Here is a 56663-nt window from a genome sequence, read left to right on the forward strand (position 1 = left end):
CACGGGCCTTCTCCGATGGTGCAAACGAACTAACGAAGGGTACGACAGTGGCCACGCCTCCTATGCCACCTGCTACGGACGTCGCTATCAGCCACGTACGGCGGCTGCTGTCGACGCGGTCATCTTCGTGAACTGGCATCACACTCCTCATTTCCAGATTGAATTTTTGCTTGAATCGCTTCGAGGGCGACGAGTCCCGGCTAATGCAGGCGCCTTAGTGCAGCCCCGATATGTAGTCGGAAACCGCCTTTATTTCGTTATCCGACAGACGCGATGCGATGGCGTGCATCGTAGGGCTGTTGTCGCGCGCGCCCGGCCCCTGACTGAACGCGTTCAACTGACTGGCCGTGTAGGTCGCCCATTGCCCCGAGAGGCGTGGGAATTGAGAGGGAATGCCCTGGCCACTGGGCCCGTGGCAGGCAGCACATGCAGGCACGCTCTTTTCGACAATCCCGCCGCGATAGATCTTCTGCCCCAGTGCAATGGCGTCCCTGTCATGCGCGTAGCCGGGCTTCGGCGTCTGCGATGCGAAATACACCGTTACGTCCGCGATCTGCTGATCGGACAGCGCGCCCGCCATGCCTGCCATGATCGCGTTGTTGCGGGCCGGTTGCGCTGCATCGGCGCGTGCCTTGAAATCCCTGAGTTGTTTGGCGAGGTATTCGGCGTGCTGTCCCGCGAGCTTCGGATAAGTGTCCACGGCGCTGTTACCGTCTGCGCCGTGGCATGCCGCGCATACCTGGGTAACGATGACCTTGCCTCGATTGGCATCCGACTTCTCGAGTTCGGCCGCGTGTCCCAAAACAGTCCAACCCGACAATACAACCGCCAACTGAAACACTGCCCAAGTCCCGCACATTCGATTCATTCGCGCCCCGCTTCATGGGAGTTATAGATTGAGCAAGTCACGACGAGGCCCTTACTGCCTCGCCGCGCAAAATGGATCCACAAAGAAATCGTTAAGGATGGCAGATCAGATCGGCTTGATCGGAATGTAATGACCGTCTTTTCCGACCGGCGTCAACGGTAGCCCCTGCTTCTCGCGCCGTTTTCTTTCTTTCGATAGCGGCGGGCATGTGTGCTCGTCGTAGTACAGCACCATGCAGTCCAGACACAGCATGCACTCCATCTGGTCGATCCGCCCTGCATCGTCGATAGCCTGCGATCCGCAGCCTGCCGCGCACGCATGGCACGTCGTGCATTCTGACTTGCGACGCAACTTGAGGAAGCGAAAACGACCAGGCAGTGCGAGGCTCGCGCCGAGCGGACACAGATATTTGCAGAACGGCCGCTCGATGAAGATCGATGCACCCACGACGATGGCCCAGAACAGCACGAACGGCCACGACCGGTTCATCACGCCGACAAGGAAAGTCGTCTTGAACGGCTCGATCTCCGCGAGCTTTTCGGCCCACGGCATCGAGAAAAACGATACGGCGAGCAGCACGGCGAACACAACGTACTTGAGCTTGCGTAGCGAGTTGTGCAGTCGCATGGGCAGCTTGCGTTGCAGCCTCTTCAGGCCGGTCGCCCGGGCGATCTTGTAGAGCAACTCCGACATCGAGCCGAACGGGCACATCCAGCCGCAAAAGAGCCCGCGCCCCCAGACGAACACCGTGACCGCAATCACGATCCAGAACACGAAGATGAACGGGTCGGAAAGAAAGAGCCCCAGATTCCAGCCGCCGAACAGCGAGTGGACGAATGTGAGCACCTGGGTAATCGACGGTTGCGCCAGCTCGTACCATCCAGCGAAACCAATGGCAATGAGCCAGCTTGCTGTCTTGGGCCACGAAACCCAGCGTTTGTCCGCACGCTTCGCCTTGCGTACCCAGCGGTCCCGCGTGGCAAAGAAGAGCATGACGGCTGCGGCCCAACCGATGAACAGACCGATTTGCAGACGCTTGGCGCGCCAGGCGTTCTGCCAGGCGGGCGTTTCCTCGTCTACATGCGGGTGGCCGCCTTGAAGAAAGCGCGCCGGCAGCCAGTACGGCGAATTGAATGCCGAGAAATTCTTTGCGCCGGTTTCCTTGTCGATCTTATGACCGAGGAATACGAACTTCCACGGGTAGGCCGCGCTGAACCTCGTGCTACGCACAATGAAGATGCCCGTTTCATTGAACGACGGAGCACCCGAGGCCTGCAACGAGTACAGGTTCAGATAATCGGAGTCCTTGAAGGTGAACGCGTTGATTCCCTGGCGCACCTGGATACGGTCGTAAATGCCACCGCGTACGAACCCCGATCCCTTGAACGACTCCGTACCGTTTGCAACGACGAAGAGCGCCTGTTCGCCGGATTTGAGCCGGCTCATCAACTGCGCGTAGTCGTAGTCACCCAGAATACTCTTGCCGATGGCAGGTGCATTCAGGTAACCGTAGTACAGGTCGAGGTAGGGCGAACCGGTATCCGCGGCGCCGACGTCGCTCGCATGGACGGCCAGATGCTGCACAGCCCCCATGTCGACGAGCGCCTGCCACCCGTAACGCGCGACCGCCGGCAGCAACCTCGCCTGCGGGAGAATGGTTTCCTTCACGATGCCGACCTGGCTTGCGACGGCAACGGCGCAACGCGAAATCAACTGGTTCTCCGCGATGGCCGTCACGGTGGCCCCGGAAATGGCGTCAAGGCTCGTGCTACCCGCATCGCTACGCCCGATCTCGAATCGCGCGCCAGCAAACCGGCTCACATATTGATGCAGAAATGTGAGGAGCTTGCTCTCGGGAATACCGACCAGCAAGATGGGCTCGCTATGCTTGAGTACCCTGACGCCCGTAATCACGCCTTTCGTATCCATCCCGATCAGCGTGACGATGGGCTTACCCGAGTAGCCTTGAATATCGACGATGTCGGTGGACAGAAACACGTAGCCTTTCAGCACCCGCGTGTGGCCATCGTTAGCGTAGGCCTCGACGTACGGCGGATTTCCCTTGCGTGCAGAGAACTCGGTAGCGCCAGGCAGTACGCCCGCGCAGTCGGTCCACTTACACATCTCGGGTTGACTGAACAATTGATCCGGCAGCTCCTGTTCGTAGATAGAAGCGAAGGCCGGCGGCATGCCCGCGAAGAGCAGCACCAATGCCACGATCCAAAACGATACTTTCATTTTTGTCGCTTTGAAAAGGCCGCGCGGCACCGCTTTTCCGGAACTGAAAGTCCCGCAGGTCGCCCGGTCGGATTTCTGACGCCGCGCCTGCCGGCGAACCGCGGCCGGCACAGCATCGTCACTCATGTCACTGCGCCTTGGAGACCATGAAGTCCACTGCGGCCTTTACTTCGTCATCCTTCAGACTCGGGTTGCCGCCGCGTGAAGGCATTGTGCCGTTATTGCCCGTGAACCCTTCAAGCGCGTGCTTGTACAGCGTGGGTTTGCCTTTCGCAATGCGCGGCGCCCAGTCACCCTTGTTGCCGAAAACAGGCGCACCCGCTGCGCCCGTCTGGTGGCACATGAAACAGACGCTTTTGAACACCTTCTCCCCTGCGGGATTCGGTGCATCGGCGCTCGCCGTCGCCGTACCAGGATTCACCGCTGCCGTCGCAGGCGCTGCCGCGGCCACCACGGTGACGGAGGCCACCGGTGCAATCGATGTTTGTGCCGCGCCGGCGGCCTGTGAAGCAGCGCCGCTCTTGTCGCAAGCCGACAGGCCGAGCGTCAGTGCAAATCCAATTCCAGCAATCAACAGGTTGCGAGCTTTCATCTCTTATCTCCTCAATCAGGTTTCAAGCTGCGTCAGCTGACGCAGCCGGCAATACATCGGCAAGCGATGGTTCGTAACCGAGCAGCGGTTGCGCGAGTAGCCGCTCGATCAGCACACGGACGTTGAGCCACGGGTCCGCATCGATCTGGCTGACCGGATCGTCGACGGCGTCGCCGTCCGGCGTATGCAGATGATTCGGGAACGTGCGGAGCGTGCGGTGCAGTGGGGCGGTGTCAATGCGCATCGTCGCTTCGCCCCAGCGCCAGTTCATCGCGTACTCGCGCGGCGCAGCAAAGCGCAGCGTCAGATCGACGCCGTTGATCAGTTGCAACTCCAGCGCGTCTCGGCATAGCGTGATCGACGCGAGCTGTGTCGCATCGAACGTCGCCTCGATTTGTTCCTTCAATTCAAGGTGCAGCATCGTCAGACTCCCGTCGCGAGCAGTTCGCGCAACTGTTCGCGAATGATTTCGCGCGTATGTGCAAGCGTTTTTGCGCCAAGGTAATGTTCATAGGCCGGGTGCTCTCCCACATCGCCAGACTCGATGAGTGCGAGCAGATTTTCTTCGTCGTCTGCACCGTACTGCGCGAGGATCAGCTTGCGGTCTTCGCGCAGGTCGTACAGCACACGACTGAGCGCGTCGATCTGCATCGCCGCTTCCGAAGGCACGTTCTGAAAAAATTGCGTCATCTCTACTCCCTCACATGTTGTGGTCTTTGACCACGCCGCCATCGGTTGTCGCCATGTCGATCGTGACCTGATCGAAGCGATACAGCTTCCCGCCCTCGGATTTCATGAATTGCTCAGCGTCACGCCTGTTTGCGAACGACGCGAAGGTCTGGCCCATTGCACCAGGTTTTTTCGAACCGATTACGTAGGTAGCCTGCTTCGCGTCGATCCAATGACCGGTGGGGTGCTCCCAATCCGCTGTTCCCATGTCCTGCACGTACATCGCGCGAACCTTACGGTCGTGCTCGGGGCGCAGATAAACCGAGAACAGTCCCAACGTGTCGCAGAAGAAGTCCGCTTGTCCGTCTGCGTAGAGAATCTGTGCTTTCGGGCCGGGATAATCTTTCAGGCTCATGCCGTCGAGCACGCTCACGGTCGAGTCGGTAATCTCGTGCGGCGGAGGCAACGATGCCGATTCGTTCTGGCATCCGGATGTCACCACGATGGCGAGCACTGCAATAGCCGTCGCGATAGTGGTCTTGAAGAAGCGATAGTTCATCGATTGAATCTCCATGCGGCAAGGCCGAGCGGCGCCGCGATCCACGCGAGCATCACCGGACCGAGAAGAAGCGGCTCTGCGAGCGACGCGGGAAACACGCTGACGAGGCCGTACATCGTGTGCAGGTCAGCCGGCCCGAATATGTTCAGGATGCGGAAGATGTCCGCGGGATTGAGCATCAGCAGCAGCGGAAACAGCGGGCCGAGTACGGCACCGCCCGTTGCGACCAATGCGCCGAGCAGCAGCAAGTCGTAGACGAGCACGAAGAAGAACCACAAGCCAATGGCGACACCGCTCGCCGAAGTACGGCTTGCGCAAAATACCGACGCGGACACCGCGAGGCTCAGGAACACCCAGCCGAGCAGCACGGCGCTAATGACGAAGCCGGCGTACTGATACCAGTCGGCCGCAGGCGCGCGTACGGCGATCACGATGCCGGCCAGCCCGAAGCCTGCAAGCGTGGCGCAGGTCAGCGCCGCCGCGAGACCCGCATACTTGCCGAGCAGCAACTGAACACGATTGATGGGATACGAGAGCAACAGATTCAGCGTGCCGCGCTCACGCTCGCCTACGAGTGCATCGAAACCGAGAATCAGCGCGATCAACGGCAACAGGTAGATGGTGAGGCTGACCAGGCTCGCGATCAGCGGCTCGATGCCATGAAAGCCGATTGAGCCTTGTGCGGCTGCGCCGAAATACGAGGTGGCAAGCGTGAACGCCGCAAAAACAAGCGACACGGCAAGCACCCAGCGGCTACGAATGCGGTCGTGGAACTCCTTGCCGGCGATCACGCCAATTTGTGCCCAGTGGGAACGGCTGAATACGCTCATGCGCTTGCTCCCGTATAGCCGAGGAACACGTCTTCGAGAGACGGCTCCTGGATTTGCAGGTCGGCGATCCGATCGGACAACGGCGACAGCGCCGCAATCGCAGCCATCTTCGCGTCGCGTGGACATTGAAATGCGATGAGACGCTCGCGGATAGTCAGTTTTCCGAACGGCGCGCGGTTCAACGCGGCCTGTAGCGGGCCAACGTCCTCCGAATGCGTGTGCACCTCGATGGACAGCGGTAGATTTGTCTTGCCGCGCAGCGTCTGCACGCTGCCCACCGCCTGAATGCTGCCGCTGTGCAGAATCGCAAGACGGTCTACGCGCTGCTGGATTTCGGCGAGGATGTGCGACGTGATGACGATGGTGGTTCCAGCCTGCTGCCGGGTCTTCAGGATTCGATAGAACTCGCGAATGCCTTCGGGGTCCAGACCATTCGTCGGTTCATCGAGAAACAGAAGTGACGGGTTGCCGAGCAATGCCTGTGCAAAGCCTAGCCGCTGCCTCATTCCTTTCGAGTACTCGCGCACCTTTCGAGCGGCTGCAGCGTGGCTCAATCCCACCTGATCGAGAAGCGCCTTGCATGCCGCTGTTTTGACGCCCTTCAGTCGTGCGAAGAAGTGCAGCGTCTCGAGCCCGGTGAGGTTGTCGTAAAGCACGACGTTCTCCGGCAAGTAGCCGAGTTTTCGCCGTACGGCTTGAAACCGCGGACCGCCAACGAGTTCACCGTCAACCTGAACGCGGCCGGCATCGGGCGAGACAAGCCCCAGCATGAGCTGGAACAACGTGCTCTTGCCCGCGCCGTTGCGGCCGATGAGGCCAAACAACTCGCCCTTCTGAATCTTCAGATCGACACCGTCGACCGCGCGCAACGCGCCGAAAGATTTGGCGACGCCAGTGAGTTCAATCATGCTGCTTCCCCATCCACTTCACCCAGGCGGCGTGCAACGGCTGCATCCGCGGTGTGTCATCGACAACGCTCGGCACCGCCATCAGCGGGAACTGCTGGGCAATCAAGCGCAGCGATTGCACGGCCGGGCTGTTCATCAACACCTTCACCGCCGGGACACGCCAGGTCAGCCGGTCGACAAGATCGCTCGCCGTATAGGGGATATCGCCGATGCCGCGCCCGCGCCGGTCCCAGCCGAAGTAGTCGCTCCAGTAGTTGCCAGGCCACGACACGTCGTTCGCGGCCACGTAGCGAATCTGCTCGCGGTTCTGGATGAAGTCGTTGCCGGTCACGTTGTTGTGAACCGAGCCGCCCCACAGATGCACGCCGATCGCGTTGTCCACGACGAGATTGCGGCGGATCGTGTTGTATTCGGCGTCGTAGATGAAAAAGCCGCGCTGGTTGCCAGCCACAACGTTGTTCTCGACCACCGAATCCTGCACGGTGCGAAGCATGATTCCGTGATCGGTGTTGCCCCACACCTTGTTGTTCTTCACGACCTGGTTACGCGCTTCCATGATCGCGAGACCGCCGCGATTGTGGTACACGTCGTTACCGTCCCACACGTTGTAGTACGAATTCATGTAGTGCGTACCGTATCGAACGTCGTGAATCGTGTTGCCTTTGAAAAGCGCGTGATGCGAGACATCGACGTAGATGCCATCGCGCGAATAGCTGATGGTGTTGCCCACGATCTGCGCGCCGGTTGTGTTGTAAAGCTGGATGCCGTTGCCGCGGTCCGGCGAGCGCAAGTCGCGCTTGCCCACAATCAGGTTGTCCTGCACATGCACGTCTGCCGATTTCTCGATCCAGAGCCCGAACAGGTTGTAGACGAGTTCGCAGTGGTCGATTTCGGTTCTGTCCGAACTGGGTTGCACGTAAACGCCGGCGTTCTGCGCGGTGAGATTGGCTCCGCTGTTCACGATGGCAAGGCCGGTAATTCTCACGTCCGGCGCGGCAACGCGAATGACATCGCCCGCATTGTGTCCATCGATCATGGGCCGACCTACTCCTTGCAGCGTGATGCGCTTCGTAATCCTCAGGTTCTCCCCGTAGTGCCCCCCGTACACAACGATCGTGTCCCCCGCCTGTGCTGCTTCGATGGCTGCGCCGATTCGCTCGCCGGGATGAACGGCCAGCGTGGCGGCCGCGGCGGTCTGCGCGAGCAGCATCGCAAACACAAACATCGCAGCGAGTGAGAACTTCGGCATTCTGGCCAACCAACCACAGGGGTTATTCAATTTGCACGCGCGCCGGTCATCGCGAGGCAGGGGAGATTCCCCCTGCCTCGCTTTCCACTACCGGCACATGTATTGACGCTACGCCTGCACGAGCATTCGAGAGCGCATTTCGAGGTGCAACGCGTGACAGAAGTTGGTGCAGTAGCACCAGAACACCCCAGGCTTGTCGGCGACGAACGTGACGGACTGGGTCTGCTGCGGATGGACGACGAAGCTGATGTTGTAGAACGGGATAGCAAAGCCGTGCGTCAGGTCCTCGACCTTGTCCAGATTCGTCAGGATGATCGTGACCTCATCGCCCTTCTTCACCGTCCATTCACGCAGACCGAACGTCGGCGCCTGAGAAGTCAGATACACCGTGACCTTGCGGCCCTGACGTTCGACACGGTTTTCCTTCGGACTCTTGACCGCATGCGGGAACTCGTTCAGATCATAGATCTGCCGCGTCTTGATAATGTCGCGTCGAACCATGATGGAGTCATGCGGCTCCGGGTAGAGCGGGTGATCCCCCACCAGTTGCATTTTCTCGCCGCTGATGTCGATCAGCTGCGAGCTGTCCGGGTGAAGCGGGCCAACCGGAAGGTACCGATCCTTGGAAAACTTGTTGTCCGAAATGAAGTATTGACCATCGGGCTCCCGCGTCTCGCCCATCGAAGTGAACCCGTGCCCCGGCTGGTAGTGCACGTCGATGCGGTCGACCACGACCTTCGCATTCTTGTCGCCTTTGTACGACCTCATTGCTGCGTCCAGGTCCCACTTCACGATCTGGCTGTCGAGGAAGAGCGTCGTGTAGCAGAAGCCCTTGCCGTCGAAACCCGAATGCAACGGTCCAAGCCCAATCTCGGGCTCGGCAACAACCGTGTCCCGCGGTTCCTTCAAACCGCCGTCGAACCACTTGAGCACCAGCTCGTGCGAGATCAGCGTTGCGGTTGGCGACAGCTTGCCGGAGCACGCGTAATACTTGCCGTCCGGCGAGACATTCACGCCGTGCGGGTTCTTCGGTACAGGCACATAGCAGGTGAGCGCAGTCTTCGGATCTGCGTTGGCCACGTGCGTGCCGTCTACAACGGGAACCTGCGAATTGCCGATGTGGAAGAACTTGCCGTTCTTCACCGCTTCCTCGATACGCGCAATGTTGAAGAACACGCAGGCATCGCGCTCGGCCGCCATCATCTCTTCGTAGTGGACGCCGTTTTCCGTGTTGTACTGATTCGAGCAGGCCAGCTTGCCGTCGTACGAAGTGGCCACGAGATCGAGATTGCCGTCGATCTTGACCTGCCAGCGCGGCTGCATTGTCTTCGCATCGACGCAGGTGAACAGGCAGAAATACTTCTTCGGGTCGTTCAGGTCGCGACCGTCGTTGGGCTGCGGAATGTGGAACTCGCTGCCGCAGAACACCCGCGTCGTGTAGTTGATGTTCTCGTCGAGCGGGTCGCGCTTGTCCGGGAAAATGCCGTGAAAACCCTGCACGTTAGGCAACGACGTGATCGCGTCGCACTCCATCGTGTCGAGACGTACGCGTGCAACGCGCGCGTTGATCTTGTCGTTCACGAAGATGTACTTGCCGTCATACACGCCATCCGTGTACGACATATGGACGTGGTGCGTGTCGCCGTTGAAGTAGTTGAGTTGCCCGTTCGGCCTTGTGCCGATGATCTTGCGCGACTCATTCGTGATGCCCCAACCCGACATGCAGTCGATGTTGTACACCGGGATACGCCGGATCTCGCGCCCGGACGGCAGCCCGTGGACCCGAAGATCGCCCGAGTGGCCACCGCTCGAAAACGCGTAGTACGTGTCGAGCTTGCCAGGATGCACCTCGTACTTGTCCCAGTTGATGGCGGTGGCGGAACCCGTGCCTTCGGCGCCGCTTGCACCACCTGTGGCGGCGGCAGCGGTGCCGCCGCCGCTCTTGTTGCAACCGGCGAGACCGAGCGAGAGACTCGCGCCCGCGAGGCCCGCAACCGCCGAAGAAGCGAGGAACCTGCGACGCCCCGAATCTTGCGGAACTACAGCTTCTTCAGATTTTCCTTTTGAAAAAGTCATCACATTCTCACTCATTAATTCGTTCAACGCCGGTTGCCCGGCGGCTTTGTTTTCATACCCGAAAAGGCAGGCCTCCCGACTACGGCACGACAAGACACATCCACAAACAGAACAGGGTTATTCCCGTGCCTCGACTCTCCAAAAGACAACGCGGTTAAAAATCAAGAGAAATTAAATTGAAAGGAATTTGAGATTTCCTGTGATTTAGCGGAACTTTTATACGGGGCTAGTTTGGTGTTCTACCGAACGGCCGGGTTTGATCTATCTCAAAATACGTATTAGGGATGCATCTTTTTGTGGCACATGTGACAATCGGGCGCGGAGCCCACTGGGTGGACGACTGTCTGGCGTCCTTGATGTAGATCAAGTGTAGGGATATTCGAAAAAACAATAATCCACTCGATGTCAGGTCATCCCGGCAACCGCGCCGCAAGCCGTGAATCCCTTCAGAGTTTTTGTAAATTGTTCAATTCCCGAAGAGTCATCTGGATATTTCTGTCCGTCGCAATTGCTGTTGCCGGTGGGATTTGGCTTACGCTCAGAACGCCTGAACTGTATATCCAGGGAACTTACGTCTTCGGTACTCGCGTTCAATTAGTGCTCTATGGCGTGCCACTCGATGAGGCTCAGCGGGATGCCGATGCAGTTTTCGCACACTTTCAGGCAATGCATAGGGAAATGCACGCATGGCAGCCGTCGGAAGTCATGCAGCTCAATCACAGCATCGCAGCAGGTGAGCCGTTCCAGGCATCGGCGGAACTTGCGGAGATTCTGCGTTCGGCACAGCAACTATCGCTCGACACACAGGGTTTGTTCGACCCGGGCATCGGCCGGCTCATTCGGCTATGGGGCTTCCAGGCGGACCAGTTCGATGTTGTGCCACCGTCGCGCGACGCGGTGGAGCGAGAGGCCGCACGGCACGCCCATATAACGGACCTTGCGATCTCGCCTACGGGTGTGGTTACCAGCGCTAACCGCGCGGTGTCGATTGATCTTGGCGGCTATGCGAAAGGCTGGTCGCTGGACGAAGCCGCCGCGATCCTGAAGCAACGCGGCGTCGAAAACGCGTTGATCGACGTTGGCGGCAACCTGCTCGCGCTCGGCAGCAAGGGCGGCATGCCGTGGCAGGTTGGCATCCAGGACCCGCGCAAACCAGGAACGCTTGCGACGCTCGAACTGCGTGACGGTGAGGCAATAGGCACCAGCGGCGACTACGTGCGCTTCTACAAGGCGGACGGCGTGCGTTATTGCCACATCATCGACCCACGCAGCGGCTTTCCAGCCACACAGAGCGAGTCGGTGACCGTCCTCGTGAAGCCCGGCCCGCATGCGGGCGCGTTGTCCGATGGCGCAAGCAAGGCGCCGTTTGTAGCGGGAGCCACGACGGCGATGTCGCTTGCGCGCAAGACAGGAGTGGACGCCGTCCTGCTGGTCGACACACAGGGACACGTTTTCGCATCCCCGGCCATGGCGGAACGCGTGCATTTCACTGATCCGTCGCTGCGCCCGGCACGTCTGGATTGAAACACTGGAAGGCTGCCCGATATGCCGGAGAAACCCTCTATCGACGTGCGCAAGGTGAGCGTTCAGCGCGGCGGCCGCGCCATCCTGCACGACGTCAGCCTGGCGATCGGGCAAGGTGAGCTGGTAGCGCTCGCAGGGCTCAACGGTGCAGGCAAGACGACACTGCTCCTGCTTCTTGCAACGCTGACCATGCCAGGCAGCGGACATATCTTCATCGACGGCATCAACGCGCTCACCCAGCCCGATAAAGTGCGTTCGAGAATCGGCGTCGTGTTTCAGGAGTCCGCATTGGAACCGCGTCTGAGCGCGCGCGACAACCTCTGGTTCATTTCGAAATGCCAGGGATTGAGCGGACGCGCGGCGCGAGTGCGCGTTGACGACGTACTCGCAGCATCGGGGCTCGATGCATTCGCCGCAACACCCGTTCAATGCCTTTCGGGCGGGCAGCGCAGGCGGCTCGAACTCGCGCGGGCACTTATTGCGCGGCCTCGCATCCTCTTGCTTGATGAGGCCACGCTAGGTCTCGATATCGCGGCACGCCACGCGTTCTGGTCGGAAATCAGAACGCTCGTGGCAGACGGTCATACCGTACTGTGCTCCACCCACCATACCGACGAGGCGCGCGACGCCAGTCGCGTGGTCGTGCTGCACCAGGGGCGCATGCTCGCAGACGATACATGGCAGACCATGTGCACCTCTGTTCCCGCCACGATCCGATTGCGGGTACCAGCCGTCGAAGAAGCGGCAGGATGGCTTGCAGGACAGGGCCATACGGTATCGGTGGATGGCCACACCGTGGTCGTGCCGGGAACGGACCCCCACGCCATGCTGCCAGCGCTGCTGCAACGCATGCCCTTTCGTGTACTGGGCGCCGAGATCGCATTGCCAGATCTCAGGAATATCGTCGAGCACTGCATCGCCATGCGTGCCGGCCATCGTTCTCACGCGACAAAAGCGGTGCCCGCATGAGCAACGTCGCCGCCATCATCTGGTTCGATCTGAAGCGGTTCTGGGCATCGCCTCTGCGAATCCTGTTCGGCCTTACGCAGCCCTTGCTCTATCTTTTCGTTCTCGGCGCGGCGCTCAGGAGCGGCACCTATGCGGAGGTGAGCGGCTATCAGGCATACATCTTTCCGGGTGTCGTCGGGCTTTCGCTGATGTTCACGGCAACCTCAGCCGCCATCGGCATCGTGCATGACCGGCAGACAGGATTGCTGAACGCTTTGCTCGTCTCGCCGCTCGGCCGTATCGAGATCGCCGCCGGAAAAATCGGCGCGGGCGCAGTGGTCGCGTGGGCGCAGAGCCTGTTGCTGCTGCCCTTCTCGCCGGCCATTGGAATCGGGTTGACGGCGCCTCGCCTGATGCTTCTGCTCTGCGCGATGGCGTTCGCTGCGCTGACTTTTTCCGCGCTCGGGCTTGCGCTTGCGTTGCCGTTCCGCTCGGTGATCGTGTTCCCGGTCGTATCGAACACGCTGCTTCTGCCGATGTTTTTTCTCTCGGGAGGGTTGTATCCGCTCGATCTTGCACCGCAGTGGATCCGCTTTGCCGCCGCGTACGATCCCGCTGCATACGGTGTCGATTTGATGCGAGGTGTGCTGACGACACAATTTTCGATCGCGCCGGTGCAATCGGTTGCCGCGCTTGCAGTGTGCCTCATCGCGGCAGGATGGATTGTCGCCCGACGACTCAGTCGGCGCGACGTGTGATGTGTTCTGTTTCTGTGGCAGTGGAGCGCTGCTCGCGCTCAATCATTTTTGCTTCAGCAACGTAGAGGAGATGGGTTATGGGCGAGTTGAGTATCTGGCATTGGTTGATTGTCTTGCTGGTCGTTGCGCTGGTGTTCGGTACGAAGAAGCTGCGCACCCTGGGAAGCGATCTGGGGGGCGCAGTGAAAGGCTTCAAGGAAGGAATGCGCGAAGGCGAGGCGCGAGACGTCGTAGCGCTGGAACAACTGCCGAGCCACGACAACCCGGAGCCGCCGCAGGCAACCGGCGTTGAACGAAGCACGCTGACAGAGTGAAGCTCAGTAACAACTGCTATGACGCAGTCTGCGCGTCGCCCTCTTCTTCCAGCATGCGCATCGCGGCCTTTTCAGCATTCAGCACGTGCTGGCGTGCGAGCGCCTGCGCCTCTTCGCCGTCGCGCGCCTTCAGCGCCTTGTAGAGCCGGTCGATTTCCTTCAGGCTGCTCGGCAGCCGGTCAGGATGCATCAATGAGGTCGCGCGCAGCAGATTCACACGTGAATAAAGGCTCGTCAGAATTTCCTTGACGAGCCGATTGCCACAGTTGTCCAGCAGCACGTCGTACAGTGCGGTCTTGGCTTCCAGCACGCCGGACTGGTTTTGCGCGGTCGCCTGTGCGCGCAGCACCTTCGCGGCTTCGCCGAACTGCGCAATCGCCGTGTCGCTTGCAAGCCGGGCGAATTCGTGTGCCGCAAAGCCCTCCAGCAGCGCACGCAATGCGTAAAGTTCGGCCGCTTCCTCACGCGACATCACCGCCACCACCGGACCTTTGTGCGGCACGTTGCGCACGAGCTTTTCCGCCTCCAGTTTGCGCAGCGCCTCGCGCACCGAGGTGCGGCTCACGCCCAGCGTCTCGCACAATTCCCGTTCGATCAACCGCGCGCCCGGCGCGAAGCGGCCGCTCATAATCGCCTGGCGAAGCACATTCTCGACCTGGTGCCGCAACGTCTCAGGCCGGACCAACTCGATATCAGTCGACATTATTGTCTTCCCGTCCGACAAAAATCCAGTCGCTATGATACTTCACTCCAACCTGATCCTGTGGCGCGATGACGATCGGGCGGGGCAATCAGACGTATGCGGTCGACCGTCTAGTTGTAGCCGAGAATGGCCACCGTGCGGACCGGTGCATGTTCGTCTCCGTTGGATGCCAGCCGCGCAAGTGGCAACCCCTGAAGCGCACGGAACGCCGAATGCGTTCTGCGCTCGGGTTCAGCGGCAACGGTCCGTGCAAACTCCCGGTCTTCGCCGCGTGCTGGATGAAAGCGTTCGGGGCGCATCGAAACCTCAGGGCCCGGCCGCATGGCACTGTCTCTCGAGCGCCGCCGCAAGCAAAGGCGCACCCAGTTCGGCGCCGTGGATGCCGGTGGTACTCACAATCTCGAGCAACTCCATCAGCTCCCCGGCGGTCGCCCCGTAGCGCAGCGCATTGCGCATGTGGAGCTTCAGCCCGGGCACATAGAGGTGAGTCGCGGAGGCATCGAACGCGCAGTACATGAACTCCTTGATCTTCGGACTCAGCACACCGGTGCGCCACGGCACCGACGAAAACGCGACGTAAGCCTCGAAAAGATCGGGATCGAGTTCAAGCAGTCCTTCCCATGTCGCATGCCAATAGCCGCGATGGGTCTCGAAGGCTGTTTTCAATGCGCGCCGACGCTCGTCCAGCGGTGCCGGCGCTGCACGCAAACCTTCTTCCTCGAGCACCTCGAGGAGAATCGGCACGCCGACGTTACTCGTATGAATGCCGATCGTACTCACCAGTTCGAGCACTTCCATCAACTCCTCTCGCGTCGCACCGAACGCAAGCGCACGCTCGATGTGATGCGCGACACCCGGCGCATAAAGCTGCGTCGTACAGGCGTCCGCCGCGAGCGCGATGAACTCGCGAACCTTGTCGTCGAGATGACGGTGCCGCTGCGGAACCGCCGAAAACTGCACGTATGCCTCGACGAAGCCCGGATCGAGACGCAGCATGCTTTCCCACGCTGCATTCCAGATGCCGTGCACCCGCACGAAGTCGTCCTTGATCTGCTGGGAATCGGTGGGTCGCGTCATGGGTTCGTACCCAGCCCCTTCGGGTAATCGGACTCGGCGACCTCCTCCTGCCACGTCGCCTTACCGAGCGAGGTCGCGATATGAACCATGTAGCTCGCGTCGCTCGCGCCATGCCAGTGGCGTTCGTTCGGCCCGATGAACACGATGTCGCCTTGCCGGATTTCCTGCGGTCCCTCGCCCTCCACGCAGATCCAGCCTTTGCCTGCCGTCACCTGGAGCACCTGGCCCTGCTCGTGCGTGTGCCAGTAAGTGCGGCCCTTCGGTGCGAAGAACACCGTATTGATCGTCACGCCGTTCGTTGCGGGCATGACCGGGTCTGCGAACACCGTCCCGGTGAACGTTTCGCCGCGTTGCTCCGAACGACCGCCCTCGGCCCTGCCGTGAAATACCTTCATTGCTGCTTCTCCTCGTTACGTTTGCCATCGAACAGCCGGACGCCGCCCGATACATCGCCAATCGCATCCACCACCCGGTTGCTGATCACGTCGCCGTAGCCGAGCGCGGTGCCCAGCCCGAAGCTCGCCAGCGGCCCGGCCGCGTTCAGCGACACCACGCCCAACTCTCGCGCGCGATCCACGTAGAGCACGACATCCTTCGTCATCAGCTTGCCCGTGAGGCCGCCTTCCAGATAATCCCCTTCGACAATCTTCGGAAAGCGGTTCAGCGTTGCGAAATTCACACCGCTGCTGCTGTTCAGCACGTCCAGCAGCAACCGCAGATCGAGGCCCGCCTTCTTGCCCGCAACCATGACCTCGGCGCTCGCTGCAAGGCTCACCGCGTTCAGGAAGTTGTTCAGCAGCTTGGTCGTATGTCCCGCGCCGCTCGCGCCCATGTACGCGACCTTCGCGCTGATGGGCACAAAAGCCCATTCGATCGATGCCACCGCGTGCTCGTCGCCACCCACCATCAGCGTCAACGTGCCCTTCTCCGCCGCCGCCGCGCCGCCGGAGATGCCGGCGTCCACGTACTGAACGCCTTCCTGCGCGAAGCGCTGTGCGAGCCGTATCGTCGAACTGGCCGCCGCCGTGCTCAGGTCCACGACGATCTGCCCGGCACGGCAGTGCGCAAGCACGCCGCCCTCGCCTTCGACAACCGTCTCGACAACCTTGCTGTCGGGTAGCGACATCATCACGACGCCCGCAAACTTCACGACCTCTTCGATCGAGCTTGCGACTTTCGCGCCCGCTGCGGCAACCCGCTGCGGCGCTGCGTCGTAGCCCAGCACGGCAATGCCGGCATCGACGAGCCGCCGCGTCATCCGGCCGCCCATGTTGCCGAGGCCGATGAATCCGATCCGCTCCTTGTTCATCTCTGCGGTTTCCTGTGGTTGGTGAATCAAAAATCGACGTCCTTCGTTTCCGGTCCCATCAACGCTCCAATCGCGCCGATCAGGCCGCCCACCGTCAGCAGAACGACGGATGTCAGATGCAACGGCATGAAGGCGCTCAACCAGTTCATATAGAACGCGTAGAACGACGGAATGATCACGGAGAGGCTGAAGCCGACACCGAAACCCGTTGCGCGCACGTCGGTGACGAAGCGCTCGTTGATGTAGGTGACGATGACGCCCCACGGAGACGTGACGAGCACGGCGAGCAGGCACGTCAACACCATGATCGTCGCGAGCGACAACCCCTGGATGGTGGCAAGCGCGTACATCAGCGCTGCGCCCACGGTTGCGATGGCGGGACCGACGATCACGAAAAAGCGCCGCCGTCCGATGCGCTGTGCGATCAAGCCCGAGGCGATGTAGCTGAAAAACAGCACGCAATACGTGATCATCAGCGTGAGCGTCATCTGGAAGCCCGTCAGGTGCAGCGTCTTGACGAGCATCCCGGTGGGCAGAAAGATCGTGATGATGTTCTGCGTGAGCCAGAAGCCGGTCATCATCAAAAGCACCTGAAGCAGGTTACGTCCGCTGCGGCCGCGCATCAGGTCGGTCAACGGCAGTTTTTCCGCCTGTTTCGGCTTGTCGCCGGCCTCGCTCTTCCAGATTTCCGATTCCGCCACCTTGTGCACGTAGTACAGCGCGAGAATGCCCGCAAGCGCGGCACCCATCACGAACGGCACCCGCCAGCCCCACTGCGCGTACGGCGAGTTCACGCCATTCAGCGGAAACAACACGAACATCACCATCGCGACCAGATTGATCGTCACGTAAGCGGCCGGAAAGCCCGCAATGATGAAGCCGCCGACGAACCCCCGCTGCGACTTCTTCGAGTACTCGATTGCGAGCGGCATCGCGCCGGTATAGCCCCCGCCAAGGAAGATGCCGTCGACGAATCGCAGCAGCACCAGCAACCAGTACGACACGATCCCGATGCTCTGGTAGCCCGGCAGCAGCGCAATCAGCAACGTGACGATGCCGAAGCCCGACACCGACCAGATGGATGCGCTGCGGCGCCCCACCCGGTCCGCGATCATGCCGAACAGCAACGCACCCACCGGCCGGCCCAGCAACGTCGTGATGAAGACCAGCGACGCAAGAATCGTCTCCATGCCGCTCGACAGATGCGGCGGCTGAAAATAGGCCAGCACCGGCGAGAGCACGACCACCGGCAAATAGATATCGAACATGTCGATGAACTCGGAAAAAAACGCGCCTTTGATCGCATGGCGGCGCTTCGTTTCGATCGACTGATCGCTGTCCCGCTGTACCACTTCGTCTGCTGTCAGGGTCTTCATCGTTGTCTCCGTTCATTGTCGGCGCCTCGTGGCGCGTGTTTTCCCCGCATAGCCATCGGCGGCGCAAGTGCCGGGCGCCGCCGCGTGCCGCGGTGTCTCATGGTCGGTCAGACCGCCGAGGTCTCCGCCTCATAGGCCTTGATCGCGTCGCTCGCAACGCGAAACGCGGCGAGCGCAAGCGGCACGCCGCAATAAATCGCGGCCTGCATCAGCACTGCGCGAATCTCTTCCTTCGTTACGCCGTTGCGCAGCGCCCCTCTCACATGCACCGAGAGTTCGTGATGCTGGCTCATCGCGGTAAGCATCGCGAGGTTCAGCATGCTGCGCGTCTTGAACGGTAGAGTCTTGTCGCCCCAGATATCGCCCCAGCAACTCTCGGTGACGAACTTCTGCATTGGGCGGTTGAAGTCGTCTGCGTTGGCCCACGACTTCTCCACGTGCGCGGCCCCCAGCACTTCCTTGCGGTTTTCGAAGCCCCTTTCAAAGCGTTCGTCGAAGCGTTCATTGCCCATCTTGCGATCTCCCGGTTTCGTTCCATTCAGCATCGTCATTGCATGACGGAATGATTGAATGTTTGTCATACAATCAAAACGAACAAAATTTTTTGGCGCGCGTCCGGTGCACGGCTTACGTGCCGCCGTAGCCCACCAGCGCCTTCGTTTCCAGATACTCGCGCAGTCCCGCTTCGCCCCACTCGCGGCCATTGCCCGATCGCTTATAGCCGCCGAAAGGCGCATGGAAGTCCGCTGGCGGATAGTTCAGATGCACGCCGCCCGCGCGCAGCGCGCGCCCCACCTTGCGGGCCCGCTCGACACTGCCGGACTGCACGTATGCGGCAAGCCCGTAATCGGTGCCGTTGGCCATGGCGATGGCGTCCGCTTCAGTCTCGTAGGCCATCATCGAAAGTACCGGGCCGAAGATCTCTTCCCGCGCAATCGTCATATCGGGCGTGACATCGGCGAACACGGTCGGCTTCACGTAGTAACCCTTATCAATTCCCGCCGGTCGTCCTGTGCCGCCGGTTACGAGCCGCGCGCCTTCGTCGATACCTTTCTGGATCAGCATCTGCACACGTTCGAACTGGTTGCGGTTCACGAGCGGGCCGAGTTGCGTTGCCGGGTCTTCGGTCGCGCCCATACGGTACGCTTGCGCCGCGCGCTTCGCGATCTGTGCTGCGTCGGTCATCAGATGACGAGGCACGAGCATTCGCGTCGGGATCGAGCACGACTGGCCCGAGTTCGTGAAGCATGCGGCGACGCCGCGTGTCACCGCCGCCTCCAGATCGACGTCGTCCAACAGAACGTTCGCCGACTTGCCGCCCAATTCCTGCGCGACGCGCTTCACTGTGGGCGCGGCCGCCTGGGCGACCAGCACGCCCGCGCGCGTGGAACCGGTGAACGACACCATGTCGATGTCCGGGTGCGCCGCAATCGCCTCGCCTACGCCAGGGCCGTCGCCGTTCACGAGATTGAACACGCCGGCCGGAACCTGAGCCTCGTCGAGCACTTCGGCAAACAACAGCGCGCTGAGCGGCGAATACTCGCTCGGCTTCAGCACCATCGTGCAGCCGGCTGCCAGCGCGGGCGCGATCTTCACGACGATCTGGTTCACCGGCCAGTTCCACGGCGTGATGAGGCCGCACACGCCGATCGGCTCCAGCACGACGCGCGTGTTGCCGCGTTGCTCCTCGAATTCGAAGCGCTCCAGCACTTCGATCAGCGTGTTCAGATGCGCGGGGCCGCGCGCGGCCTGGCCGTTGCGCGCGAACGTGATGGGCGCGCCCATTTCGCGTCGCATCAGCTCGGCGAATTCGTCATAGCGCCGTTCGTAAATCTCGAGTACACGCTTCAACAATGCGACGCGTGCTGTGACGCTCGATGCCGACCACGTCGCGAACGCGCGGCGTGCGGCCGCAACCGCGCGGTCCACGTCCTGCGCGTTGCCGAGCGCGAGCCGCTCGAACGCCGTTTCGGTGGCTGGATCGATCACGTCCATCCAGCGCGGCGAGGCCGGTTCCGCCCAGCGCCCGTCAATGTAGAACTGTGCAGTGTGTGACATGAAAACTCCGAGTGGCCGCGCCGGTTCAGGAACTGCTCACGGGCAGCAGCCGATACATTTCCGTGTGGTCGGTTGCAGGCGTCGAGCGTTGCGCAGCTTCGTCCCACAGGGCGACGCAGGTATCGCCGAGCGTCATGGGATACCCCACGGATTGCGCGAGCGCCCGCGCAATCTTCAGGTCCTTCGTCATCAGTTGCAGCGCAAAGCCGGATGCGAAGGTGCCGCTCAACATGAACTGCTTCACCTTGTTTTCCGACGTATTGCTGCGGCCCGACGAGGCGTTCAGCACATCCGTCATGACAGCGGGCTCGATACCGAAACGCTGCGCGATATGCAGGGCCTCCACGGTTGCGGCAAGTCCGGCTGCCGACACGTAGTTGTTCAGCGCCTTCGCGGCGTGGCCCGCGCCCGCGCCGCCAATGTGCAGCAGGCTCTTGCCCATCGCCTCCAGCACGGGCCGGCAGTTCGCGAACACGTCTTCTCTGCCGCCCACGAGGATTGCGAGGGTGCCCTCCTTCGCTTTCTTCACGCCGCCCGAAACCGGTGCGTCCAGATACGCGAGGCCGCGCTCCTCGATCACCGCGCCGAGCTTGCGCGAGCGCTCCGGTTCCGACGAACTCATATCGATCACGACCGCGCCGGCACGCAGATGGTTGATCCAGCCGTCCGCGCCGCTCCCCAGCAGCACGCGTTCGACAATCGCCGAGTTCGGCAGCATTGTGATGAGCACATCGAGCGATCCTGCGTTCGCGGCGCTCAGGCGTTGCGCGCCGGTTTGGCTGACGATGGCTTCGGCGCGCGTGGCATCGGCGTCGTCGACGAACAGCTCGAAACCCGCGTGGGCGAGGCACTGCACCATTGGCGCGCCCATCATGCCGAGGCCGATGAAGCCGATGCGTCTGGTTTGACCCATGATGTCCAACTCCTATGCCAGCGCCGAAAAAGCCGTCGGCACGAGAAAGTGGTTTTCGATACGCTCGACGATGGGCCGCACCGCCTCCGTCTCCGCGCGCTTTGCGATCCACTCCGGGTCGGTCTGGAACGCGTTCCACTTCTGCTCGCGCTCCGCGAGACTTTCCCACTCCAGCATGTAGGTGAGCGCGTGGTTGTCCGGTCCGATCAGCGTGGTCCAGAAGCCGATCTGCCGGATGCCGTACTTCTCGAAAAAGCCGAGCGTCGTGGTCGAGAAGCGCTCGAGCAGTGCGGGCAGGCGCGTCGGCGCGCAATGGTAGATACGCATTTCAACAATCATCTGTTTCTCCTGTGATGTGCTGTTCAATCGTCGAGGCCGCTGGCAGACGACCAGCGCTCGACATATCTGACGAGTTCCGTCATGTCGCATGCGGCGCCGTCCTGCATCGCCGCGTCATTCCAGACCTGGCGTGCGGCGCTACCCACCCGCATCGGCACGCCAAGCGCCTGGCATTCCTCTACAGCGAGCCCGATGTCCTTGCACACGCTGCCAACCGGAAAGCCGAAATCGAATGTGGCGGGCAGCACGTGCTTCGGAAACTTGTCGAGCGTCGCGCCGTTCTTGCCGCTGCCTGCATTGATGACCGCCATCATCACTTCGGGATCAAGTCCGCCGTGAATACCGGCAACGTAGGCTTCCGACGTGATCGCAAACGCGGTGGTGGACAGCATGTTGTTCAACAGCTTCAACAACTGCCCCTGGCCGGGCACGCTGCCCACCACGAAGACCTTGCCGAGCACGTCGAACAACGGGCGTACTGCGTCGAGCGGCGCCGGCGCACCGGCCGCCATAATCGCGAGCGAGCCCTTGCTGGCGCCTGCTGCACCGCCGCTGACCGGCGCATCCACTGTCTCGATCCCGCGTGCGAGCAGCACCTGCGCCACTTCATTTTCGACGCGCGAGCCGACGGTCGAGAGATCGACAAGAATCTTCAGCGCGTCGCCGCCCGCAAGCCCGTCGTCGCCAATGGCCACTTGCCGGAAGACCGCGGGTGTGGGCAAGCTCGTGAAGACAATGCGCGCCTTGTCCGCCACCTCGCGCACCGACTGCGCCGTGCGCGCACCCATGCCGGCCAGCGCTTCAACAGCCGCTTCGTCGCGGTCGTAGACGATCAGGTCGTGTCCCGCTTCGATCAGGCGCCGCGCCATGGGGCGCCCCATCGTGCCCACCCCGACGAAACCCAGCACGCCACGTTTTCGCTCGCCGTTTGCTTGGTCATCCTTAGGACCATTCGTCATGTCCATCCTCATACGTGAATAGTGAAAAGCGGTTGCATCACGGCACCGTCCGCGCGGCGCGCATCGGCGCTGCGGCGTCGGGCGCGGTGTCGAGTTTCCAGAGCAGGTCGAGGAGCGGCTGTGCTGCGACGCCTGAGCCACCGTACGCTGCCAACTCATAAAGCTTGTCGGACAGTTCCACGTCCGCGAGCGGCGCAGCCAGGCCGCCGCGTGCGTTCAGCACGCGATGCGTCACGCGCTTCCCAGACCGAAACACAAGCGTCACCTGCGCGGCCTCAACGGGCCACGCAGGATCGTCGATAAAGTGCAGCCGGTTACCCAACGCGCGCAATGCGGGATCGCTGACCGCGTTGTCGCTGAATTCCGCGAGTCCCGCCCTGCCACGCGCTAGCGCGACCGCGACGGCATGTTGCGCGCTGACCTGTGATTCGCGGCCCGTGCGCACATGGGGCCGATCGGTACGCTCGCGCAGCAGCGGATGGCCCACGATCTCCACCCGTTCAATCTCATCCAGCGTCCAACGGGCATCGCGGCGCAAGTCAAGACACGCGTCTATCACCGGATTCAGCACGACACCACACGGGTACGGCTTGTAGGTGTTCGACAGCAGCGCCCATTCACGCCCGAGCCCTTCGGTAATACGGCGTGTCTCAGCGCGCGTGCATGCCACGGCGAGAAATCCGCGTTGGCCTTCCAACGGCGCGTCGGGGCCGGCAAGCCCCTCCTTTGCGAGCAGTGCAGAGAGCATGCCGTTACGCGCCGCATTCCCCACGCTGACACTCTTCGACATCGTGCCGAGCGTTTCCACGAGTCCGCCCGCCTGGCCTGACGCGTGACCCAACGCCCAACCGGTCTGCATAGCGTCGAGTTCGAGCGCCCGCGCAACGGCGGCAGCCGCGCCGAACACGCAGCATGTCGATGTGATGTGCCAGCCACGCTGGTAATGCTCCGGCGACACAGCATTGCCAATACGGCACGCCACCTCGACACCCGTCACGAACGTAAGCAGCAAAGCCTCCCCAGACATAGGGCGGCACTCTGCCAGCGCGAACAGCGCAGCGGCAATCGGCGCCGTGGGATGAATGATCGTGGGGATATGCGTGTCGTCGAAGTCGAATACGTTCGCGCTCATCGCATTCAGCGCCGCGGCATTCAGCATGTCCATGCGCTCGTCGCGGCCGATGATCGTCGCGTAACTGCCGGCACTAAAGCGCCCATAGACGCCAACCGCCTTATCGATCATCGGATCGCGCGCGCCCGCGAGTGCCACGGCGAAGTAGTTGACGAGTGCGCGCTTCGCTTCGTGACGCACCTCGCGCGGAATGTCGCCCCACTGCGCCGTACTGACGACACGGGACAGCGCCTGCGTCACGGCAACCTCGTGTGAAGGCCGGGTTGCATTCATGTCAGCCTGCAAGCCAGCCTCCTTCGATAGGCATCAGCGCGCCCGTGATCTGGCTTCCTGCGGGCCCGCACAGGAATACGGCCAGCTCGCCGACGTGCGCCGCATCGATCAGTTCGCCGCCCGGCTGCTTGCCCTTCAGAAACTCGCGCACCGCGTCGTCGCGATCCAGCTCACGCGCCGCCATCAGTTCACGAATGCGTCCATCGATATTCGGCGTGAGTACGGAGCCCGGACAAAGCGCATTGCAGGTGATGCCCTGGCCCACGGTCTCGATCGCCACCGAGCGCGTGAGCCCGAGCAACGCTGTCTTCGTCGTCACGTAGTCGACGCGGTTCGCGACGGCGCGCGTGCCGTACACGGAGGTCATGTTGAGAATGCGCCCCCAGCCGCGCTCGCGCATGCGCGGCAGCACCAGCTGGATTGCCCGCAAAGCAGCGGTCAGATTCACCGCGAGCGCGGCGTTCCATCGCTCTATCGGAAAAGCGTCGAGCGGCGCGAAATGGCGGACCACGGCATTGTTCACGAGCACGTCGAGCGAGCGCAATTGCCGCATCGCTGTGTCGATCAACGCATCCACGCCCGACGTATTCGCGAGGTCGGCCTGTACGTAACGGCATTCCACGCCGAATTCGGACGCGATACGGGACACCGTGAGCGCCACGTCCCCCGGTGCGTCCAGACCGTGCAGCACGACATCGCAGCCGGCGCCCGCAAGCGCCTTCGCTATTGCGAGCCCGAGACCGTTCGACGATCCGGTGACAAGCGCGCCCTTGCCGCGCAACATGCCTGGTTGTGCCATCTATTGCCCCTCAACACGAGGTGCGAGATCGAGCCGCACGATCCAGCCTTCCGTTTCGGCATCATGTGCCGGATAGCGCGCGAGCACTGCGGGATCGTGGCCCGGAATCACGTGATCCGGCGAACTGGCAAGGCGATGCGCGGTCTCGTAGCCTTCGATCATGTCGCCTACGTTGTAGACGACGGGAAACGGCCGCTCCTCCTGCATGTTCGCGTAGAAATGCGAAGCGTCGGATGCGAGCACCACCCAGCCGCGAGCCGTTTGCACGCGCACGATCTGCAGGCCGTTCGTATGCCCGCCGACCCAGTGCACGGTGAGGCCTGGCGCGAGTTCCGCGCTACCGTCGTGGAACTTCACGCGCCCAGCGAAAAGGCGCCCTACCATCGACTTCACATCCTCCGGTTCGAACGGATGGCTCAGCGCATGGTGGCACATGCAGCGGCCCGTGCAGTAGGCCATTTCGCGGTCCTGCACGTGATAGCGTGCACGCGGAAACAGCCCATGATTGCCGGCATGGTCGTAATGCATGTGCGTGATCACGACATCTTCCACCTCGTCTGCACGAATGCCGATCTTCGCGAGGCCGTGCTCCACGGGGTTCGTGATGGTGCGCCCGCGCTTGTCGGCCATCGCCTGATCGAACCCGGTATCCACGATGAACGTGCGTTGCGCGCCCACCACTGCCCACACGAAATAGTCGAGCGGCATGGGCACGTCATGAGAATCGCCGCCAATGAAGTTATCGCGTGAACGGCGTTCGAAATGCGCGTACTTGACTGCGTAGATGCGGTAGTTCTCGCCCGGTGATTCCATGTCTCGTCCGTCCTTGCGTTGTTGATGGGTGCCACTGCTCAGGTCGTTGCTCGCGTTGTCGCGAGGCGTCATTCGATGGCCGCCGGCGCGCCGCCCGGCCTACCCGTCATTTCCGTCTCGCTCGTGGGACCGGCAACGTCCGCTGCAATCGACTCCAGCGAGCGTCGTCGCGTTTCAGTGCCGAGCAGACCGACGATCAGTGCCTGCGTCAGCAGCGTTCCGACAATGAGCGCCAGCACGCCGCCAATGCCGAAGTGCGTGAATGCACCCGCCACCGCGAACGGCACGAAGATGCTGACAGCGCGGCCCGCCGTGTTGGCAAGGCCCGAACCACGCAGTCGCAATGCGGTTGGAAACAACTCTGGCACGTAGGTGGCAACGCTAAACGACGACAGCACGTAGATGCACGCCGTGATGGCAAAGCCGAGTGCCGCAATCGCCGTTGCCGACTGCGCGTACGGATACGCTACGCCGAAGCCCGCGCACACGAGTGAAAACAGCACAATGCCCCATTTGCGGCCAAGCCGTTCGGCAAGACAGAAGGCGATCAGCGAACCGATGGGACCGCCCGCGAACATCACGGCGGTGAGCCCGAGCGAACTCGAAACACTATGCCCCTGCTTGACGAGGAACGTTGGAATCCAGCTCACGAACGCATAGTTCACGACGAACAGCGCGACGAGAACCACAACGGCGGTGACGGTTCGCGCGAGCAACCGGCGCGAGAACAAGTCACCCATGCGGCTCTCGTGAGAGACCGTGACGATTGCCGTGGCCGTTGCTGCCGCGTGCGTTGCTGCGTGCCCAGACGACGCACCGCACTCGGCCTCGATGCGTTCCACGATCCGCTGCGCCTCTTCGGCACGCCCGTGCGTTGCCAGCCAGCGCGGCGATTCGGGCATCGACTTGCGAAGAAACCAGACCACGAGCGCGCCACAGCCCGCGATGGCGAACATCCATCGCCAACCATAATGCGGCACGATTAACCAGCCGAGGAACGTCGAGAGAAACAGCGACGTGTTGATGATGAGATTGAGGATCGTGCCGAAGCGCCCACGCCATGACGCCGGAATGAACTCGCTGAGCGTGCCGTAGCCAACCACGATCTCCGCGCCCATCCCGATTCCCATCACGAGACGGAATGCGATCAGCCAGTAGATGGAAGGCGCAAGCGCGGCGGCAATGGATGCAAATCCGTAGATGCCCAGGTTGAACTGGTAGCAGAAGCGTCGGCCGAAGCGGTCACCCAGCCAGCCGGAGAGCCACGCGCCCGTCATCATGCCGATGAACGTGACCGAAACGAAGGTGGCGTTCAGGCGGAGTGTCGATTCGCCGCTGTGAATCATCGCGGCAAGCACGGTGCCCGCAATGTAGATGTCGAACGAATCGAAATACATGCCGGCGGCGATCAGCCCGAGCAGACGCCAATGGAAACGCGAGAGCGGCAGCCCATCCAGGCGTGCTCCGACACTTGCATCACCGTACATTTGCTGTCTCCGGTTCGTTATGGTCATGGCGCCGCACGCAGGCAATGACAGACCGGCCAGCGCAAGCATGGGAGAGATTATATTCTTGTCATACAATCCGTCAAGAATATAAGAGGTGGCCGAGCAGTGAACGATCGCACAAGTCAATGATTGCGGCGCAACGCGGCAAGACCTGCCGTGCAGCGGGTGCGATTGGAGAAAGTTCGGTGAAAGACCGGCGCGGCCGCGCGCGCCGGCAAGGGAAGGCGGCGATGAACGCCGTGCTGCTGCGCAGCGTGTCGGCAATGCCGGCGTACAAGACGCCGCCGGCGATCTCTGGTGAAAGCCCTGTGCGGGCCAGTGCAGCCTCGAATGACGAGCCGCTTCGTCGTGAATCAGCCCTCTTTCAGTGGCCCCCGCGCTTCCAGGCCTCATACCGCGCCTTGTTCTCCTCGTTCGGAGGATAAAGGCCGGGCAGCGCAGCCCCTGCGTCCACCTGCTGCATGATCCAGCCTTCCAGCCGCTCCTGTTCGGGCGCTGCGGCAACCATATCGTCGACGAACGCTGCGGGAACCACGACTGCGCCGTCCGTATCGACCACAATCAGGTCGTCCGGGAACACCGCTACGCCGCCGCAGGCAACAGGCTCCTGCCAGCCCACGAAAGTCAGCCCCGCGACGGAAGGCGGCGCAGCAACGCCGCGGCTCCACACCGGCAAACCCGTGCCGAGTACGCCTGCCACGTCGCGCACCACACCATCGGTCACCAGCCCCGCCACACCGCGCTTTTGCATGCGCGCACAGAGAATGTCGCCGAATATGCCGGCGTCGGTTACGCCCATCGCATCGACCACTGCCACGCAGCCCGACGGCATAGCCTCGATGGCCGCGCGAGTCGAACGCGGCGACGACCACGATTCGGGCGTGGCGAGGTCCTCGCGCGCCGGCACGAAACGCAACGTGAATGCTCGACCCACAACACGCGGCTGCCCGGCCCGAATCGGCATGGCGCCGCGAATCCATACGTTGCGCAGCCCCTTTTTCAGGAGCAACGTAGTCAGCGTCGCGGTGGTCACGCCCGACAACGCATCAAGAATTTTCTGATCAACTGACATGAAACGCTCTCCTTCCCCATAACACTTTGGATACCGAACGAAGCGGCTTTTCAGATGCCGGCAATGAGCCCACCGTCCACGCGAATGACGCCGCCCGTCATGTACGAGGCCCGCTCGCTTGCGAGGAACGTGACGACGTCCGCATACTCTTTCGGCTCGCCGTAGCGGCCAACGGGAATAGACGACGTGCTCTCGGCGGCCACGGCCTCGACGGTTCGCCCTTCGCGCCCGGCTTTCGCTTCGTCGAGAAAGCGGATGCGGTCCGTCGCCACACGTCCGGGCACCACGATGTTGGCCGTTATGCCGTCGCGCGCGACCTCGCGCGCCAGTGTCTTCGACCAGCCAACGAGCGAGAGCCGCAGCGCGTTCGACATCGCAAGATTCGGAATGGGCGCGACCACGCCGGAAGAGGCGCTCGTAATCACGCGCCCCCATTTGCGGGCACGCATGCCGGGCAGCACGCGGTCGGTAATCGCAATGACGGACAGCACCATCGAGCCGAAATACTTTTGCCACGCCTCGGCGGGTTGCCCCGAGGCCGGTGTTGGCGGGGGCCCGCCCGTGTTGTTGACGAGCACGTCCACTCCGCCGAATTCCGCTTCGATCGTCGCAACGTGCCGCTCGATCGCGGCCAGGTCGCCAAGGTCCCATTGCAGAGAGAGCGTGCGAGCCCCGGCTGCCTCGACTTCTTGCGCCGCGCGCTTCAGCGCGGTTTCGTCGACATCCGCGAGCACGACGTTCGCTCCCTCGTGCGCGAGCGACAACGCAATTGCCCGACCCAATCCACCGCCGCCGCCCAACACCAGCGCAGTCTTGTTACGCAAACCCAGATCCATTCCATTCCCCCGGCCGCCTGGCCACCAGACTTTCACCCATGCGCACGACGTATCTTCCCGCGCGCCCTTTACATCGCAGCGCCTGACGTCACGGGACGCATGCCGCCGCGGCTGCGCACCACAAACGTCATCGCCAGCACGCCGATCAGGTCGATCGTCGCGCCCAACGCGAATCCACTGCTGTAGCCGCCGAAATGTTCCACTGCGATCCCGGTGAGCGTGGGTCCGACAATGCCCGAAATGTTGGCGATCAGATGGACGAAGCCACTGACCGCGCCAAGATGCGTGCCGGGCACGAGTTCGTGAACCACCGCCCATACGGCCTGCGATGAAGCAGTCAGGAACAGCACGGCGAGTGCGACCAGCGATACGGCGGGCGCGGTCGAGGTGACGAAACTGACCGCCAGCATCGCGAGTCCCGACAAGGCCAGCGGCACGACGGCTGCGAGCTTGCGCGCGAGCAGCTTGTTCGCCATGCGCTTGAACAACAGGTCGGCAGCAAGACCGCCGCCAAAGTAGCCGATGGCGCCGCACGCCCAGGGAATGGCGGTCATCAGGCTCATCTGCGTGAGGTTCAGATGAAGCGCGCTCGTGAAGTAGCTGGGCAGCCACGAAATGAAAATGAACAACGTGTAGTTGACGGCAAAAAGACCGACGCCCAGCGCAAGCGTGCTCGGACGCAGCAGATACGCGCGCAGCGCCATCCCTTCTTCGCTTGCCTCGTGTGCCTGCACGGTCTTGCGGCTGCGTTCGATCAGTTCGCGTTCCTGATCACCCACATGGCGATTCTGTGCCGGCGTGTCGGTCACCCAAATCCGCCAGACAGCAATCCACACGAAGCCAAGCACGGCTACCACCACAAACGAAACGCGCCAGCCGAACGCGACGGCCACGAGCCCAACCAGTGGCCCGGCCAGCGCATTGCCGAAGGTCTGGCCCGAAAACGTGAAGCCGATCATCGTTGCAGTCTCGTCGCGCGGGAACCAGTTTGTGATGGCGCGATTCGTGGTGGAGTTCATGGGGCCTTCGCCGAAACCGAACAGCGACCGCAGGACGAACATCGATGCGAAACCGGTGGCAGCGGCCGTGAGGCCGCAGAGCAGCGACCACACGCCCATTGCCCACGAAAAGACGCGCGTCGGCCCGAACCGGTCAGCCAGATGCCCGCCGACGAATGAAAAGATTGAATAGCCTACGAAGAAGCTGCTGAATATCACGCCGAGTTGCGACGGTGAAAGACTCAGTTCCTTGCTGATGACGGGCGCGACAACACCAAGCGCCGCGCGATCCATGTAATTGATCATGCCGGCGGCGAACAGTAAGCCCGCCACGGTGAATCGATACCTGCCGCGCATCTGCGTCTCCATTTAATTTGGTTTACTGAATAATTAAAGCAATCTGACAGACTCGAAAAACGCGCCACGCTTCATACCCGTACTAAACGCCGAACGGCTCAAGCGGCCGGAGTACGCGCACGCCGAACCTCGAGTGCCTCCGGGTTGACGGTCGTTGCCACGGGTTCTCCGGCGAGCGCCGCAATCAGATTGCGCGCCGCCTGCCGCGCCATGGCCGCGCGTGTTGCATGGGTTGCCGAGCCAATGTGCGGAAGCGCGACAACGTTGGGAAGCGTGTAGAGCGGTGAGCCGGCCGGCAGCGGTTCGCGCTCGAATACGTCGAGCCCCGCGCCGCGGATCGTGCCGTTCTGCAGCGCAGCGACAAGCGCGGACTCGTCCACTACGAGTCCACGCGAACCATTGATCAGGATTGCATCCCGTTTCATCAAGCCAAGCTCGCGCTCACCGATGAGGTGATGCGTCTCGGGCGAAAGCGGCACCATGAGGCAAACAAAGTCGGATTCGGCAAGAAGCGCGTCCAGCGTCCGGCGTTGCGCGCCATAAGCCGACTCGGCGACCGGATGCGGCGTTCGCTTCGTATAGAGGACACGCATGCCGAAACCTAGCGCGGCCCGGCGCGCCACAGCCTCGCCGATACGTCCCAGACCGACGATGCCAAGCGTGCGGCCATGAACGTCCACGCCGAAATAGCGTTCTTCCACCTGAGCGCGCCACGCCCCGCTCGACGCCCAGTTCGCCAGTTCCACGACCCGTCGCGCGCTTGCCAGCAGCAGCGCAAACACGAGGTCGGCGGTGGTTTCGGTGACTTCGTCCGGCGTGTTGGTGAGCACGATGCCGCGCTGCGTGAGTGCGGCCACGTCGAAAGCGTCGTAGCCGGCGGAGATGGTCGAGGCCACTTCCAGCCGCGGGGCCGCCTCCAGCAGCGCCGCCCCGATCTTGAGCGTGTTGCCCATGATGCCGTGCGCGCTGCCCAGCGCCTCGACGAATCGCGTGCGGTTGGCGTTGTCGACGTCGTCGAAGGCCGTCACGTCGAACTCTCGACGCAGGCTTTGCACGACGTCTTCGGGCACCTTCCTGTACAGCACCACATGCTTCTTCACATGACTCTCCAGGCTCGCTGCGCACGGTGGCGCCACACGCCAGCACGTTGACTTGCGGCCCACTATAAAAGTGGATAAGATCGTCGTCAAGAATTATTGATAATCCTATCGATGACATTATGGACAAGAAATCAGAGAAGCAGGGACTGAGGAAAGGGCTGACGAACTACGGCGACGAAGGCTTCTCGCTGTTTCTGCGCAAGGCCTTCATCAAGGGCGCGGGCTATACCGACGACGCGCTTTCGCGCCCCATCGTCGGCATCGCGAATACGGGCAGCGGTTACAACCCGTGCCACGGCAACGCGCCGCAATTGATCGAGGCCGTGAAACGAGGCGTGATGCTGGCGGGCGGGCTGCCTGTCGATTTCCCGACCATCTCGATAGGCGAGAGCTTTTCGCACCCCACGAGCATGTATCTGCGCAATCTGATGTCGATGGACACGGAAGAGATGATCCGCGCGCAGCCCATGGATGCGATCGTGCTGATCGGCGGTTGCGACAAGACCGTGCCCGCCCAGTTGATGGGTGCGGCCGTGGCCGGCGTGCCGGCCATCCAGCTCGTCACGGGCGCGATGCTGACCGGCTCGCATCGCGGCCAACGCGTGGGCGCATGCACCGACTGCCGGCGCTTCTGGGCCAGTTTTCGCGGGCAGGAAATCGACGCACATGAAATCGACGAGGTGAACAGCCAGCTTGTCGCAACCGTGGGCACCTGCTCGGTCATGGGTACGGCAAGCACGATGGCCTGCATCGCCGAAGCGCTAGGCATCATGCTGCCGGGCGGCGCGAGCGCGCCGGCGGTAACGGCCGATCGCATCCGCATTGCCGAACGCACGGGCGCAACGGCGGTCGCGATGATCGAACAGAAACTCACGCCCGAACGCATCCTGACGCCCGAAGCGTTTGAAAACGCGCTGCGCGTACTGCTCGCGATTGGCGGCTCGACCAACGGCATCATTCATCTCACCGCCATCGCCGGGCGGCTTGGCGTGGAGATCGACCTGAACGAAATGGACCGCATGGCGCGCGAGACGCCCGTGCTCGTCGACCTGAAGCCTTCCGGCAAGCACTACATGGAAGATCTGCACAAGGCCGGCGGTCTCACTACTGTGCTGCGCGAACTGCGGCCGTTGCTGCACCTCGACACGTTGACGGTGACGGGCCGCACGCTCGGCGAAGAACTCGACGCTGCGCCCGCAAGCTTCCCGCAGGACGTGGTGCGCCCGCTTCACCAGCCGATCTTTCCGCAGGGCGGTGTGGCGGTGCTGCGCGGCAATCTCGCTCCGGGTGGCGCAATCATCAAGCAGTCCGCAGCGAATCGCGAGTTGATGGAGCACGAAGCACGCGCCGTCGTGTTCGAAAACGCAGAAGACCTGGCGCGCCGCATCGACGATCCCGAACTCGACGTCGAGGCAGACGACGTGCTCGTTCTCAAGAACATCGGGCCTATCGGCGCGCCGGGTATGCCCGAAGCCGGCTATATCCCGATTCCGAAGAAGCTCGCCACGCTGGGTGTGAAAGACATGGTGCGCATCTCGGACGGCCGCATGAGCGGCACCGCGGCGGGCACCATCGTGCTGCACGTGACGCCCGAGTCCGCAATCGGCGGGCCGCTCGCACTCGTGCGCAGCGGGGACCGCATTCGCCTGAGCGTTGCGAATCGCTCGATCGACGTGCTCGTCAGCGACGAAGAGCTTCGGCGGCGTGCCGCGGAGCAGCCGCCGTATGCGGCGGCGTCGCAGGAGCGCGGTTATCGCAAGCTGTTCCTCTCGTCGATCACGCAGGCCGACAAGGGGTGCGACTTCGACTTTCTCGCGGCGACGGAAATGACCGTCAAGGTTCCGCGCCCGCGTGGTTGACCGCGAGATGAGACAGGTGCTTTCCCGCATCGCCCGCAACTGGCCGCGAGGTGCGTCGCGCACGAGGATTTGCAGGCAGAATTGTCTATATACTGCTGGCCTCCTTCGAGGTAACCCGGGTTACGTTCCTTTCCCCGTCGATATGAAAAACGCCTCTCCCGACCTGCCCAGCCCCGCGTTGCAGCGCCCCGCGGCGCGCGACCGCGACATCGACCTCACCGTGGCACGCGTTGCCGATACGCTCGAAGAGGAAATCGTGCTGGGCGCGCTGCATCCGCGCGAACGCCTTGTGGAAGACGATCTGTGCGAACGCTTCGTGATCAAGCGTCACGTCACGCGGCTCGTGCTCGCGGAACTCGAGCAGCGCGGCCTCGTCGAGCGGCGCAAGAACGTAGGTGCGCTCGTGAAGTCGTACACGCCGCGCGAGGTGATGGAGTTGTACTCGGTGCGGGAAATTCTGGAAACCAGCGCGGCTTCACGTATCAAGCTGCCGGTGCCGCCGGAACAACTCGCAGAACTGGTCGAAATCCAGCAGACGCACGACGCCGCCGCGCAGACCGGCGACCTGCGCGGCGTGTTCCGCTCGAACATGGCTTTTCACCGCGCGCTGTTCGCACTGTCCGACAACCAGGCACTGACCGAAGCCATTCGCGAATACGAGCGCCGTACGCATGCCATTCGCTCGGCGTCGCTGCTCTTTCCGCACTACCTCGAAAAAGCCCGCAGCGAACACCACGAAATGCTGAAGGCGCTGGCCGGCAATGATCAGGGCAGACTGGTCGAACTCTGCCGCGACCACCTGGTTCCGGCCCGCGATGCTTATCTCGATGCGTATCACCGCCGCGCAGGCACCACGGCGGGCGCGAACATCGACCAGTAGACCCGTAGCAGGCTCCAACGCCGGGCGGCTTTCTTGCTCCCGGCAATGGCGCTTTACTCAGGAGAACTGAAATGAACCGAATCTTGATAACCGGTGCGGCCGGCCACATCGGCCGGGCTTTGCGACGCGGGCTGAAGGGCTCATACCCGCTGATCAGGCTGGCCGACATCGCGCCGCAAGCCCCCGCGGAGCCGGGCGAAGAAATCGTGACGGCCGATATCACGGACCCCGCGCAACTCAGGCAGGCAATGGAAGGAATCGACTGTGTGGTCCACCTTGCCGGCATTCCCGACGAAGACACGTGGGACAACATTCGCCGCATGAACATCGAAGGCTGCTACAACGTGTTCGAAGCAGCGCGTATGGCGGGCGTCAAGCGCGTGATCTTTGCAAGTTCCAATCACGCTGTGGGCTTTCACCGCCGCGACCGGATGATCGACGATGAAGTCATGCCGCGTCCCGATAGCCGATATGGCATGTCGAAAGTATTCGGCGAAGCGGTTGGGCGGCTGTACGCGGACAAGTACGGGCTCTCGGTGGCCTGCCTGCGCATCGGGTCGTTCCGTCCGGACGACCGACCCACGGCGCCCCGCCATCTCTACACCTGGATCAGTCATCGCGACATGGTCCAACTCGTGCGTCGCGCGATCGACTATCCGGCGTATCACTTCATCGTCGCTTACGGCGTGTCCAACAATGCTCGCAACCGTTGGGACAACGCAAACGTGCGCTTTCTCGGCTACGAGCCGCAGGACGATGCCGAACGCTATGCCGCTGCGATCCTCGCCCCGGGCACGCACGAAGACGAACGCGAGGCCTTGTTTCACGGCGGTTTCGGCTGTCTCGCCGAATTCGCCGGAAAACTCGAGGCTATCGACTGACCATCGCGGGCATCGCAGCGCAGGGCGCGTACTGCGCCACCGCGCTGAGATGCCCACGGGTGGAACGAACCGGAACGATGGGCGCATATGCCCCGTGCGCCATCCAGCAAGGAGCACGTAACAATGACGTTTTTCGCTGCCGGCCCGCGATGCGCGACGTCCTCACCTCGACTCGGTCCAACGCCCGTACTTCGCCACCTGGGTCTCGTCGAAATTGAATCCGAGCCCCGGCTCCTGGTGCAGGACGATGCGACCATTCTTGTGCGTCAATTGACGGTCAATGAGACGCCGGAAGTTGAGCACCTGGTCGTCGCGGAAAAACTCGACGTAGCGCGCGTTCGGCGTGGCCGCTACCAGCGGCGCGTGGACGTCATGGAACCAGTGCGGGCACACGACGACACCGTAGCTCGCCGCCGTGGCGGCAATACGGCGCCACTCCGAAATACCGCCGCAAACCAGCGCATCGGTCTGCAGGATCGACGCCGCCTGCTTGTCGAGCAGCTCCTTGTGATACCAGCGGCCGTACCCGATCTCGCCCGTCGCAATGGGCACGCGCGTCGCGCTTGCGAGGCGTGCGTGGTTGTCCACGTCGTCGGGCGAAAACGGCTCTTCGATGAAGTAAGGGTCGTACGCCTCGAAGCGGCGGACGAACTGGAGCGCTTCAGTCACGTCGTGCCAGCCGTTGTTGATGTCGATCATCAGTTCGACGTCCGGGCCAATCGCCTCGCGCGCGGCGCGCACGCGCGCCTCTTCTTCAACCGGCGAAAGACGACCGGCTTTCATCTTCACGGCCCTGAACCCTGCTTCGACATAGCCCGCCATTTCCTCGCCGAGTTTCTCGGGCGTCTTGCCGTCGAGGTAATAGCCGCCGCTCGCGTAGGCCGGCACCGTTTCCAGTTCAACCGCCCCCAGATACTTGTGAAGCGGCACGCCATGTGTGCGCGCATTGAGGTCCCACAGCGCCGTATCCAGCACGCTGATAGCGCGCATCACGGTGCCGGCCCGCCCCTGCAGCAGGCTCTCCTGATACATGGCTTGCCACAGCCCTTCCACGCCGTACGAATCGCGTCCCTTCAGAACCGGCGCCAGCAATTGCTCCACCGCTACGCGCATCAGTTCGCCGCCCGCGCTGCCCACATAGCAGAAACCGATGCCTTCCACGCCGTCGCTCGATCGTATCTTGACGAGACCATACTCGCGGCGCGACACGACGCGCGTTGAAAACGACGTCACGCGGTCCAGCGGGACCACGGCAGTACAAACGGAAATGGACTCGATTCGTGGCATATGGACCTGTCTCCTGGTGTCTTCGAGTAAAGGAATGCGCCAAAGTGCGGCGCCCACCATGAAGTGTGAGGGCTGCTGCGCCGCGATGGCAGCATGCTTCGCCTTCTTCAGGCATTAAAACTTTTATCGATGGACTCGCGCTATCTTCAGAGCTTCGTCTACGTCGTCGAGCTCGGCTCGATTGCAGAAGCCGCACGGCGTCTCGACCTGACGCCCGCGGCCGTCGCCCAACGCGTCAAGATGCTGGAGGCCGAACTGGGCACGAAACTCGTGCGCCGCTCGGGCCGTACAGTCGGAACGACCGAAGCGGGCGAACGCATTCTCGAGCGGGCACGCACGGTGCTGCACGAAATTCGCGACCTCAAGTCCGATCTGAACGACGCCGCCACGCTTGCGGGCCAGTTGCGCCTGGGCGGTACGCCGACCATGATGACGGGCCTCATTCCCGACGTGCTGGCCACCCTGCTCACACGTCACCTCCAGATGGACATCTATCTGGAGCCCGGCCCTTCGACAGAGCTTTATCGCAAAGTCGTGAACGGCCATCTCGATGCAGCCGTGCTGGTCCAGCCGCTCTTCGCGCTGCCGAAAAGCTGCGACTGGCACACGTTTCGCGAGGAACCGCTCGTGCTCCTCACACCCGCCTCGATGAACGTGATGGACGTTCACGAAACATTGCGCACAGAACCCTTTCTGCGCTACGACCGCAACGTTGTAGGCGGCCAGCTTGCGGACGCCTATCTGCGGCAGCACAACATCAATCCGCGCCAGCGCTGCGAACTGGACGGACTCGACGCGCTGGCCGTTCTGACCGACCGCGGCCTCGGCGTAACGCTCGTGCCGGACTGGCGCATGACGCGCTTCGCTGGCCTCGCGCTCGCGAAATGGGCGCTTCCTCATCCCTTTACCAGGCGAGTGGTCGGGCTGCTCTGGAACCGCTCGTCGGCACGCGTGCGGCTTGTCCACGCGTTTCGCGAGATCGCTATCGAACTGCTGGGCGAAAATGGTGCGCAACAGCAAGGCGCCGGGCAAAACCCCAGCACGCCGTTGCGCATGCCGGACACAAAAAACTCTGATGCCTGAAGCAAGCGGCCGTCGCTTTTCCTGGTCCCGGCCGCCGCGTAATACTGGGCTTGCCGCCAAGCTTGCTCCTGGCCGAAGCACCAGGAAAGCCCCGTTAATGGAACGACCATATGCCCGAAAACTGCTTCGCCATCCTCTCTAATGCCAACGACGCCAGCCTCTGGACCTACTGTTTCGACGCTTCAGCCACCGCGCCCTCGCTGCGCGCAAGCGAACGCATCGCAGCGGGCCCCGGCGTGATGCCGCTCGCACTGAGCGCCGACCACCGCCAACTCTTCGCGGCCACACGCGGCGGCACGCCTTCGCTCGTGAAGTACTCGGTGGACTCTCGCGCTGCCCGACTGACAACCGAATACCGCCTCCCTATCGGCGCGAGTCTCGTCTCGCTGGCCGCCGACCGCACGGGGCAGTTTCTATTCGGCGTCTCGTACGGTAGCCACGAACTGCTCGCCTTTAGCGTCAAGCAACTCGACCTCGGCGACGCTACGCCACGCCAGGTGGAAAGCGGCATCCGTAACGCGCACGGTGTGCTGGTATCGGACGACAATCGTTTCGTCTACGCGACCTCGCTCGGCAGCGACGCCGTGCTGTCCTGGACCCTCGACGAAAACGCCGCGCAACCGCTCTCGGCGCTCGAAACACTATCGGTTGGCCGTGGTTTCGGCCCGCGGCATTTGTGCCTTGCGCCCGGCGGCGCATGGCTCTATGTGCTCAGCGAATTTCGCGCGACCGTAGCGGTGTTTCGTCGCGATACGCGCACCGGCAGGCTCGCGCCGCACAGCGTCTGCGCGCGACCCGACGTACTCGCCGATTTGCAGGACGGCTTTGCGCGCCCGCCCGCCACGGAGCCGCAACCCGATCCGGCCATGCTCGCTTCGCTCGTCTGGGCCGCCGATATCCATGTGCATCCCGATGGGCGCTTCGTCAATTTCTCCGAGCGCACGACGAACCGCCTCTTCACGCTGCGCGTGCGCGCCGACGGCACACTCGAACACGCCGGACACGTCGAGACCGAACCGCAGCCGCGCGGCTTTCGCATCGACCCGTCCGGTCGGACGCTGCTCGCGTGCGGCGAACACTCCACGCACGTGTCGTTGTTCAGCATCGACACACAAACGGGCGCTCTCACGTTGTGTTCGCGAAGCGAAGGTGGGAGCGGGGCAAACTGGGTAGAAATCGTGGCGGCCGACTCATGAGCAACGTATTGGATGTATCGGCGAAAGGCGTTTTTCCGATTGCCGTCACGCCGTTCACCGAAGATGGCCAACTCGACCTGGCCAGCACTGACCGGATGGTGGACTTCTATCTGGAGTGCGGCGCAAACGGCCTCACCATACTCGGCATTCTGGGCGAAGCCACGAAACTGACCGCCGACGAATCGCGCACGTTCGTCGCGCGCGTGCTGGCACGCGTGGCAGGCCGCATGCCGGTCGTCGTCGGCGCATCGGCTCCGGGTTTCGCGCCAATGCGCGAACTCGCGACAAGTGTGATGGACATGGGCGCCTCCGGCGTGATGGTTGCGCCGGCCCCCACCTTGCGCACGGACGAGCAGATCGTCGCCTACTTCGACATGGTGGCCGCGACGCTGCGCGAACGCTGCCCCTGGGTGCTGCAGGACCACCCGGTTTCCACCGGCGTGCAAATGGCCCCTTCGGTGATTCTGCGCATACTGGGCAACGCGCCGACATGCGTGATGCTCAAGCACGAGGACATTCCGGGCCTCTCGAAACTCTCCGCCATTCGCGCGGCCAGCGAGCAAGGTACGGTGCGGCGCGTGTCCATTCTGACCGGCAATGGCGGCGGCCTGTTCCTGCCCGAGGAACTCACGCGCGGCGCCGACGGCGCGATGACAGGCTTCGCCTATCCCGAGATGATGGTCGAGGTCTGCAAGGCGCACGCGGCGGGCAACGTCGAACGCGCGCACGACGTTTTCGACGCCTACCTGCCGCTCGCCCGCTATGAGCAGCAGCCGAATATCGGACTCGCGGTGCGCAAATATCTCATGGCAAAGCGCGGCGTCATTGCATCGGCAGCGCTACGCAAGCCTCGCGCCCAACTCACCGCCGCCGATGTTGCCGACATCGAGCGGCTCGTGAAGCGGCAGGCGACACGGCTCGAAGCCTTGAAGTAGCGGGCTCGTCGCATGGGATCTGAAGACCGTGGGCGGGCCGCGGCCCTTCAAGGTCCTATTGCTTACGAGTCCAGCCTCATGAGTTTCGGCGAAATACTGAAACCCGCGTGAAGCATCTGAAGCATAAACTCCTTCACCTCGCTCGCGAGGCGGTTCCCGGTCACGTCGACATGCCTGACATACGTGAACCCTTTGTCTTCCCGAGTGAATGCCGCCAGGAATCTTCCGTACGCCTCCCCAATGTCGGTAAGCAAATGAACGTACAGCCCGTTGATGTCGAAGAACCCGGCCGGCAACGGAATATTCACGCGATGCGGCGCAATCACGATGCGCCCTCTGGAACTGCGATAAGAGGCGGGGTCCGGCGCCACCAGATTTTGCCGTGCATCGTTCAACCTGCGGCGAAGGTCCGAACCGATATTGAGTTCGTATCGGCATCCCTGAGCAATGAAATTCCTGAAGATGAAATTGAATTTCTCCATACTCGGAAGCTTTGCGTAATCGAGAATTGCGATCATCGCCAGAATATTTTCCGGAGACTGGGAGATCGTCGCGTAATACGCCAGCATTTCCCGCAAGGCATACACGTTTCTGGGATTAAAGAAGTTCGCTATTTCGTCTGCTTCAAGCCCGTCCTGCAAGCGAACCTCAAACGTATCGAGCATCATTTCAACTCCCTTTCGTGAATTTTCGGAAAAGTCCAGGTGGTCGCAGCGGCAACTGCGTCATTCGAGGCCAAGCATCGCGAGGTACCGCGACATATCGCCCTCCGTGCGCACCACCTCGCGCATCAATTCAGGCAATGGCAAGCGTCCCCACGACACGGCGCGTTGCAACAGGTAAGGCGTCGGGCTGTGCGGCTCGTGCACGAGCAGATAATTGGCCGCGAGTTCGATCAGCTGGTAAGCCTGTGCCCGGCTATCCACTTTCGCGGGCAATGGCTGATTCGCCTCGGGCATTGGAAACGTCTGTCCTGCCGGCGATTCCTGCAAGGCACTGGTCATTGCGGTCTCCCTCATAGCGGAGTGTGTCGTCGCGCCCGGCGCATCGGCATTTTCTGACGGCACGGCGCGAGAAGCGTGGTCGCCAGGCAGGCTGGTCACGGCTCGCAACAAGCGCGCAAGCACGTCGTCCACGCTACCCAGATGGGGTGAATCGTTTTGCAGCAGTTCGTCGAGCAGGCTTCTGAACGTACGCCACGCGCTCCGTGCCGCTTCCAGTTGCTGACGCAACGACGTGAGCGCAATCAGGTTGCTGCTCTGCTTCGCATTCCTTTCGAGCAAATCGCGCGAGAGGTCTGCCGGCCGCGCATCGTCTTCCACGATCACGCGCTGCCACTCGTCGAGATTCACGTGCGCCGGTTCGCGTCCTTCAATTGCAAGAAGCGGCACATGCAGCGTCAGCGTGAGCGCAAGCGTGTCGTTCAACCAGACGAAGGGCGCGACGCGCGCGTCCGCATCGCCTTCCTCTAGCGCGGGCCACGCGTCTTGCCAGTAGCGTTGCGCAAGCCCTGTCAGCAACCGCGTGCCGGCCACCAGGCCTTCGATGTGGTACACGTGCGTCCATGCTTCACAGAGCCATGCCGCAAGCTGGAAGTCCTTGCTGCGATTCGCGAGCGCGTCGCTGCTCAGCGCCGCAACGCGCTTCCAGTCGGCCTTGACGAGCGGACGTTCCCAATCGCCCATGGGCAGGCTCGCATCGTCTTGCGTCCTCGCGTCGCGGATCTGCTGGTACACCGGTTCGTAACGCAGCGAAACGCCTGCCCCATTACCCTCGGCGACGGGTGCGAGCAGCGTCTCGATATCGAAGTCCATAGCGTTCGCCTGTGTCATAGCGCGCTCCATTCGGGTGCGCGCACCGGGAAGCTGCCGGGCCACGGCAGCGGCGTCTTCTTGCCCGCGGGCAGGAGCGAGAGGCGCACGTAGACGCGTCCATGCGCCTGCTTCGGCAGTGCCGGGAGGTCGGCGGGATTCACCGTGCCCAGCGGGAACTCGAACCTCAACAGCTGCGAGGCACGCTCGCTGCGGCCGTTGCCGTCCGCCGCACGCTGACGGTTGATGAACGTGAGCAGCGCCCACGGGTCGGTGAACTGCCATGTCAGCGTGCGCCCGTCGGTGGAGTAGGCGCGCTGCTGTGAATCGGCCGCGCCCGTCAATGGCGAGTCCTTCGCAAAGCGCAGCACGAGCGTGACCGGCGTGCCGAAGTCCCAATGCAGCGCATGCGGCGGTTCGTTCATCGAAAGACTTTGCGAGCCGACGCTGAGCGTCCAGTCGATGATCTGGTTCGCCGCCACTTCGGCGTTCCGGTTAACGCGGAACTCCACGTTCACGTCGTAGCCGGCAGCCGCGCCGTCGTCTGACGGATAGAGCGGTGCGAGCAGCGTCTTCACCTGGTCGAAGTTCTCGATGAACTGGCGCAGCTTGACGTTGGTCATCGCCGGCGAGGTTCCCGCACTAGCGTGCGACGCGTGGAAGGTCTCCGAAACCGCGCTGTAGCGCTTGAGCACCTGCCCCACCTCGCCGAAGTCCGCGGCAACCGGCGCGCCATTGTTGCGCGCCACCACACGCGGCATCTCGCTGTTGTCGAACGGCACGCGCCCCGCCACGCTTTCGTTGAACTCCGTGGAAAAGCTCGCCCACTGCTGGCGCATGTCGGACACGTAGCCCTGGCTGCATCGCGCAAGCAGTCTGTCGTACAAGCGCGCATGCAGTGTCGCGAAGTAATCGTCGCCGCCTGTGGTGGAGGGACGGCCCGTGAACTTCGACATGCAGCCCGCGGGCCCCGGGTCGGCTGCCAGCGAAAGCGCGAACTGCTCCAGGCGCAGCAGACTACTGTTCGGGTTCTTCAGGCGATAGCGCTCCAGGTCGCGATTGATCGCCTGCCAGCGCAGCGCGAGCGGCGAGCCGGCATCGCTCGCATCGAGCGCGGCGAGATACACGGAAGCCTGTTTGCCGAGTGCAAGCACACGCGACGACTGCTGGTCGAGATACGGCGGCAGCGCCGCGGCATCGGGAACGCCGAATGCCGCGAGCACGGGCGAACGCCCGCCATGCCCGGCATCGCCGCTATCCTGACGCGTCGCATACAGTTCGGACTGCGTAAGCGCCTCGTCCACGCGTTGCAGACGTGCCATCGCATCGCTCGACACGACACTCGCCAGGTCTTCCAGCTGCGCGCTCGCGCCCAGTTCGGTCAACAGCGCCTCGATGCGCGAAATCCGTGCGAGTGCCGCCTCGAATGCCGCACTATCGGCCCCGGCCGGCGCGGTCGTCACGTTCGCTGCCGCAGCGGTTTGATCGACGATCAGTCGTGCAAACTGCAGATCGAGCGTGGCTTCGATACCGGGACGTGCCGCCGCGGGCAGGTTCGCGAGGCCTTCGGCGAGGAAGCGCTTGTGTACGTCGCCAAGCGCGAGCGCCTGGTCGAGTTGCGCGCGATCCCAAACGATCGTCGAGCCATCGGTGAGCGTAGGCAGTTCGCGATTACGCGGCGCAACCATGAACGGCTGGTTCAGCAGCCCCGACAAGCCGTCGCGCAACGCGGTGCGGCCAGCAGACACGCTATAGCGAGCGTCCTTGTCGACCCAGACAACGCCGCTGTCCGCTCCACCGAAGTGCAGCGCGAGCTCGTTGCGGAAGGCCTGGAACGCGGTGTCGTCGCGCTGGCGGATCTGCGCGGAGAGATCGGCACCAAGCAGCCGGTTTTGCGCGACACGCGCGAGTGTGCGGTCGTACGTCGGTCCCGGCACGAACTGCGTTTGATGAAGCCATCCGCCCTTGCCGGCGGCGAGCAGGTCGCGTTGCGTGTCGATGCCGGCCACCACGGCCCGATAACCGTCTGTGATTTTCGTGAAGTCGCCCGCGCCCGCGTCCGCCACGGTGAGGCTGTTCAGATGATCCGTAACGGCGCGCTCCGCGACGAGCAACGGGTTGTTCGCGAACATGGCGAGGTCGAGTTGCTGCGCGCCCTTGTCGAGCGTGCAGCGCAGCGCCTGCTGGATAGCCGGCAGATTAACGCCTGGCGCACCACTGCCGAATGCGTTGCGGCCGTCCTGATCGCGATAGAAGTAAGGCACGCTGTCCGCCACGCCGCCCTGAAGGTCCGCGCCCAGCGCATAACGCACCACGAGGCGCAGCGAGTCGGCGTTGTCGGGCGCGGGATGCTGGAGACGCTGCAATGCCTGAAGCGCCGCGTCGAGATGATCGACGTTGTTCACATAAACCGCGAGCGCGCGCATCTGTGGCAGATCGTCGACTGCAAGGCTCGACGGCGCGGCTGCGCCGAGATGCCCCATGCCGGGCGCCGCACAGTCGTCGCCGATAATCAGCTGACCCGTGCTCGGGTCACGCGCCACGCCGGTCAGATCGCTCACGTGCGCATACATCTCGCGCTCCAGCGCCGCCACGGCAATGCTGCCGAACTCGCGTTCGAAGCGCTCCTTCACGCGCGCATTCAGATCGTCGACGAGGCTCCACGAGCCCGGCATGAAGACCGCCCAGCCGCTCGTCGTCTTCAGGTTCTGGTTCATCGCGATCAGCGCGAGTGCCTTGCGGCGATACCAGTCCGCGGGCAAGTCCTGCCCTTGCTGCGCGGCGCTCGCGCGTTCGGCCGAGTCGCGGCGCAGCGTGCCGAGCGCGGCGATCAGTTCGCCATTGCGATGGTTCAGTTGCACCGTGGCGACAACAAGGCCGAGCCCCCAGCCGCCCAGCAGCGCAATGCCGCCCCAGCGCAGCGCGCGATTGAGCACCGGGCGCGTGAGGTGCTGCGAACGCGAAGGCCGCGTGAGCCCGTATTCGAGGAAGATCTTCTTCTCGAACAGATCGCGCAGAAACGCGGGCTGAAGCATGAGGTCGTTGATCTGGCCGCCGGGCTCGCGACGGCCATCGCTCATTTCGGCATCGGCGCCGTTCTGCACCGTCTCGTGAAGATCGCTCGCATCGTAAGGCGCAAGCGCGCCGTGTACATCGGAAGACGGCGCTTCGAGCGCGGGCACGCCGTCGTGCGACACAGTCGGGTCCGCAGCCTGCGTTACGCTCCACTGCGCGAATTCGCTCGCATCGCCGGTCAGGTAGATGCCCCGAAAGAAGAACGGCTCGTGATATGCGCTCGCGCGCAGCAGTTCGTCCACGTAAAGCTGAAGCTGTGCACGCATGGCGTCGATGCGCGAGGGAAGCTGCAGAAACTGGCGCGCGTCGAGATGCGCGGCATCGAGTGCGAACAGTTCGGCGCTCGCGTCCGAGACCGAACGCATGATCGAGTTCATCGCCGTGTCCACCCAGCCCGGCTGGTACGTGGTGGAAAGATCGTAAGGCGAAGACCAGCCCAGCATGCTCGCGCGCAGCGGCTCCGGCAGCGCACACGCGAACGTCGCGAAACCGGGCAGCGCCTCGCAACCCGTCACCACCACGTACACGGCGAAGCGCATGGCGAAGCGGTTTTGCGCGAGCCACAGGCGGCGGTGTGCAAGCTTCGCGTGGCGCACAAGTTCCAGCCGCGCGTCGGTGTCATCGGCAAGCAGCGTGGCGGCGGGCACGGTAATGACCACCGAATCGAACGGACGCTGCTGGCGGTAGTTGCGGCACAGGCTCAGGAACTCGTCCCATGGCTTGCCGTCGCCGTCGTCGTCGGGCGAGCCGAGCCAGGCCGCCTTGATGTCGACGACGATGCCGCGATCGAAGAAGTGCCACGAAATGCCCTGCGTTGCGGCGGGGCTTGCGGCATCGGCCGCCAGCACGCTTGCGACGCCCGACTGGGCGATGGGCAGCGGGCGTGGATCGTCGCCCTCGTTGAGGATCATGATCCACGGAATGTTGTAGCGCTCCGCGCGCGAGGCAATGTTGCCTTCAATCAGTTCGACGGCCTGACGAAACGCGCTGCGCAGCGAGTCCGAACGCAGGCGCACGACTTTGCGCTCCGCGGCCGGTTTCGCCTGCGAGCCGTGCAGCGCGAAGTAGATCACCGCGCCGAGCACGGCGCACACGACAAGCGTGAGCACCGCGATGGAAAGCAGGAACAGGTTGCTCGTCAGCATGCAAACGCCCCCATAAAAGACGGGCTCGAAGACGCCGTCGCACCTACTTGCATCTGGATCACACGGCTCCAATTCATCGGCTCACCCCCGTCACGGGGTCGGCATGCAGGGCTTCGCGCACGGGCCACGATTGCCACAGCCAGAGCACTTCGGAAATGGCCAGCAGCGACACTGCCGCCAGCATGAACACGACGGCCCAGCGGCTCACGGTGGGCAGCTTGCGGGGCGCGACATGCGAAAGCGTGTTCGCGTAGGCCGCCGGGACCAGTACGCGGTCGCGGCCGCCCAGATCGGCGCGGCGTTGATAGACGAACTCGTAGAGTTCTTCGCGATAACTGCGCAGGCGTGTAGCGGCATCGGTGCCGCGAAAACGGCCCTGAAAACCCATGGCGAGCGCAAACAGATAGAGGCGCGCGATGTTGCGCCGCGAGGGTTCGCGCTCGGAGAGCAGTTGCTCGACGCGGCGAAACACGAGGTCGCCCGCCACGTTGGTGCGAAACAGCGTCGATTCGAGCAGATACGCGGTCCAGCGTTCGCGTCCGGCCCATTCGGTGTTGAGCAGAATCTCGTCGGCCAGCACGGCCTTCAAATAGCGCGCGTCAGCCACCGTCTCCATTTCGAAGCGCGTGCTCTCGCGCCGCGATTGCAGCGTCTGGATCTCCAGCAGGTTCAGCAGGTGGCGGCTCAACCCCTGCGCGGCGAGGTCCGGGTCGGCGTCGGGCAGTTCGGAGAAGCGCGCCTGAGCCTTCACGAGTTCGTCAAGAAAGGTGCGGAACTGCTCCGTCACGAGATCGTCTTCTTCGGGGTCCGGTCGGTTGCGTGCCATGCTCAGCGTGCCTTCTCGATTGACGTCTTCGTTGTTAGCGTCTTCGTTGTTAACGTCTTCATTGCTTTCACGGTTCTCTTCATCAGCCCTTCACGAACAGCAGCATTTCCTGCGGCCGCTGTGCACTCGCACCTTCGTTAGGGTTGCCAATCACCAGCATCTCGTTGGCGAGCACGAGTGCGGGCTCCGCCGCCACCTCGAACAGCAGGTAGCCCGACCCCGAGCGCAGGCCCAGGTCTTCGGCATAGTCGATGCCGCGGCGCGCGGCACCCAGCACGCGACGGCTGCGCAGCGACGCGTAGATGGACTGCGAGCCGATCACCGCGCCGTCCATCCACGCGAGCAGGTCGCGGTCCGACTGGCCGCGCAGGCCCACCACGAGCCGCTCGCCGATCCAGTCGGGAGGCAGCGTGATTTCGAACGCGCCGTGGCGGAACTCGAACTTGTGCTCGCGATACTCCTCGTTCACCTCGGAAGCCGACTCGCGCAGCGAGCGCAGCAGCGGCGTGAACACCGAAAGCGGATCGCCGTGGTCGTAATCGGGCGGCATGGGCGGCAGCCCGCCGGGCTTGAGCATGGCAAGCGCCCCGCTGAGCGCCGCGAGCGCGTGATACAGCGCGAGCGGATGCAGATGCGGCGTGCGCAACACGGCCTCGGCAAGCGGCAACGCGCTCAAGAGGCTGCGCAGGCGGTCCTTCAACTCCAGTTGGGTGAGGCGGTCGTCCACTCTCGACGAAGGGTTCGCGGTCTGTCTCGCCACGAATGCCGCCTTGCCGCGCAACTGACCCAGCAACGAGGCGACGCTCGTCCATAGCGGATTGTCGCGAGCGATTTCGAGCAGCGGCGGCTGGTGCTCGGTGAGGCGCACCACCTCGTTGTCCTTATAGAGCGAACCGAGCCGCAGCCAGACGTGCATCGCCGAAGGCACCTCGCCCGCCGCAAGCGCCAGGTTCGGAACGAGACGCGGAATATCGGCAGGCGGCGCATCGGAGACCAGGTCTTCCACCGGCTCGCCGGGCGTCGAGCGAAAGCGCTTGACCTGCGCCGCGCGCCGCATCGTCGAGGCGCCGGGCAGCACGAGATAGAAGTCGAGCGCGCCGTTCGAAAGCTGTTCGGCAAACGGCTCCAGCGACAGTTCGAGCCGCTGCCCGCCATCTGCCTGAGCGTGCCAGGTGACGGCCGTGCCGTCGGGCAGGATGGCATCGAGTTCCAGCACGCGCAGCAGACCCGCAGGGAGCAGACCGTTATCGAACACCAGGCGCCGCACGCCCCAGCTGAACGGCGCGGCGGCGAGCGTTTGCCAGGCCACGAGCGCGTCGGCGCGCGAAGCCATCTGCTGGAAATGCTGCGGCGCGAGCAACATGCCCTCGAACCATTCGATCCGCTCCGGCACCGTCATGTTGTGGTCACGCATCATTTCGAATCCAGGACGGTAAGGTTGTTGCTGTCCAGCTTCACCACCATGTGGCCGCTGAAGTGCTCGACGCGCACGCGATGCGCCCCCGGGTCCTGGTAGCTGGCGAACACGAATGCGCCGGCCACCGATGCACCCCTGAACTGCTCGCCGCTCACCAGCACGTGCTGGCCCGGCACGAGCTCCCAGCCGCGGTAGCGCAAGCCTTTCGGAAACGTGCTCGCCAGATCGTCTCGGGCTGCGAACCATTTCGACGCGGGCATTTCGGCTACGCGCGCCAGCAGCGTCACGTCGCTCACCAGTACGACGTCCACGGCCACCGGGCTGTTGTTATTGACGTCGTCACTCGCGGCGAAGGTCACGTCGGTCCACTTCGCTTTCTCGCCGCCGAGCCCGAACATGCTGCAGCCGCCCAGCGCGAACACGGTGCCCGACGCCATCAGCAGCGTGGCCGCACGGCGTGCAAGCCGCTCGCACAAACGCAATCCCCGCTTCTTCATCTCGCTCCCACTCCAATTCCCATCAGCACGATCAGCAACGCCGCCATCGTGACGCAGCCCGCCGCCAGCACGAGTTGCGCACGCGTGAACGTGAAGCGCAGCACAGGGCTCAACCCCGCTGCGCCGCCTTGCAACCCGGCGGCCGTCTTGCGCTCCGAGGGCAAGCCGGCGGATACCAGTGCGATCACCGTGCACACCGCAAGCAGACTCAGCGCATTGCGCGGCCCTTCGCAGATCAGATCGACGGATACGAACAGCACGCCCGCCGCCTCGGCAGGCAGATGCAGCATCGAGAGCACCACACCCGTGTAGCCCACGGCGGCCACGCCGCTCTGCCCCGCCGATACGAAGGCGGCCAGAACGGCCGCCGCGCACACGAGCGCGATTTCCCCCGCACCGAGCGGGCGTTCGTAGAGATTGGCCACGAACACAGCGGCCAGTGCGTAATACAGCGCTGAGCCCGCGCGCACGAATACCGAACCGAACGGCACCACGAGCTCCACCACGCCGCGGCTGAAGCCGAGGCGTTCGCTCATGGCCTCGATGGTGTGCGGAATGGGTGCGGTGGCGCTGCCCGACGTCAGTCCCACCAGCAGCGGCGCCTTCAGGCCGCTCAACACCTGTGGCAGCGATTGCCCGGCGCGCGCCGCGATGGTTGCGAGCGCGAGGCCCGCGAACACGAGAGCCGCGAGCGCAAAGCACACGAGGAAGCTGCTCATGGCGGTGAGCGTCGCGCCCTGGGTCTGCGACGTGAGATGCGCGGCCACGCCGAACACCAGCACCGGAATCAGCAGGTTCGCCTGCGCAATGATGGTTTCGAGCGCGCGATACACGCCCTCGAACACGTTGCTGAGCATGCGCGTCTGGTCGCGCGAGAGCGCCGCGAACGCGAGGCCGAACAGGATCGTGCCCGTCAAAATGCCGAGCGGATGCCCCTGCGCGAGCACGCGATAGAAGTTGTCGGGGAAGAGGTCGCTCACGTCGATCAGGCTGGCGCCCGTGCCCGCGCCCTGGCCGAACAGCGCAACGCGTACGTCCTCCGCGCCCGCGTTCTTGAGCACGAGTTCACCGAGATGCGCGTGCGCCTCGGCGGAAAGGTGCTGGCCCGGCATGGCAAGCACGCCGGCCAGCGTGCCGCCTGTCGCGCTCAGCACGACGAAGGCGAGCGCGAGCAGCATGATGGTGCCCACGCGCGTGCGCGGACGCGGCAGCGCGATCACCTGGCGCAGTCCGAAGAACGTTGCGACAACGAGCAGCGGAATCGCCGCCATATTCACAACGCACAGATACAGCTCGCCCACGAAGTACGCGAACGCGCCGGCCGGCTCGGCGAATACGCCGCACAGGCCGCCCACCGCGAGGCAGGCAATGAGCCCGAGCGTGCTGCGCGAAAGCGTGTGCAGCGCTTTCATCGCGGACGGTTCCAGCCGCGCTCGCACGCGTACGTCACCACGGCGCGCGCAAGTTCGAGCGAACTGTCGATGAGCGTGAGCGGCGGCGACGCAATGCGCTGCGCCGCGAGCGGAATTTCGGTGCAGGCCATGAGCGCCGTGCTCACGCCGTCGTGCGCAAACATCGCCAGCACCTCTTCCAGATGCGCCGCGGCCAGGTCGAGATAGCCCGCCTTCACCTCGCGGATGCATGCGGCCACGCGCGGCTGCATCGCTTCGTTGGGCGTCACGGCTTCAATGTCGCGTTCGGCGAGTGCCTGCTGATAGAAGCCGGAAACGAGCGCGCCGCCGGTGGCGAGCAGCGCTACGCGGCGCGCCGTGTGCGGCACTGCGGCCACGCACGTCTGCGCGATATGCAGGACCGGTGCCTTGCTGTGCGCACGTATCGGTGCGTACCAGTGATGCGCCGAATTGCACGGAATCGCGATGAGCCCCACCCGGTTCCGGTTCAACAGATCGATGCCGTCGAGCAACGCCGGCAGCGGGTCCGCGCCGCCGTCGATGATCGCGCTCGAACGGTCTTCGATATGCGGCAGGTTCGCTACCAGCAGCGGCAGATGCTCCTGATCGCGGCTCGCCCCGGTGAGGCGCACGATCTTGTCCATGAAATCCACCGTAGCGAGCGGCCCCATGCCGCCCAGAATGCCGATCATTGACATGGGTGGCTCCTAGATCTTGAGCGGACGCGGACAGAGCACGGAAACCGCCGCGGCATTGCCGATCACGAGCACGAGCGTGCGCAGCATGTCGCAGATCGGGTCCACGGCGAGGAACAGAATGAACGCGGCCTCGAACGGCAGGCGCAGATACGCGCAGGTCATGCCCACGAGCGAAACGGTCACGAGCCCCGTCATGCCGGCCGAAGCAAAGCCCGCGAGCACGGAGGCGAGCAGCACCGTCACCACTTCCACCACGCCGAGCGCATGCCCGTAAAGCTGCGCGATGAAGAGCGTGGCGCAGACGTAGTAGACCATCGGGCCCACGCGCAGCAGCGAAATGGTGAGCGGCACCAGCAGTTCGACGCGCGAGCGCGCGAAGCCGAGGCCGTCCACGAGGCTTTCGACCATGCTCGGCATGCACGCGGCGCTGTTGCGCGTGGCGAGCGCAAGTGCGAACGGCGCGCGCAGCGCGTCGAGCGTCTTGCCGAGGCTATGGCTCGAACGTTTCCAGATGATGATGGCGGCCAGCACCAGCAGCAGCGACGAAGCGACGAAGAACGCCAGCACGAATTGCAGCATGGCGTGCAGCGGGCCTACGCCCGACTTGCCGAGCTGCGCCGCGCTCATGCAAAAGAGGATGAGCGGCAGCGGGTAGCTGAGCCAGTGCATGAGCTTCTGGCACGCGTGGTAGACGGTTTCCAGCGACTGGCTCAGGCCTACCGAGATGCGCTCGGGCACGCGGCCCACCGCAAGGCCGAACAGCAGCGCGAACACGAGCGCCTTCAAGGCGTCGCCGTTCGCGAGCGCGGCGAAGATGTTGGTGGGCACGAGGCTCGCGAGCACGTCGGAGAAGCTGGGCGACTTCGCCGGCAGATCGGCGCCGTAGAGGTTCATGACCGTATCGCTCGACGAACTGTCGCTGCCCACCATCAGGCCGAAGGTCTGCATCGTCGCCGTGGAGATGTTGGCGCCCGGATGCATGACGAGCAGCACGATCGCACCAACCACGGCGACCGTCACGGATGCGCCCAGAAACACCGAGATCACGCGCATGAGCAGGCGCGACGTACCGCCGTCGCGAAAGAGCCGCTGCAGGCTGAAGATGACTGCGGAAATCATGAACGGCAAGGTTGTCATCTTCAGCAGGTCGACGTAGACGTCGCCGATGAAGCCGAGCTTTTGCGCCAGGTCGGGCAGGAACAGACCGAACGCGCCGCCAAGCGCGAGGCTGCCTATCACCACCCAGGGGTTGAGAACGAATGCGTAAAGCCTGCTGGAATTCATGGTGGTCTCTCGTGCTGTTTTCTTTCTGTTCGCGCGTTTCGATTAGTGGTCCGCTGCCTGCAAAACCGCGCTCACGTCGAGCTTCACGCTGCGTTCGGAGAGGAACTGGTTCACGAACGCGAGCAGCGCCGGATCGCTCACGTTCACGCCGACCGCGAGCGTGTCTTCCAGATCCTGGAGCGTTACGACGCGCAGACGCAGCGAAGCGGTGGGGTCCACCTTGAGCACGTGCTTCACTTCGAACTCGTCGCGATAGGCGGCAGTGATTTCACCCGCGTTGAGCGCCTTGAGCACGTCGTCCCAGGTCGGATAGGCGTGCACCTGCGCATGCGGGAAGTTGCTCACCACGTAGGCGGCATACGACGAATTCGCAACCACGCCGATGGAGCTGTCGAACGAGCGCACCACTTCGGGCACCGAGCGGTCGTGTGCGATCTGCGCGAACTTCACGCGGTTGAGCAGCAGCGCGCGGTTCAGGCGCAGGTACGGCGTACTGAACGCGATGACCGTGGCGCGCGCGAGCGTGCGCGACAGCTTGCTCACGGCAATGTCGGCCTGGCCGCGTGCGAGCAGGCTCACTACGTCGTCGAAGGTGCGCGCGTCGCGGTTGAAGCGCACCTTCACGTGCAGCCGGTTCGCCATGTCGCGGGCAAGATCGATGTCGATGCCTTCGAGCTTGCCGTTGCGTTCCTCGAAGAACGGTGGCTGGTCCACGCCCAGCACCGCGACCACCAGTTCGCCGCGACCGACGATACGTGCGAACTCGGGGGCGAGCAGGCGTCCGTCGGGCATCTGAACCACGCCGGTCGAGGTAGTGACAGGCGCCGCAGACACAACGGCTGCGCCCGATGCGCCGCCCGCAACCGGTTTCGTGAGCGAGGTCGCGCCCGCAGCGGCGGGCATCGCCGCGAATGCGCCGGTTGCCGCGCCCAGCATCGCACCGGCCACGCCCACACCGAGCCACGCACGCCATGCGCGTCGCGCAGCACGTGCGAGCCGCGCGGCTCGCGAGCCGCGCACGTCGTTGGATGGAAAGTTGAACAAGGAAGACGACATGGCGTTACCGGTCTCAAAGAGTCGAAGAAGCGGATGCGGGCGCTGCGGCGGTGCTGCCCGTATCCAGCGGCGAGGGAGCGGCGAGATCGGACTGCATAGCCGGCGCAGGAGCCGTGGCGGATGGGGTGGCGCGCAGCGCGTCGGCGCTCTGGGCGGGCGCGCGATTCATGCGTGCGCCGATCTCCACGCCAAGCAGGAACAGCAGCAGGCACAGCAACAACGCACAACTCACGGCGATGGTCACCATGCGCGAAGTCATCGAAAAAACGTATTGCATCGCGGCCTCGGTCTCAGTTGGTCAGCGTGGTGAACTGCGCAGCGACCACTATCTGGATGACACCGCCCCATGTGCACATCAGCCGCGACGAGTCCTGTAGCGCAGGCATCTTGCCGATCATGACCTGCGATGAGCCCGGTACCCACGGCGCCGCTGTGGCCGGCATGCACGGCATCGGCGTGAGCACGCCCGACGCCGCTGCCGTGGCGGCGGCCACTGTCGGGTTGGCCATCGAGTTGCACATGCCGAACGGCAGCACGTTGACGAACGGCGCGTGGTCCATGATGTTTGCGGCCGGCGAGCCCGCCGTCACGCATTTCACCGGCAACACCTGCAACGCCGAAGGCGTGGCGCCGAAGCTGCACTGGAGCGTTGCGCCCGAAGTCACCTGAAATGCCATGTCTACCCTCTCACCCACTTTTCCAGTTGCTTGACCATGCGCGGCCCGCGCGCCCCGTCGGCGTTCGTCGCGGCGGTGTCGAGCGCGCGCCAGTCGCCTTGCGGCTTGCCGAGGCGATAGACGCGCTCGTGTGTCACCGTGCCGTCGGGCGCATAGCGGCGCGCCGTACCGTGCAGCAGGTCGCCGTGGTACGGCAGGCTCTGCGCGAGCGTGCCGCTGGCGGCGTACTCGCGCGTCTCGCCTTCCAGACGGCCCTTCACATAGCGCGCGCGGCGCACCACCACGCCCTCGTGCAAAAAAACCGCTTCGCCTTCGAGCTTCCCGGCCTCATAGGTCATGCGCGACGTGACGAGCCCCGAGGGCGCATAGGTCACGCGCTCGCCGTGCAACACGCCGGCCACGTATTGATGCCGTGCGGCGAGGCGCCCGTCCTGATACACCGACATCGCGCCATCGAGCAGGCCCGCGCGGTACTGCGCTTCCTGCACGGGCTGCCCGTGGGCATCGAACGTGCGCAGCGCGCCGTCGAGCAAACCGAGCGCGTAGTTCGCGCGCAGCAGCGCCGTGCCATCCGGCGCGTACTGCACCGTCTCGCCGTGCGGCACGCCGTTCACGAGCGCGGCGCGGGTCACGAGGCGACCTGCGGCATCGCGCGCCTCGATCACCGTCGGTTCGACAGCCTCGGTTGCATCGGCGGCATGCGTGGTATGCGTGCCATCGCCCACGAAGAACACGTTGGCAGCAGAAGGCGGAGCAGAGGTCGGCGCAGACATGGCTATCCCTAGTTGAGCGCAATGAGGCCGCCCTTCAGCACGAGCATGGTGCCGCCGTCCACGGTCTGTTGCGCGGATGCCTTGTGCGATACGCTCGCGGCCTCGGTGCTGAGCGTGATCTTCGCCTTGCTCGTGTGGGTCGTGCCGGCTTCGCTCGAAAACGACGTGCCGGCCTTGATGCTCACCGAGCCCGTCACTTCGATCGAGAGATTGCCGCCCACCTTCAGCGTGTAATTGCCGTCCACCGTATGCGCGTTGTCACCCGTCACGTTGTGCGTGAACTTCGCGTGGCTGGTGTGCGTTTCGTCGCCGGTCACATCGAGCGTGCGCGTGCCCTTCACGGTGTGCGTTTCCTTGCCCTCGCTCACTTCGATGCTGCGGTCGCCCTTCTTCACGACGTGCGTCTCCGCGCCTTCCTTCACCGTGGTGGAAAGCGCGTTTTCGATTTCGACGGTCATGTCTTTCTGCGCGTGGAAGTACAGCTGCTCGGAATCGAGCTTGTCTTCCATGCGGATCTCGTTGCCCGCCTTGCCGTTCTTCGACGAACGCGAGCGCATCACGCTCTGCGTCTGCATCGACGGAAGCGAAACCGGCGGTGCGTTGTCGCCGTTGTAGACGCAGCCGGTCACGAGCGGCCGGTCGGGGTCGCCGTCCACATAGCTCACCACCACTTCCTGCCCCACGCGCGGCAGGAACAGATGTCCCCAGCCCGGCCCCGCCACCGACTGCGCCACGCGCACCCAGCAAGAGCTGTTCTGGTCGGCGCCCTCCGCGCGGTCCCAATGGAACTTCAGCTTGATGCGCCCTTGCGCGTCGGTCCAGATTTCCTCGTCGGTGGAGCCGACCACCTTCGCGGTATGCGTGCCCGCCACGAGCGGACGAGGCGTCACGAGCGGCGCGCGAAACGGCACCGTGGCCGGAAACACTTCGAACTCGTTGCTATAGGTGCTGTTGGACGCCGTATGCCGCACGGCCCGTGTCACGTAGCGCACGTTGAGTGCGCTGCGGGGATGCGCCTTGAGCGTGAACGTGGTGCCCGCGGCAAGCCCGTAGTACCTGCCGGCGCCCTGCCCGGTCTGCTGGGTGACGTTGTGCGCTTCGAGCTGTGTGGTTGAAAGATGCGTGGCCTGCCCCGCGGTCGCAACGCGGCCCGGGAACGTGAAACGCGTGCCGGTCGGCAGGTTCGAAGACGCCTTCGCCGAAGAGAGCATTGTTTCCGGCGTCGTGTAGTCGTAGTCGCTCACGATGTGCTCGCCCGCCACCACGCCACGCGACATCGCGAAGAAGTCGAGACGCTTCGCGTCGCTGGAAACGCTGGCGTCGGGCGCGAAATACAGTTCGCCGGCCGGGGTTTCATCGTGGGCCGAAGCGTCGTCGGCGAGCACCATCGTGTGCGCGCCGTCTGCGAACGTGAAGAAATAGAAAATGCCTTCCTCTTCCATCAGCCGCGAGATGAAGCGAAACGCGCTCTCGTCGTACTGCACGCAGTATTCGCGCGTGCCATAGGCGCTGCTGCGCTTCGTGCGGTCCTGGAACGCCACGCCGAACGTGCCCAATACGCTCTTGATGATGTCGAGCGCCGTCTGGTTCTGCCAGATCACGCGGTCTTGCCCGAGCGTGAGCAGCCACAGGCGCGGCGCCAGTTCCGCGGAGTAAAAGCCGTACTGCACGTCCGCGCCCGCGTGCGCGAAACGCGTGACCATGCCGTTGAAATGCCGCACAACGCCGGTCTGGTCCTCGAGCGTCACGGTCACGCTCTTGCCCACGATCTGTTCGGGGTCAAGCACCTTGTTCGTGGAATGCATGCGCAGGTCGAAGCGAAACAGCTCCGAGATGGCCTCGCGGCCCGCGAAACCATCGAGCAACAGCACGTCCGCGCCGAACGGCGTAGAGACCGACGCGAACCAGTTGGCCTGGCTGGGTTTCGACATGCGCTTACGCCTCTTCGCCGGAGTGGAAGCGGAACTCGACCACGCCCGATGCGCCGGGTGCGAGATGCACGCCGGCAAACGGTTCGGATATCGAAATGCGCTCCAGCACCTGGCGCGCCAGCTCCGGCAGCACGGACTGCGTGAGGATGTGGTCCACGTTGCGCGCGCCGCTGTCCACTTCCTTGCAGCGTTCGGCGATCAGCATGGCCATGTCCTCGTCCCACGTGAGGCGCGCGTGATGGTTGCGCTGGAAGCGCTGCGCGAGCCGCTCGAGCTTGAGGTTCACGATGGCGTTGATCTGCGCGTCGCCCAGATGGTAGTAAGGCACCAGCACGAGGCGGCCCAGGAAGGCCGGACTGAACTGCTTGAGCAACGCGGGGCGCAGCTTCTCGATGAGTTCTTCGGGCAGCGGCCGGTGGCCGCCGCGGCTCGCTTCGGTAATGACGTCTTGCGCGGCGTTCGACGTAAGCAGGATCAGCGTGTTCTTGAAGTCGATGGGCACGCCTTCGCCGTCTTCCATCACGCCCTTGTCGAACACCTGGAAGAACAGCTCCAGCACGTCCGGGTGCGCCTTCTCCATTTCGTCGAGCAGCACGACGCTGTACGGGCGGCGCCGCACGGCTTCGGTCAGTACGCCGCCACGCCCGTAGCCCACGTAGCCCGGCGGCGCGCCCTTGAGCCCCGAAACGCTGTGCGCCTCCTGGAACTCGGACATGTTCACGGTGATCATGTTGCGCTCGCCGCCGTAGAGGATGTCCGCGAGCGCGCACGCCGTCTCGGTCTTG

At 63.4% G+C, this 56663-nt stretch carries 55 protein-coding genes (1 of these 55 running past the window's edge); 10 read left to right on the forward strand and 45 right to left on the reverse strand.

Features of this window, described 5'->3' with window-relative positions; all coding sequences use genetic code 11:
- From PKKP23_RS04020 to nosZ, 11 genes are all read right to left on the reverse strand, one after another.
- A partial coding sequence (locus PKKP23_RS04020; RefSeq protein ID WP_275094557.1) for a ubiquinol-cytochrome c reductase iron-sulfur subunit N-terminal domain-containing protein occupies positions 1-139 on the reverse strand: 139 nt, incomplete at its 3' end.
- A 75-nt stretch (positions 140-214) separates the two neighbouring features.
- On the reverse strand, positions 215-868 hold the full coding sequence (locus tag PKKP23_RS04025) for a c-type cytochrome (RefSeq protein ID WP_161978069.1): 654 nt from the start codon (positions 866-868) through the stop codon (positions 215-217).
- Positions 869-973: 105 nt separating this feature from the next.
- Positions 974-3106, reverse strand: coding sequence for a 4Fe-4S binding protein (locus PKKP23_RS04030; RefSeq protein ID WP_126875890.1), 2133 nt, complete (start codon positions 3104-3106; stop codon positions 974-976).
- 127 nt (positions 3107-3233) lie between these two features.
- Positions 3234-3698, reverse strand: coding sequence for a c-type cytochrome (locus PKKP23_RS04035; RefSeq protein ID WP_126875891.1), 465 nt, complete (start codon positions 3696-3698; stop codon positions 3234-3236).
- Between the two features lie 22 nt (positions 3699-3720).
- Positions 3721-4119 carry a toxin-antitoxin system TumE family protein gene (locus PKKP23_RS04040; RefSeq protein ID WP_126875892.1) on the reverse strand — a complete coding sequence of 133 codons (399 nt, stop codon included), beginning with the start codon at positions 4117-4119 and terminating at the stop codon, positions 3721-3723.
- 2 nt (positions 4120-4121) lie between these two features.
- Positions 4122-4388, reverse strand: coding sequence for a hypothetical protein (locus PKKP23_RS04045; RefSeq protein ID WP_017773603.1), 267 nt, complete (start codon positions 4386-4388; stop codon positions 4122-4124).
- A gap of 10 nt (positions 4389-4398) precedes the next feature.
- Positions 4399-4926 carry a nitrous oxide reductase accessory protein NosL gene (locus PKKP23_RS04050; protein ID WP_017773602.1) on the reverse strand — a complete coding sequence of 176 codons (528 nt, stop codon included), beginning with the start codon at positions 4924-4926 and terminating at the stop codon, positions 4399-4401.
- Positions 4923-5756 (reverse strand): ABC transporter permease, encoded by an 834-nt coding sequence (locus PKKP23_RS04055; RefSeq protein WP_126875893.1) that lies wholly within the window; start codon positions 5754-5756, stop codon positions 4923-4925. The genes PKKP23_RS04050 and PKKP23_RS04055 overlap by 4 nt, the downstream gene beginning before the upstream one ends.
- Positions 5753-6664, reverse strand: coding sequence for an ABC transporter ATP-binding protein (locus PKKP23_RS04060; RefSeq protein ID WP_126875894.1), 912 nt, complete (start codon positions 6662-6664; stop codon positions 5753-5755). The genes PKKP23_RS04055 and PKKP23_RS04060 overlap by 4 nt, the downstream gene beginning before the upstream one ends.
- On the reverse strand, positions 6657-7913 hold the full coding sequence (locus PKKP23_RS04065) for a nitrous oxide reductase family maturation protein NosD (RefSeq protein ID WP_126875895.1): 1257 nt from the start codon (positions 7911-7913) through the stop codon (positions 6657-6659). Before PKKP23_RS04065 ends, PKKP23_RS04060 begins: the two co-directional genes overlap by 8 nt.
- 108 nt (positions 7914-8021) lie before the next feature.
- Positions 8022-10004 carry a TAT-dependent nitrous-oxide reductase gene (nosZ, locus tag PKKP23_RS04070; protein WP_126875896.1) on the reverse strand — a complete coding sequence of 661 codons (1983 nt, stop codon included), beginning with the start codon at positions 10002-10004 and terminating at the stop codon, positions 8022-8024.
- Positions 10005-10391: 387 nt separating this feature from the next.
- Here nosZ and PKKP23_RS04075 point away from each other — a divergent pair, with 387 nt between their 5' ends.
- The 4 genes from PKKP23_RS04075 (at position 10392) to tatA (ending at position 13533) form a co-directional block, all read left to right on the forward strand.
- Complete coding sequence (locus PKKP23_RS04075) at positions 10392-11513, forward strand: FAD:protein FMN transferase (RefSeq protein WP_240658731.1); 1122 nt, start codon at positions 10392-10394, stop codon at positions 11511-11513.
- 21 nt (positions 11514-11534) lie between these two features.
- Positions 11535-12482 carry an ABC transporter ATP-binding protein gene (locus PKKP23_RS04080; protein ID WP_126875897.1) on the forward strand — a complete coding sequence of 316 codons (948 nt, stop codon included), beginning with the start codon at positions 11535-11537 and terminating at the stop codon, positions 12480-12482.
- Positions 12479-13219 carry an ABC transporter permease gene (locus PKKP23_RS04085; RefSeq protein WP_126875898.1) on the forward strand — a complete coding sequence of 247 codons (741 nt, stop codon included), beginning with the start codon at positions 12479-12481 and terminating at the stop codon, positions 13217-13219. Before PKKP23_RS04080 ends, PKKP23_RS04085 begins: the two co-directional genes overlap by 4 nt.
- A gap of 77 nt (positions 13220-13296) precedes the next feature.
- A complete protein-coding gene (gene tatA / locus PKKP23_RS04090) occupies positions 13297-13533 on the forward strand; it encodes a Sec-independent protein translocase subunit TatA (protein ID WP_126875899.1) in 237 nt (78 codons plus the stop codon).
- 16 nt (positions 13534-13549) lie between these two features.
- Here tatA and PKKP23_RS04095 read toward each other — a convergent pair whose 3' ends face one another.
- The 18 genes from PKKP23_RS04095 to PKKP23_RS04185 all read right to left on the reverse strand — a co-directional run bounded on the left by PKKP23_RS04095 (position 13550) and on the right by PKKP23_RS04185 (position 31155).
- Positions 13550-14236, reverse strand: coding sequence for a GntR family transcriptional regulator (locus PKKP23_RS04095; protein ID WP_126875900.1), 687 nt, complete (start codon positions 14234-14236; stop codon positions 13550-13552).
- 306 nt (positions 14237-14542) lie between these two features.
- Entirely contained in the window at positions 14543-15313 is a 771-nt protein-coding gene (locus PKKP23_RS04105; RefSeq protein ID WP_126875902.1) for a carboxymuconolactone decarboxylase family protein, read from the reverse strand.
- Positions 15310-15708 carry a cupin domain-containing protein gene (locus PKKP23_RS04110; protein WP_126875903.1) on the reverse strand — a complete coding sequence of 133 codons (399 nt, stop codon included), beginning with the start codon at positions 15706-15708 and terminating at the stop codon, positions 15310-15312. Before PKKP23_RS04110 ends, PKKP23_RS04105 begins: the two co-directional genes overlap by 4 nt.
- Positions 15705-16649 carry an NAD(P)-dependent oxidoreductase gene (locus tag PKKP23_RS04115; protein WP_275094558.1) on the reverse strand — a complete coding sequence of 315 codons (945 nt, stop codon included), beginning with the start codon at positions 16647-16649 and terminating at the stop codon, positions 15705-15707. Before PKKP23_RS04115 ends, PKKP23_RS04110 begins: the two co-directional genes overlap by 4 nt.
- The gene (locus PKKP23_RS04120; protein WP_126875905.1) at positions 16649-17998 is read right to left on the reverse strand and encodes an MFS transporter; all 1350 of its coding nucleotides are present in this window, start codon (positions 17996-17998) and stop codon (positions 16649-16651) included. Before PKKP23_RS04120 ends, PKKP23_RS04115 begins: the two co-directional genes overlap by 1 nt.
- 107 nt (positions 17999-18105) lie before the next feature.
- Positions 18106-18510 carry a carboxymuconolactone decarboxylase family protein gene (locus PKKP23_RS04125; protein WP_017773587.1) on the reverse strand — a complete coding sequence of 135 codons (405 nt, stop codon included), beginning with the start codon at positions 18508-18510 and terminating at the stop codon, positions 18106-18108.
- Between the two features lie 115 nt (positions 18511-18625).
- The gene (locus tag PKKP23_RS04130; RefSeq protein ID WP_126875906.1) at positions 18626-20056 is read right to left on the reverse strand and encodes an aldehyde dehydrogenase family protein; all 1431 of its coding nucleotides are present in this window, start codon (positions 20054-20056) and stop codon (positions 18626-18628) included.
- A 25-nt stretch (positions 20057-20081) separates the two neighbouring features.
- The gene (locus PKKP23_RS04135) at positions 20082-20969 is read right to left on the reverse strand and encodes an NAD(P)-dependent oxidoreductase (protein ID WP_126875907.1); all 888 of its coding nucleotides are present in this window, start codon (positions 20967-20969) and stop codon (positions 20082-20084) included.
- Positions 20970-20981: 12 nt separating this feature from the next.
- Positions 20982-21308, reverse strand: coding sequence for an NIPSNAP family protein (locus tag PKKP23_RS04140; protein WP_017773584.1), 327 nt, complete (start codon positions 21306-21308; stop codon positions 20982-20984).
- Positions 21309-21331: 23 nt separating this feature from the next.
- Positions 21332-22267: an NAD(P)-dependent oxidoreductase gene (locus tag PKKP23_RS04145; protein ID WP_126875908.1), complete on the reverse strand. Its 936-nt coding sequence runs from the start codon at positions 22265-22267 to the stop codon at positions 21332-21334.
- Between the two features lie 37 nt (positions 22268-22304).
- On the reverse strand, positions 22305-23672 hold the full coding sequence (locus PKKP23_RS04150) for an MmgE/PrpD family protein (protein ID WP_126875909.1): 1368 nt from the start codon (positions 23670-23672) through the stop codon (positions 22305-22307).
- A 1-nt stretch (position 23673) separates the two neighbouring features.
- Positions 23674-24471 carry an SDR family oxidoreductase gene (locus PKKP23_RS04155; RefSeq protein WP_240658733.1) on the reverse strand — a complete coding sequence of 266 codons (798 nt, stop codon included), beginning with the start codon at positions 24469-24471 and terminating at the stop codon, positions 23674-23676.
- Complete coding sequence (locus PKKP23_RS04160) at positions 24472-25284, reverse strand: N-acyl homoserine lactonase family protein (RefSeq protein WP_126875910.1); 813 nt, start codon at positions 25282-25284, stop codon at positions 24472-24474.
- A 68-nt stretch (positions 25285-25352) separates the two neighbouring features.
- On the reverse strand, positions 25353-26771 hold the full coding sequence (locus tag PKKP23_RS04165) for an MFS transporter (protein ID WP_126875911.1): 1419 nt from the start codon (positions 26769-26771) through the stop codon (positions 25353-25355).
- A 385-nt stretch (positions 26772-27156) separates the two neighbouring features.
- Positions 27157-27864: a ribonuclease activity regulator RraA gene (locus tag PKKP23_RS04170; protein ID WP_017773578.1), complete on the reverse strand. Its 708-nt coding sequence runs from the start codon at positions 27862-27864 to the stop codon at positions 27157-27159.
- Positions 27865-27914: 50 nt separating this feature from the next.
- Positions 27915-28700: an SDR family oxidoreductase gene (locus tag PKKP23_RS04175; protein ID WP_126875912.1), complete on the reverse strand. Its 786-nt coding sequence runs from the start codon at positions 28698-28700 to the stop codon at positions 27915-27917.
- A 68-nt stretch (positions 28701-28768) separates the two neighbouring features.
- The gene (locus PKKP23_RS04180) at positions 28769-30055 is read right to left on the reverse strand and encodes an MFS transporter (RefSeq protein WP_126875913.1); all 1287 of its coding nucleotides are present in this window, start codon (positions 30053-30055) and stop codon (positions 28769-28771) included.
- 98 nt (positions 30056-30153) lie between these two features.
- Positions 30154-31155: a 2-hydroxyacid dehydrogenase gene (locus tag PKKP23_RS04185; RefSeq protein WP_126875914.1), complete on the reverse strand. Its 1002-nt coding sequence runs from the start codon at positions 31153-31155 to the stop codon at positions 30154-30156.
- Positions 31156-31274: 119 nt separating this feature from the next.
- Between PKKP23_RS04185 and PKKP23_RS04190 the strand changes: the two genes are divergently transcribed.
- The 3 genes from PKKP23_RS04190 (at position 31275) to PKKP23_RS04200 (ending at position 34775) form a co-directional block, all read left to right on the forward strand.
- Positions 31275-33014, forward strand: coding sequence for an IlvD/Edd family dehydratase (locus tag PKKP23_RS04190; protein WP_126875915.1), 1740 nt, complete (start codon positions 31275-31277; stop codon positions 33012-33014).
- A gap of 142 nt (positions 33015-33156) precedes the next feature.
- Positions 33157-33894: a GntR family transcriptional regulator gene (locus PKKP23_RS04195; RefSeq protein WP_017773573.1), complete on the forward strand. Its 738-nt coding sequence runs from the start codon at positions 33157-33159 to the stop codon at positions 33892-33894.
- 71 nt (positions 33895-33965) lie between these two features.
- A complete protein-coding gene (locus tag PKKP23_RS04200; protein ID WP_126875916.1) occupies positions 33966-34775 on the forward strand; it encodes an NAD-dependent epimerase/dehydratase family protein in 810 nt (269 codons plus the stop codon).
- 162 nt (positions 34776-34937) lie between these two features.
- On the opposite strand, the gene PKKP23_RS04205 is transcribed toward PKKP23_RS04200, so the two are convergent.
- Positions 34938-36062 (reverse strand): mandelate racemase/muconate lactonizing enzyme family protein, encoded by a 1125-nt coding sequence (locus tag PKKP23_RS04205; protein WP_126875917.1) that lies wholly within the window; start codon positions 36060-36062, stop codon positions 34938-34940.
- Between the two features lie 129 nt (positions 36063-36191).
- Between PKKP23_RS04205 and PKKP23_RS04210 the strand changes: the two genes are divergently transcribed.
- From PKKP23_RS04210 to PKKP23_RS04220, 3 genes are all read left to right on the forward strand, one after another.
- On the forward strand, positions 36192-37145 hold the full coding sequence (locus PKKP23_RS04210) for a LysR family transcriptional regulator (RefSeq protein ID WP_126875918.1): 954 nt from the start codon (positions 36192-36194) through the stop codon (positions 37143-37145).
- A gap of 110 nt (positions 37146-37255) precedes the next feature.
- Positions 37256-38341, forward strand: a complete 1086-nt coding sequence (locus PKKP23_RS04215; protein ID WP_126875919.1) for a lactonase family protein — start codon at positions 37256-37258, stop codon at positions 38339-38341.
- Positions 38338-39276 carry a dihydrodipicolinate synthase family protein gene (locus PKKP23_RS04220; RefSeq protein ID WP_126875920.1) on the forward strand — a complete coding sequence of 313 codons (939 nt, stop codon included), beginning with the start codon at positions 38338-38340 and terminating at the stop codon, positions 39274-39276. Before PKKP23_RS04215 ends, PKKP23_RS04220 begins: the two co-directional genes overlap by 4 nt.
- A 62-nt stretch (positions 39277-39338) precedes the next feature.
- Here PKKP23_RS04220 and PKKP23_RS04225 read toward each other — a convergent pair whose 3' ends face one another.
- From PKKP23_RS04225 to tssH, 15 genes are all read right to left on the reverse strand, one after another.
- Positions 39339-39944: a hypothetical protein gene (locus PKKP23_RS04225; RefSeq protein WP_017773567.1), complete on the reverse strand. Its 606-nt coding sequence runs from the start codon at positions 39942-39944 to the stop codon at positions 39339-39341.
- Between the two features lie 57 nt (positions 39945-40001).
- Positions 40002-41108, reverse strand: coding sequence for a type VI secretion system protein TssA (tssA, locus tag PKKP23_RS04230; protein ID WP_126875921.1), 1107 nt, complete (start codon positions 41106-41108; stop codon positions 40002-40004).
- Positions 41105-45307, reverse strand: a complete 4203-nt coding sequence (locus PKKP23_RS04235) for a type VI secretion system protein (protein ID WP_126875922.1) — start codon at positions 45305-45307, stop codon at positions 41105-41107. The genes tssA and PKKP23_RS04235 overlap by 4 nt, the downstream gene beginning before the upstream one ends.
- A 73-nt stretch (positions 45308-45380) precedes the next feature.
- Positions 45381-46133 carry a DotU family type IV/VI secretion system protein gene (locus PKKP23_RS04240; protein ID WP_126875923.1) on the reverse strand — a complete coding sequence of 251 codons (753 nt, stop codon included), beginning with the start codon at positions 46131-46133 and terminating at the stop codon, positions 45381-45383.
- Positions 46134-46215: 82 nt separating this feature from the next.
- On the reverse strand, positions 46216-47550 hold the full coding sequence (tssK, locus tag PKKP23_RS04245; protein ID WP_126875924.1) for a type VI secretion system baseplate subunit TssK: 1335 nt from the start codon (positions 47548-47550) through the stop codon (positions 46216-46218).
- Positions 47547-48047, reverse strand: coding sequence for a hypothetical protein (locus PKKP23_RS04250; protein WP_126875925.1), 501 nt, complete (start codon positions 48045-48047; stop codon positions 47547-47549). Before PKKP23_RS04250 ends, tssK begins: the two co-directional genes overlap by 4 nt.
- Positions 48044-49459, reverse strand: coding sequence for a dicarboxylate/amino acid:cation symporter (locus PKKP23_RS04255; RefSeq protein ID WP_126875926.1), 1416 nt, complete (start codon positions 49457-49459; stop codon positions 48044-48046). The genes PKKP23_RS04250 and PKKP23_RS04255 overlap by 4 nt, the downstream gene beginning before the upstream one ends.
- Positions 49456-50157 carry a cysteate racemase gene (cuyB, locus tag PKKP23_RS04260; RefSeq protein ID WP_017773560.1) on the reverse strand — a complete coding sequence of 234 codons (702 nt, stop codon included), beginning with the start codon at positions 50155-50157 and terminating at the stop codon, positions 49456-49458. Before cuyB ends, PKKP23_RS04255 begins: the two co-directional genes overlap by 4 nt.
- 9 nt (positions 50158-50166) lie before the next feature.
- Positions 50167-51441 carry a dicarboxylate/amino acid:cation symporter gene (locus PKKP23_RS04265; protein ID WP_017773559.1) on the reverse strand — a complete coding sequence of 425 codons (1275 nt, stop codon included), beginning with the start codon at positions 51439-51441 and terminating at the stop codon, positions 50167-50169.
- A 42-nt stretch (positions 51442-51483) separates the two neighbouring features.
- A complete protein-coding gene (locus PKKP23_RS04270) occupies positions 51484-52497 on the reverse strand; it encodes a substrate-binding periplasmic protein (RefSeq protein WP_126875927.1) in 1014 nt (337 codons plus the stop codon).
- 13 nt (positions 52498-52510) lie between these two features.
- Positions 52511-52774, reverse strand: coding sequence for a hypothetical protein (locus tag PKKP23_RS04275; protein ID WP_126875928.1), 264 nt, complete (start codon positions 52772-52774; stop codon positions 52511-52513).
- Between the two features lie 13 nt (positions 52775-52787).
- Positions 52788-53174, reverse strand: a complete 387-nt coding sequence (locus PKKP23_RS04280; RefSeq protein WP_126875929.1) for a DUF4280 domain-containing protein — start codon at positions 53172-53174, stop codon at positions 52788-52790.
- Positions 53175-53176: 2 nt separating this feature from the next.
- Positions 53177-53947: a toxin-antitoxin system YwqK family antitoxin gene (locus PKKP23_RS04285; protein ID WP_240658735.1), complete on the reverse strand. Its 771-nt coding sequence runs from the start codon at positions 53945-53947 to the stop codon at positions 53177-53179.
- A gap of 8 nt (positions 53948-53955) precedes the next feature.
- Positions 53956-55878: a type VI secretion system tip protein TssI/VgrG gene (gene tssI / locus PKKP23_RS04290; protein ID WP_126875930.1), complete on the reverse strand. Its 1923-nt coding sequence runs from the start codon at positions 55876-55878 to the stop codon at positions 53956-53958.
- A gap of 4 nt (positions 55879-55882) precedes the next feature.
- On the reverse strand, positions 55883-56663 hold the 3' end of the coding sequence (gene tssH, locus PKKP23_RS04295) for a type VI secretion system ATPase TssH (RefSeq protein ID WP_126875931.1). Its footprint extends 1985 nt past the window's final position; only the last 781 of its 2766 coding nucleotides appear in the window; the start codon falls outside the window, past its right edge; the stop codon is at positions 55883-55885.

Source organism: Paraburkholderia kururiensis JCM 10599 = LMG 19447 (assembly GCF_003986935.1).
In the GTDB taxonomy this organism is placed as follows: Bacteria; Pseudomonadota; Gammaproteobacteria; order Burkholderiales; family Burkholderiaceae; genus Paraburkholderia; species Paraburkholderia kururiensis.

Excerpts from the sequence above, each read along its gene's own strand:
- PKKP23_RS04040 (WP_126875892.1), bottom strand. The coding sequence starts at position 4,119 with ATGCTGCACCTTGAATTGAAGGAACAAATCGAGGCGACGTTCGATGCG.
- PKKP23_RS04025 (WP_161978069.1), bottom strand. The coding sequence starts at position 868 with ATGAATCGAATGTGCGGGACTTGGGCAGTGTTTCAGTTGGCGGTTGTA.
- PKKP23_RS04140 (WP_017773584.1), bottom strand. The coding sequence starts at position 21,308 with ATGATTGTTGAAATGCGTATCTACCATTGCGCGCCGACGCGCCTGCCC.
- PKKP23_RS04240 (WP_126875923.1), bottom strand. The coding sequence starts at position 46,133 with ATGGCACGCAACCGACCGGACCCCGAAGAAGACGATCTCGTGACGGAG.
- PKKP23_RS04170 (WP_017773578.1), bottom strand. The coding sequence starts at position 27,864 with ATGTCAGTTGATCAGAAAATTCTTGATGCGTTGTCGGGCGTGACCACC.
- PKKP23_RS04255 (WP_126875926.1), bottom strand. The coding sequence starts at position 49,459 with ATGAAAGCGCTGCACACGCTTTCGCGCAGCACGCTCGGGCTCATTGCC.
- PKKP23_RS04175 (WP_126875912.1), bottom strand. The coding sequence starts at position 28,700 with ATGGATCTGGGTTTGCGTAACAAGACTGCGCTGGTGTTGGGCGGCGGC.
- PKKP23_RS04235 (WP_126875922.1), bottom strand. The coding sequence starts at position 45,307 with ATGCTGACGAGCAACCTGTTCCTGCTTTCCATCGCGGTGCTCACGCTT.
- PKKP23_RS04225 (WP_017773567.1), bottom strand. The coding sequence starts at position 39,944 with ATGATGCTCGATACGTTTGAGGTTCGCTTGCAGGACGGGCTTGAAGCA.
- PKKP23_RS04165 (WP_126875911.1), bottom strand. The coding sequence starts at position 26,771 with ATGTACGGTGATGCAAGTGTCGGAGCACGCCTGGATGGGCTGCCGCTC.
- PKKP23_RS04200 (WP_126875916.1), top strand. The coding sequence starts at position 33,966 with ATGAACCGAATCTTGATAACCGGTGCGGCCGGCCACATCGGCCGGGCT.
- PKKP23_RS04085 (WP_126875898.1), top strand. The coding sequence starts at position 12,479 with ATGAGCAACGTCGCCGCCATCATCTGGTTCGATCTGAAGCGGTTCTGG.
- PKKP23_RS04030 (WP_126875890.1), bottom strand. The coding sequence starts at position 3,106 with ATGAAAGTATCGTTTTGGATCGTGGCATTGGTGCTGCTCTTCGCGGGC.
- PKKP23_RS04105 (WP_126875902.1), bottom strand. The coding sequence starts at position 15,313 with ATGACGCGACCCACCGATTCCCAGCAGATCAAGGACGACTTCGTGCGG.
- PKKP23_RS04125 (WP_017773587.1), bottom strand. The coding sequence starts at position 18,510 with ATGGGCAATGAACGCTTCGACGAACGCTTTGAAAGGGGCTTCGAAAAC.
- PKKP23_RS04250 (WP_126875925.1), bottom strand. The coding sequence starts at position 48,047 with ATGAAGAAGCGGGGATTGCGTTTGTGCGAGCGGCTTGCACGCCGTGCG.
- PKKP23_RS04060 (WP_126875894.1), bottom strand. The coding sequence starts at position 6,664 with ATGATTGAACTCACTGGCGTCGCCAAATCTTTCGGCGCGTTGCGCGCG.
- PKKP23_RS04135 (WP_126875907.1), bottom strand. The coding sequence starts at position 20,969 with ATGGGTCAAACCAGACGCATCGGCTTCATCGGCCTCGGCATGATGGGC.
- PKKP23_RS04265 (WP_017773559.1), bottom strand. The coding sequence starts at position 51,441 with ATGAATTCCAGCAGGCTTTACGCATTCGTTCTCAACCCCTGGGTGGTG.
- PKKP23_RS04270 (WP_126875927.1), bottom strand. The coding sequence starts at position 52,497 with ATGTCGTCTTCCTTGTTCAACTTTCCATCCAACGACGTGCGCGGCTCG.
- PKKP23_RS04050 (WP_017773602.1), bottom strand. The coding sequence starts at position 4,926 with ATGAACTATCGCTTCTTCAAGACCACTATCGCGACGGCTATTGCAGTG.
- PKKP23_RS04160 (WP_126875910.1), bottom strand. The coding sequence starts at position 25,284 with ATGGAATCACCGGGCGAGAACTACCGCATCTACGCAGTCAAGTACGCG.
- tatA (WP_126875899.1), top strand. The coding sequence starts at position 13,297 with ATGGGCGAGTTGAGTATCTGGCATTGGTTGATTGTCTTGCTGGTCGTT.
- PKKP23_RS04150 (WP_126875909.1), bottom strand. The coding sequence starts at position 23,672 with ATGAATGCAACCCGGCCTTCACACGAGGTTGCCGTGACGCAGGCGCTG.
- PKKP23_RS04275 (WP_126875928.1), bottom strand. The coding sequence starts at position 52,774 with ATGCAATACGTTTTTTCGATGACTTCGCGCATGGTGACCATCGCCGTG.
- PKKP23_RS04210 (WP_126875918.1), top strand. The coding sequence starts at position 36,192 with ATGGACTCGCGCTATCTTCAGAGCTTCGTCTACGTCGTCGAGCTCGGC.
- tssI (WP_126875930.1), bottom strand. The coding sequence starts at position 55,878 with ATGTCGAAACCCAGCCAGGCCAACTGGTTCGCGTCGGTCTCTACGCCG.
- PKKP23_RS04190 (WP_126875915.1), top strand. The coding sequence starts at position 31,275 with ATGGACAAGAAATCAGAGAAGCAGGGACTGAGGAAAGGGCTGACGAAC.
- PKKP23_RS04220 (WP_126875920.1), top strand. The coding sequence starts at position 38,338 with ATGAGCAACGTATTGGATGTATCGGCGAAAGGCGTTTTTCCGATTGCC.
- PKKP23_RS04045 (WP_017773603.1), bottom strand. The coding sequence starts at position 4,388 with ATGACGCAATTTTTTCAGAACGTGCCTTCGGAAGCGGCGATGCAGATC.
- PKKP23_RS04180 (WP_126875913.1), bottom strand. The coding sequence starts at position 30,055 with ATGCGCGGCAGGTATCGATTCACCGTGGCGGGCTTACTGTTCGCCGCC.
- PKKP23_RS04145 (WP_126875908.1), bottom strand. The coding sequence starts at position 22,267 with ATGACGAATGGTCCTAAGGATGACCAAGCAAACGGCGAGCGAAAACGT.
- cuyB (WP_017773560.1), bottom strand. The coding sequence starts at position 50,157 with ATGTCAATGATCGGCATTCTGGGCGGCATGGGGCCGCTCGCTACGGTG.
- PKKP23_RS04215 (WP_126875919.1), top strand. The coding sequence starts at position 37,256 with ATGCCCGAAAACTGCTTCGCCATCCTCTCTAATGCCAACGACGCCAGC.
- PKKP23_RS04095 (WP_126875900.1), bottom strand. The coding sequence starts at position 14,236 with ATGTCGACTGATATCGAGTTGGTCCGGCCTGAGACGTTGCGGCACCAG.
- PKKP23_RS04280 (WP_126875929.1), bottom strand. The coding sequence starts at position 53,174 with ATGGCATTTCAGGTGACTTCGGGCGCAACGCTCCAGTGCAGCTTCGGC.
- PKKP23_RS04205 (WP_126875917.1), bottom strand. The coding sequence starts at position 36,062 with ATGCCACGAATCGAGTCCATTTCCGTTTGTACTGCCGTGGTCCCGCTG.
- nosZ (WP_126875896.1), bottom strand. The coding sequence starts at position 10,004 with ATGAGTGAGAATGTGATGACTTTTTCAAAAGGAAAATCTGAAGAAGCT.
- PKKP23_RS04035 (WP_126875891.1), bottom strand. The coding sequence starts at position 3,698 with ATGAAAGCTCGCAACCTGTTGATTGCTGGAATTGGATTTGCACTGACG.
- PKKP23_RS04155 (WP_240658733.1), bottom strand. The coding sequence starts at position 24,471 with ATGGCACAACCAGGCATGTTGCGCGGCAAGGGCGCGCTTGTCACCGGA.
- tssA (WP_126875921.1), bottom strand. The coding sequence starts at position 41,108 with ATGACACAGGCGAACGCTATGGACTTCGATATCGAGACGCTGCTCGCA.
- PKKP23_RS04080 (WP_126875897.1), top strand. The coding sequence starts at position 11,535 with ATGCCGGAGAAACCCTCTATCGACGTGCGCAAGGTGAGCGTTCAGCGC.
- PKKP23_RS04120 (WP_126875905.1), bottom strand. The coding sequence starts at position 17,998 with ATGAAGACCCTGACAGCAGACGAAGTGGTACAGCGGGACAGCGATCAG.
- PKKP23_RS04055 (WP_126875893.1), bottom strand. The coding sequence starts at position 5,756 with ATGAGCGTATTCAGCCGTTCCCACTGGGCACAAATTGGCGTGATCGCC.
- PKKP23_RS04075 (WP_240658731.1), top strand. The coding sequence starts at position 10,392 with ATGTCAGGTCATCCCGGCAACCGCGCCGCAAGCCGTGAATCCCTTCAG.
- PKKP23_RS04285 (WP_240658735.1), bottom strand. The coding sequence starts at position 53,947 with ATGTCTGCGCCGACCTCTGCTCCGCCTTCTGCTGCCAACGTGTTCTTC.
- PKKP23_RS04130 (WP_126875906.1), bottom strand. The coding sequence starts at position 20,056 with ATGTCACACACTGCACAGTTCTACATTGACGGGCGCTGGGCGGAACCG.
- PKKP23_RS04195 (WP_017773573.1), top strand. The coding sequence starts at position 33,157 with ATGAAAAACGCCTCTCCCGACCTGCCCAGCCCCGCGTTGCAGCGCCCC.
- tssK (WP_126875924.1), bottom strand. The coding sequence starts at position 47,550 with ATGATGCGTGACCACAACATGACGGTGCCGGAGCGGATCGAATGGTTC.
- PKKP23_RS04065 (WP_126875895.1), bottom strand. The coding sequence starts at position 7,913 with ATGCCGAAGTTCTCACTCGCTGCGATGTTTGTGTTTGCGATGCTGCTC.
- PKKP23_RS04110 (WP_126875903.1), bottom strand. The coding sequence starts at position 15,708 with ATGAAGGTATTTCACGGCAGGGCCGAGGGCGGTCGTTCGGAGCAACGC.